The organism is Longispora sp. NPDC051575 (genome assembly GCF_040681875.1).
In the GTDB taxonomy this organism is placed as follows: domain Bacteria; phylum Actinomycetota; class Actinomycetes; order Mycobacteriales; family Micromonosporaceae; genus Longispora.
Genome location: NZ_JBFAZP010000001.1, coordinates 287,183 through 343,573 on the forward strand (window position 1 = coordinate 287,183; position 56,391 = coordinate 343,573).

The 56,391-nt window shown below is 73.8% G+C and carries 52 protein-coding genes (2 of these 52 only partly in view); 33 read left to right on the plus strand and 19 right to left on the minus strand.

Annotated elements, in window-relative coordinates:
• Positions 1–902: the 3' portion of a hypothetical protein gene (locus AB0M43_RS01210; RefSeq protein ID WP_363719977.1), read on the plus strand. 31 nt of this gene lie to the left of the window's left edge; 902 of the gene's 933 nt are visible here — the last part of the coding sequence; the start codon falls outside the window, past its left edge; it ends in the stop codon at positions 900–902.
• Between the two features lie 10 nt (positions 903–912).
• Here AB0M43_RS01210 and AB0M43_RS01215 read toward each other — a convergent pair whose 3' ends face one another.
• Both AB0M43_RS01215 and AB0M43_RS01220 read right to left on the minus strand, forming a co-directional pair.
• A complete protein-coding gene (locus AB0M43_RS01215; RefSeq protein WP_363719979.1) occupies positions 913–1,296 on the minus strand; it encodes a hypothetical protein in 384 nt (127 codons plus the stop codon).
• Positions 1,297–1,499: 203 nt separating this feature from the next.
• Positions 1,500–2,090 (minus strand): TetR/AcrR family transcriptional regulator, encoded by a 591-nt coding sequence (locus AB0M43_RS01220; protein ID WP_363719981.1) that lies wholly within the window; start codon positions 2,088–2,090, stop codon positions 1,500–1,502.
• 84 nt (positions 2,091–2,174) lie between these two features.
• Between AB0M43_RS01220 and AB0M43_RS01225 the strand changes: the two genes are divergently transcribed.
• Together AB0M43_RS01225 and AB0M43_RS01230 are read left to right on the plus strand one after the other, a co-directional pair.
• On the plus strand, positions 2,175–2,669 hold the full coding sequence (locus AB0M43_RS01225; protein WP_363719983.1) for an anthrone oxygenase family protein: 495 nt from the start codon (positions 2,175–2,177) through the stop codon (positions 2,667–2,669).
• Between the two features lie 148 nt (positions 2,670–2,817).
• Complete coding sequence (locus tag AB0M43_RS01230; protein WP_363720917.1) at positions 2,818–4,110, plus strand: dicarboxylate/amino acid:cation symporter; 1,293 nt, start codon at positions 2,818–2,820, stop codon at positions 4,108–4,110.
• Positions 4,111–4,161: 51 nt separating this feature from the next.
• On the opposite strand, the gene AB0M43_RS01235 is transcribed toward AB0M43_RS01230, so the two are convergent.
• Positions 4,162–5,796: an Hsp70 family protein gene (locus tag AB0M43_RS01235; RefSeq protein ID WP_363719985.1), complete on the minus strand. Its 1,635-nt coding sequence runs from the start codon at positions 5,794–5,796 to the stop codon at positions 4,162–4,164.
• 195 nt (positions 5,797–5,991) lie between these two features.
• Here AB0M43_RS01235 and AB0M43_RS01240 point away from each other — a divergent pair, with 195 nt between their 5' ends.
• Complete coding sequence (locus AB0M43_RS01240; protein WP_363719987.1) at positions 5,992–9,090, plus strand: discoidin domain-containing protein; 3,099 nt, start codon at positions 5,992–5,994, stop codon at positions 9,088–9,090.
• Positions 9,091–9,258: 168 nt separating this feature from the next.
• Here the strand turns inward: AB0M43_RS01240 and AB0M43_RS01245 are convergent, their stop codons facing one another.
• Positions 9,259–13,125 (minus strand): DUF3376 domain-containing protein, encoded by a 3,867-nt coding sequence (locus tag AB0M43_RS01245; protein ID WP_363719989.1) that lies wholly within the window; start codon positions 13,123–13,125, stop codon positions 9,259–9,261.
• A 78-nt stretch (positions 13,126–13,203) separates the two neighbouring features.
• Here AB0M43_RS01245 and AB0M43_RS01250 point away from each other — a divergent pair, with 78 nt between their 5' ends.
• Complete coding sequence (locus AB0M43_RS01250; RefSeq protein ID WP_363719991.1) at positions 13,204–13,707, plus strand: hypothetical protein; 504 nt, start codon at positions 13,204–13,206, stop codon at positions 13,705–13,707.
• Positions 13,704–14,360, plus strand: a complete 657-nt coding sequence (locus tag AB0M43_RS01255) for a hypothetical protein (RefSeq protein ID WP_363719993.1) — start codon at positions 13,704–13,706, stop codon at positions 14,358–14,360. The genes AB0M43_RS01250 and AB0M43_RS01255 overlap by 4 nt, the downstream gene beginning before the upstream one ends.
• Positions 14,361–14,384: 24 nt before the next feature.
• On the opposite strand, the gene AB0M43_RS01260 is transcribed toward AB0M43_RS01255, so the two are convergent.
• The gene (locus AB0M43_RS01260) at positions 14,385–14,888 is read right to left on the minus strand and encodes a hypothetical protein (protein ID WP_363719995.1); all 504 of its coding nucleotides are present in this window, start codon (positions 14,886–14,888) and stop codon (positions 14,385–14,387) included.
• Positions 14,889–15,049: 161 nt separating this feature from the next.
• Between AB0M43_RS01260 and AB0M43_RS01265 the strand changes: the two genes are divergently transcribed.
• A complete protein-coding gene (locus tag AB0M43_RS01265; RefSeq protein ID WP_363719996.1) occupies positions 15,050–16,276 on the plus strand; it encodes a serine hydrolase domain-containing protein in 1,227 nt (408 codons plus the stop codon).
• An 87-nt stretch (positions 16,277–16,363) separates the two neighbouring features.
• Here the strand turns inward: AB0M43_RS01265 and AB0M43_RS01270 are convergent, their stop codons facing one another.
• The 3 genes from AB0M43_RS01270 to AB0M43_RS01280 form a co-directional block, all read right to left on the minus strand.
• Positions 16,364–17,050 carry a Calx-beta domain-containing protein gene (locus AB0M43_RS01270; RefSeq protein WP_363719997.1) on the minus strand — a complete coding sequence of 229 codons (687 nt, stop codon included), beginning with the start codon at positions 17,048–17,050 and terminating at the stop codon, positions 16,364–16,366.
• A 129-nt stretch (positions 17,051–17,179) separates the two neighbouring features.
• Positions 17,180–18,496 carry a hypothetical protein gene (locus tag AB0M43_RS01275; RefSeq protein ID WP_363719998.1) on the minus strand — a complete coding sequence of 439 codons (1,317 nt, stop codon included), beginning with the start codon at positions 18,494–18,496 and terminating at the stop codon, positions 17,180–17,182.
• Positions 18,489–18,968 carry a sigma-70 family RNA polymerase sigma factor gene (locus AB0M43_RS01280; RefSeq protein ID WP_363719999.1) on the minus strand — a complete coding sequence of 160 codons (480 nt, stop codon included), beginning with the start codon at positions 18,966–18,968 and terminating at the stop codon, positions 18,489–18,491. The genes AB0M43_RS01275 and AB0M43_RS01280 overlap by 8 nt, the downstream gene beginning before the upstream one ends.
• Positions 18,969–19,283: 315 nt before the next feature.
• Between AB0M43_RS01280 and AB0M43_RS01285 the strand changes: the two genes are divergently transcribed.
• The 5 genes from AB0M43_RS01285 to AB0M43_RS01305 all read left to right on the plus strand — a co-directional run bounded on the left by AB0M43_RS01285 (position 19,284) and on the right by AB0M43_RS01305 (position 24,702).
• A complete protein-coding gene (locus AB0M43_RS01285; protein ID WP_363720000.1) occupies positions 19,284–19,736 on the plus strand; it encodes a hypothetical protein in 453 nt (150 codons plus the stop codon).
• On the plus strand, positions 19,733–22,783 hold the full coding sequence (locus AB0M43_RS01290) for a M48 family metalloprotease (protein WP_363720002.1): 3,051 nt from the start codon (positions 19,733–19,735) through the stop codon (positions 22,781–22,783). The genes AB0M43_RS01285 and AB0M43_RS01290 overlap by 4 nt, the downstream gene beginning before the upstream one ends.
• Positions 22,784–22,921: 138 nt before the next feature.
• Complete coding sequence (locus tag AB0M43_RS01295; RefSeq protein ID WP_363720003.1) at positions 22,922–23,155, plus strand: lipopolysaccharide assembly protein LapA domain-containing protein; 234 nt, start codon at positions 22,922–22,924, stop codon at positions 23,153–23,155.
• An 86-nt stretch (positions 23,156–23,241) separates the two neighbouring features.
• Positions 23,242–23,574, plus strand: a complete 333-nt coding sequence (locus tag AB0M43_RS01300; protein WP_363720919.1) for a PadR family transcriptional regulator — start codon at positions 23,242–23,244, stop codon at positions 23,572–23,574.
• A gap of 3 nt (positions 23,575–23,577) precedes the next feature.
• Complete coding sequence (locus tag AB0M43_RS01305; protein ID WP_363720004.1) at positions 23,578–24,702, plus strand: hypothetical protein; 1,125 nt, start codon at positions 23,578–23,580, stop codon at positions 24,700–24,702.
• Here the strand turns inward: AB0M43_RS01305 and AB0M43_RS01310 are convergent.
• Positions 24,659–25,405, minus strand: a complete 747-nt coding sequence (locus tag AB0M43_RS01310) for a hypothetical protein (protein ID WP_363720005.1) — start codon at positions 25,403–25,405, stop codon at positions 24,659–24,661. The two genes, AB0M43_RS01305 and AB0M43_RS01310, sit on opposite strands and share 44 nt — an antisense overlap.
• 2 nt (positions 25,406–25,407) lie before the next feature.
• Positions 25,408–27,150 (minus strand): polysaccharide deacetylase family protein, encoded by a 1,743-nt coding sequence (locus tag AB0M43_RS01315; RefSeq protein ID WP_363720006.1) that lies wholly within the window; start codon positions 27,148–27,150, stop codon positions 25,408–25,410.
• Positions 27,151–27,539: 389 nt separating this feature from the next.
• On the opposite strand from AB0M43_RS01315, the gene AB0M43_RS01320 reads away from it, so the two are divergent.
• The 7 genes from AB0M43_RS01320 to AB0M43_RS01350 all read left to right on the plus strand — a co-directional run bounded on the left by AB0M43_RS01320 (position 27,540) and on the right by AB0M43_RS01350 (position 34,405).
• Positions 27,540–27,707 carry an LPXTG cell wall anchor domain-containing protein gene (locus AB0M43_RS01320; RefSeq protein ID WP_363720007.1) on the plus strand — a complete coding sequence of 56 codons (168 nt, stop codon included), beginning with the start codon at positions 27,540–27,542 and terminating at the stop codon, positions 27,705–27,707.
• A 1-nt stretch (position 27,708) separates the two neighbouring features.
• Complete coding sequence (locus AB0M43_RS01325) at positions 27,709–28,956, plus strand: glycosyltransferase (protein ID WP_363720008.1); 1,248 nt, start codon at positions 27,709–27,711, stop codon at positions 28,954–28,956.
• Between the two features lie 28 nt (positions 28,957–28,984).
• Positions 28,985–30,178 (plus strand): UDP-N-acetylglucosamine 2-epimerase (non-hydrolyzing), encoded by a 1,194-nt coding sequence (gene wecB, locus AB0M43_RS01330; RefSeq protein WP_363720010.1) that lies wholly within the window; start codon positions 28,985–28,987, stop codon positions 30,176–30,178.
• A 198-nt stretch (positions 30,179–30,376) separates the two neighbouring features.
• On the plus strand, positions 30,377–30,937 hold the full coding sequence (locus AB0M43_RS01335) for a DoxX family protein (protein ID WP_363720012.1): 561 nt from the start codon (positions 30,377–30,379) through the stop codon (positions 30,935–30,937).
• A 29-nt stretch (positions 30,938–30,966) separates the two neighbouring features.
• The gene (locus AB0M43_RS01340) at positions 30,967–32,007 is read left to right on the plus strand and encodes a winged helix DNA-binding domain-containing protein (RefSeq protein ID WP_363720013.1); all 1,041 of its coding nucleotides are present in this window, start codon (positions 30,967–30,969) and stop codon (positions 32,005–32,007) included.
• A gap of 84 nt (positions 32,008–32,091) precedes the next feature.
• Positions 32,092–33,597 carry a carboxylesterase family protein gene (locus AB0M43_RS01345; RefSeq protein ID WP_363720015.1) on the plus strand — a complete coding sequence of 502 codons (1,506 nt, stop codon included), beginning with the start codon at positions 32,092–32,094 and terminating at the stop codon, positions 33,595–33,597.
• Positions 33,598–33,679: 82 nt separating this feature from the next.
• Positions 33,680–34,405, plus strand: a complete 726-nt coding sequence (locus AB0M43_RS01350) for a TIGR03089 family protein (RefSeq protein ID WP_363720017.1) — start codon at positions 33,680–33,682, stop codon at positions 34,403–34,405.
• A gap of 61 nt (positions 34,406–34,466) precedes the next feature.
• On the opposite strand, the gene AB0M43_RS01355 is transcribed toward AB0M43_RS01350, so the two are convergent.
• Both AB0M43_RS01355 and AB0M43_RS01360 read right to left on the minus strand, forming a co-directional pair.
• Positions 34,467–35,204, minus strand: a complete 738-nt coding sequence (locus AB0M43_RS01355) for a VOC family protein (RefSeq protein WP_363720019.1) — start codon at positions 35,202–35,204, stop codon at positions 34,467–34,469.
• A gap of 43 nt (positions 35,205–35,247) precedes the next feature.
• Entirely contained in the window at positions 35,248–36,228 is a 981-nt protein-coding gene (locus tag AB0M43_RS01360) for a DUF5937 family protein (RefSeq protein WP_363720021.1), read from the minus strand.
• 66 nt (positions 36,229–36,294) lie between these two features.
• On the opposite strand from AB0M43_RS01360, the gene AB0M43_RS01365 reads away from it, so the two are divergent.
• Positions 36,295–37,653 carry an MFS transporter gene (locus tag AB0M43_RS01365; protein ID WP_363720023.1) on the plus strand — a complete coding sequence of 453 codons (1,359 nt, stop codon included), beginning with the start codon at positions 36,295–36,297 and terminating at the stop codon, positions 37,651–37,653.
• A gap of 44 nt (positions 37,654–37,697) precedes the next feature.
• On the opposite strand, the gene AB0M43_RS01370 is transcribed toward AB0M43_RS01365, so the two are convergent.
• Positions 37,698–38,909: an erythromycin esterase family protein gene (locus AB0M43_RS01370; protein ID WP_363720920.1), complete on the minus strand. Its 1,212-nt coding sequence runs from the start codon at positions 38,907–38,909 to the stop codon at positions 37,698–37,700.
• Between the two features lie 184 nt (positions 38,910–39,093).
• On the opposite strand from AB0M43_RS01370, the gene AB0M43_RS01375 reads away from it, so the two are divergent.
• Positions 39,094–39,756, plus strand: coding sequence for a hypothetical protein (locus AB0M43_RS01375; RefSeq protein ID WP_363720025.1), 663 nt, complete (start codon positions 39,094–39,096; stop codon positions 39,754–39,756).
• Positions 39,753–40,328 (plus strand): hypothetical protein, encoded by a 576-nt coding sequence (locus AB0M43_RS01380; RefSeq protein ID WP_363720027.1) that lies wholly within the window; start codon positions 39,753–39,755, stop codon positions 40,326–40,328. The genes AB0M43_RS01375 and AB0M43_RS01380 overlap by 4 nt, the downstream gene beginning before the upstream one ends.
• Positions 40,329–40,369: 41 nt before the next feature.
• Here AB0M43_RS01380 and AB0M43_RS01385 read toward each other — a convergent pair whose 3' ends face one another.
• On the minus strand, positions 40,370–40,747 hold the full coding sequence (locus AB0M43_RS01385) for a helix-turn-helix domain-containing protein (protein WP_363720028.1): 378 nt from the start codon (positions 40,745–40,747) through the stop codon (positions 40,370–40,372).
• Between the two features lie 68 nt (positions 40,748–40,815).
• Between AB0M43_RS01385 and AB0M43_RS01390 the strand changes: the two genes are divergently transcribed.
• The gene (locus AB0M43_RS01390) at positions 40,816–41,472 is read left to right on the plus strand and encodes a nitroreductase family protein (protein WP_363720030.1); all 657 of its coding nucleotides are present in this window, start codon (positions 40,816–40,818) and stop codon (positions 41,470–41,472) included.
• Positions 41,473–41,547: 75 nt separating this feature from the next.
• On the opposite strand, the gene AB0M43_RS01395 is transcribed toward AB0M43_RS01390, so the two are convergent.
• Positions 41,548–41,970 (minus strand): hypothetical protein, encoded by a 423-nt coding sequence (locus AB0M43_RS01395; protein ID WP_363720032.1) that lies wholly within the window; start codon positions 41,968–41,970, stop codon positions 41,548–41,550.
• A 155-nt stretch (positions 41,971–42,125) separates the two neighbouring features.
• On the opposite strand from AB0M43_RS01395, the gene AB0M43_RS01400 reads away from it, so the two are divergent.
• The gene (locus AB0M43_RS01400; protein ID WP_363720033.1) at positions 42,126–44,906 is read left to right on the plus strand and encodes a BTAD domain-containing putative transcriptional regulator; all 2,781 of its coding nucleotides are present in this window, start codon (positions 42,126–42,128) and stop codon (positions 44,904–44,906) included.
• Between the two features lie 75 nt (positions 44,907–44,981).
• Here the strand turns inward: AB0M43_RS01400 and AB0M43_RS01405 are convergent, their stop codons facing one another.
• The gene (locus tag AB0M43_RS01405) at positions 44,982–45,761 is read right to left on the minus strand and encodes a class I SAM-dependent methyltransferase (RefSeq protein ID WP_363720035.1); all 780 of its coding nucleotides are present in this window, start codon (positions 45,759–45,761) and stop codon (positions 44,982–44,984) included.
• Between the two features lie 160 nt (positions 45,762–45,921).
• Between AB0M43_RS01405 and AB0M43_RS01410 the strand changes: the two genes are divergently transcribed.
• On the plus strand, positions 45,922–46,182 hold the full coding sequence (locus tag AB0M43_RS01410; RefSeq protein WP_363720036.1) for a hypothetical protein: 261 nt from the start codon (positions 45,922–45,924) through the stop codon (positions 46,180–46,182).
• A gap of 51 nt (positions 46,183–46,233) precedes the next feature.
• Here AB0M43_RS01410 and AB0M43_RS01415 read toward each other — a convergent pair whose 3' ends face one another.
• Positions 46,234–46,896, minus strand: a complete 663-nt coding sequence (locus AB0M43_RS01415) for a nucleotidyl transferase AbiEii/AbiGii toxin family protein (RefSeq protein WP_363720038.1) — start codon at positions 46,894–46,896, stop codon at positions 46,234–46,236.
• Positions 46,896–47,252, minus strand: a complete 357-nt coding sequence (locus tag AB0M43_RS01420) for a hypothetical protein (protein WP_363720040.1) — start codon at positions 47,250–47,252, stop codon at positions 46,896–46,898. Before AB0M43_RS01420 ends, AB0M43_RS01415 begins: the two co-directional genes overlap by 1 nt.
• A 124-nt stretch (positions 47,253–47,376) precedes the next feature.
• Here AB0M43_RS01420 and AB0M43_RS01425 point away from each other — a divergent pair, with 124 nt between their 5' ends.
• The 5 genes from AB0M43_RS01425 (at position 47,377) to AB0M43_RS01445 (ending at position 51,508) form a co-directional block, all read left to right on the plus strand.
• Entirely contained in the window at positions 47,377–47,955 is a 579-nt protein-coding gene (locus tag AB0M43_RS01425) for a hypothetical protein (RefSeq protein WP_363720041.1), read from the plus strand.
• 144 nt (positions 47,956–48,099) lie between these two features.
• A complete protein-coding gene (locus AB0M43_RS01430; protein WP_363720043.1) occupies positions 48,100–48,615 on the plus strand; it encodes a hypothetical protein in 516 nt (171 codons plus the stop codon).
• A gap of 57 nt (positions 48,616–48,672) precedes the next feature.
• Positions 48,673–49,518 (plus strand): DUF4097 family beta strand repeat-containing protein, encoded by an 846-nt coding sequence (locus tag AB0M43_RS01435; protein ID WP_363720045.1) that lies wholly within the window; start codon positions 48,673–48,675, stop codon positions 49,516–49,518.
• 257 nt (positions 49,519–49,775) lie between these two features.
• Entirely contained in the window at positions 49,776–50,729 is a 954-nt protein-coding gene (locus tag AB0M43_RS01440) for an ATP-binding cassette domain-containing protein (protein WP_363720047.1), read from the plus strand.
• The gene (locus AB0M43_RS01445; protein WP_363720049.1) at positions 50,726–51,508 is read left to right on the plus strand and encodes an ABC transporter permease; all 783 of its coding nucleotides are present in this window, start codon (positions 50,726–50,728) and stop codon (positions 51,506–51,508) included. Before AB0M43_RS01440 ends, AB0M43_RS01445 begins: the two co-directional genes overlap by 4 nt.
• Before the next feature lie 176 nt (positions 51,509–51,684).
• Here AB0M43_RS01445 and AB0M43_RS01450 read toward each other — a convergent pair whose 3' ends face one another.
• Entirely contained in the window at positions 51,685–52,167 is a 483-nt protein-coding gene (locus AB0M43_RS01450) for a helix-turn-helix domain-containing protein (protein WP_363720051.1), read from the minus strand.
• Between the two features lie 75 nt (positions 52,168–52,242).
• Here AB0M43_RS01450 and AB0M43_RS01455 point away from each other — a divergent pair, with 75 nt between their 5' ends.
• The 3 genes from AB0M43_RS01455 to AB0M43_RS01465 form a co-directional block, all read left to right on the plus strand.
• Positions 52,243–53,619, plus strand: a complete 1,377-nt coding sequence (locus AB0M43_RS01455) for an MFS transporter (protein WP_363720053.1) — start codon at positions 52,243–52,245, stop codon at positions 53,617–53,619.
• 385 nt (positions 53,620–54,004) lie between these two features.
• A complete protein-coding gene (locus AB0M43_RS01460; RefSeq protein ID WP_363720054.1) occupies positions 54,005–54,190 on the plus strand; it encodes a hypothetical protein in 186 nt (61 codons plus the stop codon).
• Between the two features lie 4 nt (positions 54,191–54,194).
• Positions 54,195–56,391: the 5' portion of an AAA family ATPase gene (locus AB0M43_RS01465; RefSeq protein ID WP_363720056.1), read on the plus strand. It continues 680 nt past the right edge of the window; only the first 2,197 of its 2,877 coding nucleotides appear in the window; the start codon lies at positions 54,195–54,197; its stop codon lies off the right edge, out of view.

Sequence of the window (56,391 nt, forward strand, 5' to 3'; positions counted from 1 at the left end):
GGATGCGGACCCGGACGCATGTCACGTTCGAAGCTGCTCTGCGGGCGGCGATCGAGGACAGTGGGCTGACCCTGCACGGGGTCCAGAACCGGCTCGCCCGGCGCGGGGTCCAGATCGCGATCGCCACGCTGAGCAGCTGGCAGACCGGCCACAACCGCCCGGAGCGGATCGAGTCGCTCCGGGCGGTCACGGCCCTGGAGGAACTGTTCGGCCACGCCCCCGGCACGTTGACGGCCCTGCTCGGTCCGCGCCGGTCCCGGGGGCGGCAGCCGTTCGGGACGGCGGGCAACGCCTCGTACGAGTCGATGCCGAACAGTTCGACGATCGCGAAGTTCGTCGGCGAGCTGTGGCCCCTGACGCCCAACGACATGGCGGGCGTGTACATGGAGGAGGAGGTCGTGCTCACGGCCGGCCGGACCCTGTTCGAGATCCACACCCGGGTGCTGTCGGAGGCGAAGGTGGACGGCGTCGACCGGTACTTCGAGCTGAGCTTCGCCGAGCCCGGCGCCGATCTGGACACGATGGGCGTGACCGCCCTGCAGCACTGCCGGGTCGGCCGGGTGCGGCGGAACCACGAGGAGCGGGTCGTCGGCACCGAACTGCTCCTCGACCGGGTGTACAACGCCGGCGAGACGTTCATGATCGAGTACACCTCGCGGTTCGACCAGCGGTGTGTCGACAACGAGTACTTCCGGGCCCTGTCCGGCTCGCTCCAGCTCTACGTGCTCCGGGTCCGGTTCGAGGCGACGGAACTGCCCGTGCGGTGCTACCGGTTCCAGGCGACGCACGCCGAGCACCCCCGTACCGAGGCGGAGATCCGGCCGTCGAACGAGCACGTCGCCCTCCTGCCGATGAAGAACCCCGCGCGCGGGATCGCCGGCATCCGGTGGGAGTGGGAATAGGCTCCCCGGCTCAGCCGCGCGGGGTCAGGCAGCGGGCTCCGGCGATCCCGTTGGCCAGTTCGGTGCCGGACCCCGCCAGCACGACCACGGCGTTGACGTCGCCGGTGTAGGCCACCTCGGCGGCCGCCTCGCAGAGCTGCTTCGCCGCCGCGTGGTCCTCCTCGGCGAGGGTCGTCGCGACCACCACCGTCGTGCACTGGCCCTCCACCTTCACCGCGCTCACCACGGATTTCCGCAGGTGCAGGTTCACCGTGTCGGCGATCCCACCGCAGGGCCGCGCCGCCGTGGGGGCCGCGCCGGACGCCGCACCCGACGGCCGGTCGTCCCGGGTCGGCCCCGCACAACCCGCCAGGGCGAGGAGCAGGGCGAGACCTGTCAACGGGTACCTCATCATCGTGTCTCCCCTGTCCGCGCGGCGCGCCGTGCGCGTTTTCAATAGAGTGAAGCTCTAGTCAATAGAGCACTACACCCGCGCCCGACTGTCAAGGGGCGACCCTCCACCGGGGACGCCCCGGACGGTGACCCGCGCGCCGTGCGGGCATTCCCGAGCCCGCAGCACACAGAGTTCCCCGGGTCCGGCATGAGCGGGCGGCGGGATCAGGGGACGAACACACCCGCGCGGGCGGCGGCGAGCGCGGCGGCGGCCGCCCGGTCGGCGGCGGCGGTGGTCAGCGGTTCGCCGGTGACGACGAGCCGGAGGTAGATCGGGGCGGCGAGGGCCCTGATCAGCTCGACCGGGTCCGTGTCGGCCGGCAGTTCGCCGCGCCGGACCGCGCGTTCGACGAGCGGGGCGGCCCGCAGGATCCGGTCGGCGAAGATCCGCCGGCGGGCCTCGGTGATCTCGGGCGCGTCGGAGAGCATGGTGGTCAGCACGATCCGGCCGATCCGGCCCGTCATCCGGGCGGTCAGGTTGCGGGCGAGTTCCCGCAGGTCGGTGTCTATCGCGCCGGTGTCGGGCAGGGGGATGTCCGCGGCGACCCGCTCGGTGAGCGCGTCCGCGATGAGCGTCTCGCGGTCGGCCCAGCGCCGGTAGACGGTGGTCTTGTGCACGCCCGCGCGGCGCGCGACATTGTCGACGGTCAGCGCCGCGTACCCCACCTCGGCCAGTTCGGTGAGGGTCGCGGCGAGCACCGCGGCCCGGACCTTCGGGCCGCGTCCGATCGGCGGCTGGGTGACCCCTGACTCCATGGCGACTCCAGTTGCGTTACGGCGGCGGCGTGTGTCAGCCTGACCCTATCGCAACTCCAGTTGCGATAATGGGGGGAGACACACATGCTGGTACCGACGGTCAGAGGGTTCGCCCTGCTGTCCACCGGCCTGCTCGCCGGCGCCTTCGGCTACGGGGCGGTGAACCTGGTCCACGGGTTCCGGACCGTGCCCCTCGACGTGCGGCTGACGTTCCACACGGCGCTCATGGCGGTGAACGGGCCGGTCGTCCAGACGGTCATGGCGCTGGCGATCCTCAGTTCCGGCGCGCTGGCCGTCCTGACCCGCGGCCTGCCGCGCCTGCTCGCCGCGTCCGCCGGCGCCCTGGCCGTGGCCTCCTTCCTGGTCACCCGGTTCGGCAACGTCCCGATCAACGCGCGGATCAAGGTCTGGGCGGTCGGCACCGTCCCGCCGGACCACGCCGAGATCCTGGCCCGGTGGGAGCTGTTCAACAACCTGCGGACCGGCGCGGCGTTCGTCGCGTTCTGCCTGATCGTCCTGGTGGCCGTCGCGGGCGACCGGCTCGCGGGGCCCCGCGCCGACGGGCCGTCCGGGGCCTAGCGATCCACTGGTGCCGCCGGGTCCACTGTGCCATCGCCGGCCGAGCACTGGATTCAAGGCCGTCGATCTGGTTAGCTCAGCCCCGCATGGACAAACGCTACGAACTCGCCATGCCAGGGAGAGTTAGGACACCGCGATGATCGCTGGTCTGAGGAAGTTCCCGTTCTCCGCGCAGATCCTGGTGGCGCTCGTCCTGGGCGTCGGCCTGGGCCTGCTGGCCAGGGAACAGGACCTGTCGTGGCTGGCCACCACGCTCGACCGGATCGGCACGATCTTCGTCCAGCTCCTGAAGCTGGCCGTCCCGCCCCTGGTGTTCACCGCCATCGTGGTGAGCCTGGTCAGCCTGCGCCAGGTCCGCAACGCCGCCCGGCTCGCCGGACGCACCCTGCTCTGGTTCGCGCTCACCTCCCTGATCGCGGTCACGGTCGGCATCGTCCTGGGCCTGCTCACCAACCCCGGGCGGGGCGTGCAGCTCGACGTGGCCGGGGCCAAGGCGCCCGCCAGGTCGGGTACCTGGCTGGACTTCCTGACCGGCATCATCCCGGTCAACATCACCGAGGCGTTCACCAAGCCGAACGTGCTGCAGATCGTGTTCCTGGCCGTGGTCGTCGGCGCCGCCGCCCTCGCGGTGGGCGACAAGGCCGAACCCTTCGTGAACCTCAACCGGGCCGTCCTCGAACTCACCCAGAAGGCGCTGTGGTGGGTGATCCGCCTCGCCCCGCTCGGCACCCTGGGCCTGATCGGACACGCGGTGGCCAGCTACGGCTGGGACCTGCTCCGACCGCTGGCCACCTTCACCGTCGACGTGTACGTCGGCTGCCTGATCGTCCTGCTCGTCGTGTACCCGCTGCTGCTGGTCACCGTCGCCCGGCTCAACCCGCTCCGGTTCTTCGCCGGCGCCTGGCCGGCCATCGAGCTGGCGTTCGTGTCGCGCTCCTCGGTCGGCACGATGCCGGTCACGCAGCGGGTGGTGGAGCGCCTCGGCGTACCCCGGGAGTACGCGTCCTTCGCGGTGCCCTTCGGGGCCACCACCAAGATGGACGGCTGCGCGGCGGTGTACCCGGCCCTGGCGGCGATCTTCGTGGCCCAGGTGTTCGGCGTCGAACTGTCCGTCACCGACTACCTGCTGATCGCCTTCGTGTCGGTGGTCGGGTCGGCGGCCACCGCCGGGCTGACCGGCGCGATCGTGATGCTCACCCTGACCCTGACCACCCTCGGGCTCCCCCTGGCCGGCGCCGGCCTGCTGTTGGCGATCGACCCGATCCTCGACATGATCCGGACGGCGACGAACGTGGCCGGCCAGGCGCTGGTGCCGACGATCGTGGCGGCCAGGGAGGGCACCCTGGACCGGGAGGCCTACGCCACCGCCGGCAGCGGCGGCCTGGAACCGGCCGAACCCGCCGAGCCCGCCGCCCCGGCCACGGCACCGGCGCCCGCCTGACCGCCTCCCCGGTCCCGCCCGGTAGCGCCCACCTCCCGGCTGTCGGCCGGCTCAGCGCGGCCGGCCGACGGCCGGTTCCCGGCGGCGCACGCCGAGGGTGGCCGCCGTCAGCAGGAACAGCACGGTCGTCACCCCCGCCAGGATCCAGGCCGGCGCCCCCACGAAGGACGGCGAGAGCTTGAGGGCGAGCGCCAGGTCCCAGATCTTCGTGAACCAGTACACCGTGAGCAGCAGGTGCACGGCCGGTACGCCGAACCTGGCCAGCAACGGCAGTCCCCGCCAGAACCAGGACAGGACGCCCCCGGCGCAGAACAACGCGGAGCCGACCGCGCAGCCGAGGAACAGCCACCGCTCGTGGGTCGCCGCGTTCGGCGTGACCAGCAGCGTGAGCATGCCGAGCGCCAGCATGACCGCGCCGAGGACCGGTCCCGTGAGCGGGTTCGCCGACGGTCGGGGCGGCGATGGCACGGGGCGCGAGACGGGTGGCGCGGTGCCGGGCGGGACGGGGGACGCGACGCCGCGCGCGGTGCCCGGGCCGGGCGCCCCGAGGCCCACGGCGGGTGACCGGCCGGGCGGCGGAGTAGTCGGCCGGGACGGCGCTGGCGCGGCGGACATCACGCCCGGTACGGCGCGCAGGGCCCCCTCCGCGACGACGGTCTCCGGTTGTTCCAGCAGCGTGGGCGCGATCCCGGTGGCCCGGTGCAGCAGGGTCGCCACCATCGGCACCCGGGTCGACCCGCCCACCAGGAACAGCCCGGCGATGTCCGCGGGCCCGGTCTGCGCCTCGCGCAGGGTCGCCAGGGTGACGTCGATGGTGCGCCGCAACGCGCCGCTCGCGGCCTGCTCGAACGCCTCCCGGGACACGTGCGCGTCCCGCTCCACGACCGGGACGAACACCGTGGCGTGCGACTGGCGGGACAGGGCCTCCTTGGCGGTACGGGCGTCGTCCCACAGCGCGCGGAAGTGCCGGCGGTCCGCCGCGTCGGCCGGGTGGCTCAGCCGCCGCCAGGCCTCCGGCGCGCCCGGTGCGACGGCCTGGGCGAGCTGCGCCACGACCAGCGCGTCCAGGTCCATGCCGCCGAAGTCGTCGATGCCCCGGTAGGCCAGCGCGTGGAAGCCCGTGTCCTCCCGGCGGACCACGCACACGTCGAACGTGCCGCCGCCCAGGTCGTAGACGACGACGCTGCGGCCGCCGAGCACCTCCTGGCCGAGGACGGAGGTGTAGTACGCGGCGGCGGCGACCGGTTCGGGGACCAGGGTGGGGCGGGGCAGTCCGGCGCGGGCGGCGGCCCTGGTCAGGACGTCGCGGCGGACCGGGCCCCAGGTGACCGGGCAGGTCATCACCAGCTCGGCCGGCGGTCCCCCGGCGGTGCGCGCGGCCTCGGTGGCGACCCGGGCGAGGGTACGGGCGGCGAGTTCCACCACCGGCCAGGAGTGTTCGCCGAGCAGGATCTCGACGTCGTCGATGCGCCGTTTCGGGTTCGGCTCGAAGCGGGCCGGGTCCAGGCGGGCGCTGTTCTGCGCGTCCCGGCCGGTCAGGACGATCCCGTCGGGTTGGGCGTAGACCGCCGAGGGCAGCAGCGGGGCGCCGTCGAACAGGAGCGGGCGCACCCGGCCGTCCGGGGTGGCGAGCATGGCGACGGTGTTGGAGGTGCCGTAGTCCACTGCCAGCCGGTATCCGCCCATAGCCGCGAATCCTAGCCCGGGGCGCGGTCCACTTTGGCGCCGCGTCCGGGGCGGCGGGCGGGCCCGACCAGTACCCATCTGTGCTTGAAGTTGCAAGATTTGGCGCCGCTTCGATCAACTCTTGACAATCCATGTCACTCGATGGCCTAATGCGGGGAACCACAGTGGTGCGAGCGACACGGATGGGAGTGCCGGATGTCCGGTTCACTGGTTGCCCGGGCGAGAGCCTCGGGAATTGTCCTCGCGGTCCTGGCGGGCGGTGCCGTGGCCGTGTCGGGCCCGCCGTCCGCGACGGCCGCGGTGCCCGCCGACCGGGCCTTCGCGGTCGCCGACGGGATCGTGTTCCCGGGCCCGGTGCCCGGCGCCGCGACCGGTTCCGTCTCCGGCACCTCGTTCACCCTGGGCAACGCCGCCCTGGCGACGACGTGGTCGGTGGGCACGTCCGTCTCGCTCACGAGCTTCACCAACAGCGCGGGCACGGCCACCCCGGTCACGGTCGCGGGCCTGTTCACCCTGACCCTGGCCGACGGCGGCACGATCACCACCGCCAACTCCACCCGCACGGCCGGCCCCACCCTGAGCACCGTCGCCGCCGACGCCTCCTCGGCCCGGCTGGCCGAGCGGTCGGCGGGCAGGGCCGTGACCACGACCTACCGGTACACCGCCGGGACGAGGACCCTGGAGGTCGACTGGACCGCCCTGCTCCGCGACGGCGCCAACACCCTCCAGCACAAGTTCGCGGTCCGGTCCGTGGCGGGCACCTTCGACATCACGTCGCTGCGGCTGATCGACCTGACCGCCGCCAACGCGCGCGTGCTCGGCCAGGACGACGGCAGCCCCGTCGTCCTCGGCGCGGCGGGTGCCGAGTCGGCGTTCCTCGGCGTCGAGAACCCCACGGCGAAGGCGACGGTCGCCGGGACGAGCGTGCGGATCGCCGTCACCCGCGCCGGGGACCTCACGCAGGGCACGACCTGGCGGTACAGCGCCGCGCTCGGGGTCGCGCCGGACGGGCAGCTGCGCCGGTCGTTCCAGTACTACGTCAACCGCGAGCGCGCCCACGCCCGGCGCACGTTCCTGCACTACCAGAGCTGGCTGGACCTCAAGCCGCCGGGCGAGAACGTCGACTCGACCGAGCTGACCACCGCGATCGACCTGTTCGGCACGGAACTCACGAACCGGGGCGCAAAGATCGACAGCTTCTGGGTCGACGACGGCTGGGACTACGTCCGCGCACCGCAGGTCGCCGACGAGTCGAACCTGAGGGTGTGGGACTTCGACCCGACCGAGTTCCCGAACGGGTTCGCCGCCCAGAAGGCCGCCGCCGCGCGCTACGGCAACGCGTCGATGTCGGTGTGGATGTCACCCTTCGGCGGCTACGGACAGAGTGCCTCGTCCCGCCTGGCGCTCAACGCCAGCAAGCCCGCCGGCGAGCGGCTGGAGACCGCCAACGGCGCCTTCCAGCTCGGCGGCACGAAGTACGGGGCCCGGTTCCGCGACGTCGCGTTCGACATGATGGACAACCAGGGGGTCCGCGGGTTCAAGTTCGACGGGATCGGCGGCGGGCTGTACCAGAGCGGCCCGAACGCGCAGTACCTCGCCGACTACGAGGCCCTGTTGACCCTGGTCGGGGACCTGCGCGCGCACCAGAAGGACATCTGGGTCAACGCGACCGTCGGCACCTGGGGCTCGCCCTACTGGCTGTGGTACGTCGACTCGATCTGGCGCGACGGCCACGACGCGAGCACCGCCGGCGCGGGCAGCACCTCACAGCGCTACGTCAACTACCGCGACTCGGAGACCTACAAGAACGAGGTGCTGCAGAACCCGCTGTTCCCGGTACCGAGCGTGATGAACCACGGCGTCATCTTCTCCGACAGCGGCACGTACTTCACCGCCGACTACGACCTCACCAAGCAGTCCACCCGGGACGAGGTCGGCCAGGACCTCAAGGCGTACTTCGCGCTCGGCCTCGGCCTCCAGGAGCTCTACGTCCGCAACACCCTGGTCCGGCCGAACGTGCCGGGGGCGAGCTGGTGGTGGGACACCCTCGCCGCGAACGCCAGGTGGGCCCGCGCCAACGAGGCCCTGCTCAGCGACGTGCACTGGCTCGGCGGGGACGCCGTACAGGGCCAGGTCTACGGCACCGCCGCGTGGACCTCGGCGGCCGGCGCGTCCAAGGGCACCATGATGCTGCGCAACCCCAGTGCCAGCCCGCAGACGTACACCGTGAACCCGAGGACGGTCTTCGAACTGCCGACCGGCGTGCACGGGACCTACAAGTTCACCGAACGCGACGGCACGCACCCCGGATTCGTGGCCGCGACCGCCACCCCGGTGACGGTCACCCTCGCCCCGTTCGAGGTCGCGGTGTTCCAGGCCGTGCCCACCGACGAGGCCCCGACCGGCGGCGACTCCCCCGTCCTCCCGCGGACCGGCTGGACGGCGACCACCGACAGCGCGGAGACCACCTCGGAGAACGGGGCGGCGGCCCGGGCGATCGACGGCAACCCCGCGACCATCTGGCACACGGCCTACGGCACCGGCGTCTCCCCGATGCCGCACCGGCTCGACCTCGACCTCGGCGCAGCCCACACCGTGGACAAGCTGACCTACCTGCCCCGGCAGGACGGCGGCACCAACGGCAACGTCGCCGGCTACGAGGTGTCGGTCAGCAACGACGGCACCACATGGGGTACCCCTGTCGCGACCGGCACGTTCGGCGCGGGCCCGGGCGTGAAGACGGTGACCTTCCCACCGGTCACCGCCCGGCACGTGCGGCTACGGGCCACGAGCGCGCAGAACGGGCTCGGCTACGCGGCGGCCGCCGAGGTCAACCTGTACGGCCGGCCGTACGCCTCCACCGCCCTGCTGAAGTCCGGCTGGACGGCCACCGCCGACAGCGCCGAGACCTCGGCGGAGAACGGCGCCGCGGCCCGCGCGGTCGACGGCAGCGCGTCCACGCTGTGGCACACCGCGTACAGCGGCGGGGTCGCGCCCATGCCGCACACCCTGGACATCAGGATGGAGGCCACCCACACCGTCGACCGCCTCGACTACCTGCCCCGGCAGGACGGCGGCACCAACGGGACGATCGCCAACTACCAGATATTCGTCTCCGCCGACGGGACCACCTGGGGCACCGCCATCGCCTCGGGGACCTTCGGGGCGGGCGCCGGTTCCAGGACGGTGACCTTCCCACCGGTCACCGCCCGGTACGTGCGGCTGAAGGCGACGAGCGCGCAGAACGGGCTCGGGTACGCCTCGGCGGCCGAGGTCACGCTGTACGGCATCTGAGAGCCCCGTGGGTCGGGCGGCGTCCGCGCCCGGCCCGCCGGGTCGGCCCGGTCGAGGCGGCCCGGTCGAGGCGGCCCGGTCGAGGCGGCCCGGTCGAGGCCGCCTGGTGGGCCGGGCGGTCCGGTCGGGGCGGTTCCCGACGGTGTCCGCGCCCGGCCCGCCGGGGACCTAGTCGGCCATCTCCCCGCGCTCCGCCAGGACCAGGGTGACCACCGCCATGGCCACCGACCACAGCACCAGGACGGCGGCGAGCGGCCCGTACCTGCCGAACCAGCCGACGGGCCAGTACCACGCGCAGAACCCGGCGGCCGCGCCCGCACCGACGATCGACACCACGGCCCACACCCGGTGCGACCAGCCCCACAGGACCAGGGCGGACAGCGCGGCGGCCAGCAGGACGCACCCCACCGCCCCCGGGGTCCTCGGGTCGTCGCCCAGCCACCCGGGCACGGGCTCGAACCACCCCCGGATCGCGGGGCTCAGCGTCGCGGCGAGCCCGAACCCGGTCAGCGCCCAGCCCACGAACCGCCAGGTCCAGCCCGATCCGCCGCCTCCGCCCACGATGTACGGGAGGCGGAACAGCGCGAACGCGGCCGCCAGCACGAGGACGGAGAACGCGGCCACCTCGGGGCCGGAGGAGCCGATCCCGAGGTGCCGCAACGGCGTGTCCACCCGGCTCATCCACACACCGCCGACCAGGAGTGCGGCGCCGAGGGTCCACCCGACGAGGAAGCACCACCGGGCGGTACCCCACCGGTCCTCGGCCGCCCCGCGCCAGTCGGGACCCCACCGCGCGGCGGTCTGTCGCACGCCGCGCCACACGTACCAGGCACGGATCTGGCCGGCGAGGGTCATCAGGCCCGCCGCGACGCAGGCCGCGACGGGCTGCCACCGTCGCGACGGATCCGGCGGCTGCGGGGTCGCGGCGACGACGGCCAGGACGAGGAGCACCGCCACGGCGGCGGCCCGCAACGGGTTCACCGCCAGGGGTACCAGGGTGAGCAACGGCCGGGTCGTCATCATCACGATCCGGATCAGCACCTGTTTCCAGGTCCACAGCGCGGGCCACAGCGCCCGGTACCCGAGGTGGACGGCGCGGGAGGCCAGCCCGAACCGGTAGGCCGGGCGGAGATCCTTGACGGTCTGCCCGCCCGCGAAGTAGCCGGCCGCCGCGTCGGCCACGGACCCCGCCGGTCCCCCGCCCGGCCGCGCCTCGGTGAGCAGCCGGTACTGCAGCCAGGCCGTGGCACCCCTTCGCAGGCAGGCCACGTGCGCCGGGGTGACGGCCCCGGCCGTGTCCGGCGTGGGTGGGAGCGGGCCGTCCGCGAGCAGGGCCGGCCACCGGTCGTCGATGCCGGGCACCGGGGTGACGACGTAGGCTTCCCAGACCTTCAGGAACCGGCACAGCCACTGCGCGTCGGGCATCGCGTCGTCGGGCCTGCCGTCGCCGACCAGCAGGTCTACCAGGGTCCCGGCCGCGTCGAGGCGGCCCCAGGCCCAGTCGTTGGTCCGCCAGTTCCGGGACAGGAAGCCGCCGAAGTGCGCCAGGTTGACGCCCGCGAGTTTGGACCGGGCGGTGAGCAGGGGCTCGTCCGGGTCGACCGGGCCCCGGCGCAGCAGCGCGCCCAGCCGGGTCCGCTGCTCCGCCGCCCGCAAGGTCGTGAACAGGGGCGCCAGCGGGCTGGGCTGGCTGCCGGTGAGGTAGTCGTAGCGGATGATCGAGGCGGTGCCCGGCGCGGCCCCGGCGGCGGCGAACACGGAGTGCACCCACCGGGTCGGAATCCGGTAGCCGTCCGACGTCCTGGTGCTCAGCGGCGGCCGGTGCAGCAGGTCGAAGACGGAGGACTCCCAGGGACGCGGGACGTCCCGCAGATCGAGGTGGTACCGCGCCCCGCGGATGGGTTCACCCCACCGCAGGATCTCCCGGCGCGCCGTGTCCAGGCAGTCCCAGAGGCCCGCGAGGAAGCTCGGATCCGTGGCGTCCGGGCGGGGTAGCGGGGCCGGGCCGCGCTGCGGGTAACACGTGGCGAGGTCTTCGTAGAAGACCCCGTCGTCGAGGCAGCCGCCGTCGGCCACGGTCAGGTGGGCCTTCATCGCCGGGGTCAGCGGGCGCAGGCCGTGCTGGAAGGCCAGGCCGCGCCGGACCGCCGCCTCCAGGTTCACCTGCCCGGCCGTCGTCGCGCCCTGGCCCTGGAACGCGCTCAGGAACTCGGCGTCGGCGAGGGACCGGACGAAGTCGGAGACCCGCAGGATCCGGTACAGCCGGTTCTTGATCACGTCGCGGGCCGGCCCGGAACCGTTGACCCGCAGGTAGCGGTTGCGCTCCTCCAGTTCCCGGACCCAGGCGATGAACAGCACGGCCGTGTCGTACACGCCCTGCACGTCCCCCGCCAGGTCCCCGGCGACGGTCCGGTACACCCTGCCGAGGTCGGTCATCAGCGCCAGGGCCCGGGTCTCGTCCAGCACCTGGTAGGGCCCGACCAGGCCGGGCTTCCCCAGCCCCGCCTCACCCGGCCGGGTCAGCAGCGCGGCGAGGCGGGGCGCGTCCGTGGTGGCCCGGCAGCGGGCGTACGCGTCGATGTCCAGGCCCTTGATGTCGGCGGGAGCTGCGGCCTTCAGGTCACCGTCGCCCCGGGAAGCCCCGGCTTTCCGGTCACCGTCCCCCCGGGGAGCCCCGGATCTCGGCTCGCCGTCGCCCCGGGGAGCCGTGGCCTGCGGCTCAGCACGGCCCTCGGCGGCCACCCTGGACTCCGCGCTAGCCAGGCCCCGCAACTGGAACGCGAGCGCGTCCTGCCGGCCGCGCGCCGCGTTCTCCTGTTCGTTGTGCTCGCGGACCAGGCGCAGCTCGTCGTGCGTGGTCTCCACGCTGACCTTCATGGCCAGTGCCCGCACGATCACCGACAGCCACCGGGGCGCGCTCCGCGACGACTTCGGGGACCGGACCTGGGGCGGGGTCGGATCGGGTTCCAGGTACAGCAGCCGGCGCTCCGTCGCGCCGACCGCCGGGGCCAGGTTGATGGAGCGCAGCGCCCGGTCGATGGGTACGTTGTCGAACACGCCGCCGTCGATCACGTGGAACGGCCGGGCGTCGGGGCCGCGCAGCGGGGTACCCCGGGGGCGCACCCCCGAGAAGACCCCCGTCATCGTGGGCACGCTGATCCCGTCGGTGCCGTCCCCGTCGACCGGCCCGCACTCGGCGACCGAGTGGACGGAGGCCGGCTCGAAGGCCCCCGGGAACGAGGAGGTGGCCCGCGCGGCGAGCGCCAACCGGTTCAACCGGAACGCCACCGCCGTGGGCGGATCCCCCGTGGCCGGCACGTCGGCGGCGCCCGGCAGGTCGGTGAAGCCGGAGGCCAGGGGCGCCGGGCGCCGGACGAAGCGGAACTGCCCCCGGCCCTGCTTCAGCGCGGCCTCCGTGACGCCGTCCCCACCGCCGAGCAGGGTCGCCGACAGGTCGACGCTCAGGTAGCTCGCCCGGTGCGCGAGGAGGACGTCGCCGTCCCGGGCGAGCGCGTACATCTCCTCGCGGACCCGCTCGTAGAAGTACTGGTCGCCCTGGAGCAGCGACGGCACCCGTCCGATGGGCAGGGTGGGCCGCATCAGGGACCACATGCCGGCCACGTCGCGCCACACGTCCTCGACGTGGTCCATCGTCCGGCCGACGCTCTGCGCGAGCCCGTACAGCAGCGAGTTCAGGCCGCCGGCGCTCGCCCCGGCCAGGATGTCGACCTCGACTCTGCGGTACCCCGCGAGGGCGAGGAGGTCGCCGTAGACCGCCGCGCGTTGCCGTTGCCCCTCCGGGCCGGGTGCGGGACCGGGCCAGGCGAGTGCGCCGTCGTGGTCCGTCCGGCGGAGCACGTCGATCTCCGCGACCGCGCCGCCGATCCACACCGCGAGGCTGATGCCGCCGCGCACGGCGAGGGCGATCCGCAGCGTACGGAGGGTGTGGTCCCGTTCCGGGGGCTCGTCGGCTCCGCCGCGCACTTCGTCAGCCCTGCCGCACACCGTGGCCTCCGGCCCGCCCGACACGCTCATCGCAATAGGAGACATTTTTATGTTTTCACATCATTAGCCAGTAATCATTGGTTTGCTGAAAGTGTCGGAAGGACTGTCATGGGCCACGTCGACTCCCGCACCCCGAGCCGGAAGGCCCGTGCCGTGCACGCGGCCTGGCGGGCGGCGGTCCTCGTCCGGGTGACCCGCCTGAGATCCATGCTCGAGGAGGCGCACGCGCCGGGACCCACGGGCAGGGCGGCGGAGTCCGCGCGATCCCGGGAGGCGTGGGCGGCGGGCGTCACGAACCACCTGGACGCCGCCCAGAACGCGGCGCGCACCTCCGAGGGCGGCCTGGGTCGGCTCGTGGTCTGGTGGACCGGCTCGGACGTCGAGGCGGCCTGGCTGAACCTGCACGCGGCGGAGGAACTCCTGCTCCGGAGCGGAAAGGGCGCCGACACCGACTGGCTCGCCCGGGTGTACCAGTACGCGCGCACGTTCCTCGGGGACAACGACCCGAATGTCCGCTACCTCAGCGGACAGTTGGCCCTCCCCGCCGGAACGGCGGACACAGGGGCGAAGACGGCCACCGTTCCGAAGCGCGGCCTCTGGCGGTGGCCGTGACCACCAGCCCGGGGACGCTCACGCCCGCTCTCCGCAGCCGGCTGGCGGACGTCATGCACGCGGCGCACACGGAGGCCGACGCCCGCCGCGCGGAGGTGCGCCAACTGCGCAACGTCCTGACCATCGCGTTGCTCGCCGCCACCCTGATGGTGGGAGCGCTCGTCCTGCTGGGAGCCCTGCGGCCGGCGTCCGTGCCGCTCTGCGCGGAGACCCTCGCGACGGCGGCGACGGCGGAGGTCCCGGCGACGCCGACGAGCCCCGCGATCGCGGCCGTGCCGGCGACACCGGCGGGAACCGTCTGCCCGGCCGGCGGGGCGAACCACCGGTACGACATCGTGCTGGTGTCGCTCTTCGGGCTGCTGGGCGCGACCATCGCCGTCGTCGCGAAGGTGTCGACCACCTCGGCGAAGGACCTGTCCTACTCGCCCACGGTCCCCCAGCTGGCCCTGAAGCTCCCCGCCGGGGTGCTCACCGCGATCGCCGCCACCGTCCTGGTCCGCAGTGGACTGTTCTCCGTGGTCAACCTGAAACCCAGCCAGGCCGCGATCCTGTTCACCGCGCTCCTCTTCGGGTACGCGCAGCAGGTGTTCACCCGGTTCGTCGACCAGAAGGCGAACACGGTCGTGGAGGCCGCCAAGCCCCCGACCGGCTGACCCGCCTCGCCGACCATGGGCCGGCTAGAGCCGGACGAGCCCGGCGGCCGCGAGCACGGCCAGCACCACCCCCAGCGCGACCCAGCCGCGCCGGGGCGACCCCGCGGCCCCGTCGAGGAGCCGCAGCACCCCGGCCAGCGCCGCGAATCCGACGGCCATCGCCAGGGCGAAGAACCACGTCGGGTGGAACCTGCCCGCCTCGGCCGGAAACCACATCACCACCAGCAGCGCCGCCAGCACGCCGAGCGGGATCGTGGCGGCCTGGTGCCGCACGCCCGACAACCCGGCGCACACCAGCCAGGCCACCGCCACGGCCGCCACGGAGACCAGGAGTCCGAAGCCGACCGACCACAGCCCGAAGCACACCATCCCGTCGGCGTCCGCGTCGGCGCACTCCCGGGCGGCGCCCCCGGCGGACCAGTCCATGACGGCCGACAGGAACCAGCCCAGCGCGCCGCCCACCCCCGCCCCCGCGAGGACGCGCGCCGTCTCCCCCAGCCAGGCCCAGCGACGGCGGTGCTCGGACATGCGTGCCCCCTCGTGTCAGCGGTCGCTCCAGCATCACCCGCCCCGTCCAGCGCCGCCTGAGCCCGGCTACTCAGATCCGCCGCCGGTCGTCCGGGCGGACCGGCCACCACCCGCCCGACGGGCCGGTACTGTGAAACAGGGCGAATTGGGTGGAGGCGGACATGCGGAGAGTCAGTACCCTCAGCGTGGTTCTCGCGGTCGTCGCTCTGGTGGGCGCGGCCTGCGGCGGGGACCCCGACAAACCCCCGGCCGCGGACCCGACGCCGCCCGGCTACGCCGCGACGCTGCGACCCGCCCTGCAGACCATTCTCGACGGGATGCGGGTGCCCGGCGCGGTCGTCATGGTCACCTCGAAGGACAAGGGCGACTGGACGGAGGCGTTCGGGACGCGCGCCCTCACCGGTGACCTGCGGGTGACCGCCCAGGACCACTTCCGGATCGGCTCGAACACCAAGACCTTGACGGGTACCGTGGTCCTGCAGCTCGCCCAGGAGGGAAAGCTGGCGCTGGCCGACCCGGTGTCGAAGTACCGGCCCGACGTGCCCAACGGCGACAACATCACCGTCACCCAGCTCCTCGACATGCGCAGCGGGCTCTACAACTACTCCGAGGACGAACAGTTCAACGTCCAGCTCGACACGAACCCGGGCCGGGTGTGGAAGCAGGACGAACTGCTCGCGATCGCGTTCGGCAAGCAGCCCTACTTCGCCCCCGGCACCGGGTTCCACTACTCGAACACCAACACGATCCTCCTCGGCCTGATCATCGAGAAGCTGACCGGCAGACCGCTGCGGGACGAGTTCCGGACCCGGATCTTCGAGCCCGTCGGCATGCCGGAGACCCGGATGCCCGTCATCGACGACGTCTCCATCCCGGCGCCGCACCCCCGGGGCTACCTGTTCGGCACCAACGTCAGCACCCTCACCGACGCCGCGCTGCCCGCCGCCGAGCAGGCCGCCGCGAAGGCCGGCACCCTGCTCCCGACCGACCACACCGCCGACAGTCCCTCGTGGACCTGGGCGGCCGGCGGGGCGATCTCCACCGCCGGCGACCTGACCCGGTACGTGCAGGCGCTGGTCGGCGGCGGTCTCCTCGACGCCGCGACCCAGAAGCTCCGGTTCGACAGCGTGCGACCGGCCGATCCGGCGAACCCGGGCGGCGCCGGCTACGGGCTCGGCATCGCGAAGTTCGACCCCCTGTACGGGCACGACGGGCAGCTGCCCGGGTTCAACTCGTTCATGGCCGGCGACCCGGACCGCGGCGTCACCGTCGTGGTGCTCACCTCGCTGACGGCCGGACCCGACGGGCGGCAGCCGGCCAACATCCTCGCGATGGCGATCATCCGGGCGTTGTACCCGGAACCCGCGCCGACCGGGTCGCCGTCCTGACCAACGCCCGGGGCGCGGCCGTCGCCTGCGGGGTGACCCGCCGAAGAGGGCCGGCGTCCGGGGCGCACCGGTCGGCCGGCCCCCGGGTCAGGACGTCGGGTGGAACTCGGACTCGTCGTAGCCCATGGACGTGCAGACCGCCGTCGACGTGCCGCCGCCGGTGACGACGGGGCCGTAGGCGCGGACGTACCCCCAGCCGCCCTCGCCGCAGGTCACGATGTGCTGCCAGGTCTGGCCGGCGGGCCGGTTCGTACACGTCATGTGGGTGGTGGCGAGGTTGGGCTTCGACAGGTCGCAGTCGGGCGGGACCGCGCCGTCGTTCCAGATCGTGCCGATGCCCGTGTCGGTGAACGTGCCGCCGACGCTGGAGCTGGTCAGCCGCACCCGGAGCGTCTCGTTGCCCTCGGCCACGCCGTCGTCGACGAGCGGGATCAGCAGGCCGGTCACGTACTGGCCGGCGGCGATCGTGACCGTGCCCGACGACACCGTGTAGTCCGCGCCGGCGGTGGCCGTGACCGCGTCGATCTGGTAGCCGAGGGTGATCGGGAAGCTCTTCGGCGGGTACGACCCGGTGATCTGGACGTACATCCGCGCCGCGTACGTGCCGCACGTGAACGGCGCGGTCCGCTCACACGTCTTGGTGTACTCGTAGGACGCTCCGTCCCACACGGTGAACACGGTGCCCGCAGGGCCGGCCGCGTCGGCGGCGGGCGTCATACCGAGGGTGACGAGGGCGACGGCGGCTGCCGTGAACAGTCTGGAGAGGACGCGCATGACTCACTCCCTGGATCCGGACGATGGTGCGCGGACGGACGCCGCGGGCCGGGCGCCCCGGGACGCGGCTGGCTCGAGGATCCCACCCGGGAGTCGTCGCGGAGCCTCAAGACATTGTCAAACTTCAATTCATTGGGGTACCGGGGACTTCGCGCGCCGGGTGCGGAGCCGCCACCACAGCCCCGCGCCCAGCACGAACGGCGAGGCGCAGAGCAGCGAGGTCACCAGCGCCCAGGTCGGCCACGGCCCCCGGTCCGGGTCGCCGCCGGGCCGGACGGCCAGGTCGGCGAGCAGCCCGGTGGCGAGCTGGACGTCGAGCACGGCCAGGTCGTCGCGCGGGCCGACCTCGAACCGGCTGACCACGTGGTAGGCACCGGTCGTGACGTCCACCTCGGAGATCAGGTTCGACGTCGTGCCGTCCACGTCGCCGCCGCTGACCAGCATCCGGGTCGGTGACCGCCACCCGAGGACCGGTTGGCCCGAGGCCCGGGGGAACAGGGACTCGGCGCGGACCGCCGCCGGGACCGCCGCCCCGGTACCCGTCGCGTCGGTGAACTGGTAGGCCCGCACGTCGCCGTCGATCGACACGCCGACCAGGAACCGGCCGTCCGGGGACCATGCCTCCGGGCCGGCCAGCTGGAACCACCGGGCGTCCCGGGGCGGGGCCAGGGTGCGTTCCACCGTGCCGTCCAGCCGGAGGATGCGGACCGGCTTCACCTCGTACTCGCCGGCCGTCTCCTGGATCGCCAGCCGGGTGCCGTCCGGGGAGAACGCGGCGGTCTCCACGTCGGTGGAGCTCAGCGCCGTACTGGTGCCGGTCGCCAGGTCGAGCAGGTACACCGGGCCGCTACCGCCCCGGAACGGGCCGTCGATGCCGTAGGCGACGTACCGGCCGTCCGGGGAGATGGAGAGCGGACGGACATAGGCCCGGGGCTGCGCCGGGACCCGCACGGTCCTCCCCGTGGTCAGGTCGAGGAGGATCAGCACCCCGCTCGCGCCGTCGCTGGCGAACATGATCCGCCGGCCGTCGGGGAACAGTCGCAGGTGGCTGCCGCCGTAGCTGGGGCCGGGCACCTCCAGCGCGCGGTAGGCGTCGCGGTCGGCGCCCGCGACGATCCGCTGGGGGAAGCCGAAGTCCTCGTGGCCGGTGCCGTTGTAGTAGACGGCGACCGCGCGGCCGAACGGGCCCGACATCGTGCCCTGGAGGTGGGAGAACGCGGGGAACCTGGCGGGCAGGCTCGGTCGTCCGCCCGCCGCCGGAGGCTGGCCGCCCGGGACGGGGACGAGCACGACGAGGGCCAGCACCAGGGCCACGGCCGCCGCGGCGAGCGTCGGGACCAGCCACGTCCGGCGGGCGGGCCGGGTCATGACCGCGGTGACGTCGGGTCGGGCGGGGGCGGACTCGGCGAACTCGCGCAGCGCCGCGGCGATCCGGGACTCAGACATCGAGCTGCTCCTTCAGTACGGCCAGGCCCCGGTGCAGCAGGGACTTCACGGTGCCCGGCCGGCAGCCCAGCGCGGCGGCGATCTCGGCCTCGGACAGGTCCAGGTAGTACCGCAGGAACACGGCCGCCCGGTGCCGGGGCCGCAGCCTGGCCAGGGCCGCCCGGACCGCCACCGCGTCCGCCCCGGCCGGGGTGACGACGCCCGGCTGTTCGGTGCGGTGGTGCCGGCGCTCGACGATCCGGCGCCGCACCCAGGAGGTGCACCGGTTCACGGTCGCGTGCCGCAGCCAGGCGACTGGGTCGGTGACCGAGTCGCGTCGGCGGTACAGGTCGACGAAGACGTCCTGGACCAGGTCCTCGGCGGCCGGCCACCCGCCGGTGGTCACGTAGGCCAGCCGGACCAGGGGCACGAAATGGTCGGCGTAGACGGCGCGGAACCCCACGTCGTCGGACACGCCGGGAGCCAGAGTCACGGTCACAGTGTGCAAGGCGCGCGAGGGGCCGGTTCGGTTGCGGTCCGGGGGCCGGAAACTTCGCGCGGTCCCGCACCCGAGGCTGTGTCATATATCCGCTTCTATCCTCTGGGGTCACCCGCAGTAGCGTTTACAGGAACCGGCTTCGCGGAAGGCCCCTCGACCTGCGGCCCGAGGGCGAGCCCCGTTCGTCACGGGCCTCGTCCACCGTCGGCCGCCCCGGATCCGCGCGAGTCCCCGACCGTCCCGACGAAAGTGGGGTGCCCACCCGTGACAGACAGCGGATCCGCAGCAGGCGACGCGCGGGAGACGAGCGTGACCATCACGTTGGCCGACCTGGCCCGCCAGGTGGTCGCCACCACCGACCCGGACCAGCTCGAACTGCTGGAGGCGGTCACCGCCCAGTGGAACGCGGGGGCGCCCCGGCCCCGGCGCTGGGGCTGGCTCGCGGGCACGGTCGACTCCGACATCGAACCGACGGTCACCGGCGGCATCATCTACCCCCTGCTGACCAGTACGTTCGCGCAGATCCTCGGCACGGCCGCGCTCGTCGCGTGGACCCGGCGGCGGTGGTGGCGCCGGCGGAAGGACGTCGCGATCCCCCAGGTACAGATCACCCTCGACGCCCATCAGCTGGAGATCTTCCGGGTCACCTGCGTGCTGCACGGCACCGCGCTCGGCCTGACCACCGCCCAGGCGACCGCCCTGGCCGACGCGGCGCACGGCGCGCTGCACCGGGCGATGCTCGCCCCCAGATCCGGGTCGTGACCGTCGCCGCCGCACCCGACGGGGGCAGGTACCCCGCCGTCGACTGGGACCGGGTCGCCGGCGTCGAGCGGCCCCGCCAACTGTGGTGGGTGTACGCGCTGGTGGCCGCCGCCCTGGTCGCGCTGGGAGGCGGGGCGGCCCAGGCCCTGTACTACGCCCACGACCTGGGCGGCATGACCGCCGCGCAGGACTGCCTGTCCGACCGGGGGCTCAGCCTGACGGCCACGGCGGCGGACCGGAACCTGGCGACGTCGCGGCAGATCGCGGAGTGCGCCGGGACCCTCAACTTCCGCCAGGGCGTCGCGATGATCGTCGGGTCGGTCGGCACGGTGGCCGTGGTGTGGCTGCTGATGGTCGGCGGCGGCCTGGTGACCCGCGCCCGGCTGCGGCGGGGCCGCACCCCGCTCGCGGCGACGGACGCGGCCCGCGCGGCGGCCGACCGGTTCGACCGGTGGTGCGACGTCTGGCGGCTGACCGGCCGCCGCAGGCCCAGGCTGCTGCTCACCGCGCCGGGGAGCCTGTCCGGGCAGGCCTTCGCCACCGGGCTGCCGTTCGCCCGGCCGTGGGTCGCGGTGCCCGCCAGCTACGCCTACGCCGAACCAGGACAGTTCGATCTCGTGGTACTGCACGAGCTGGCGCACGTCCGGGCGCGCGACCTGTTGTGGACCTCGGCGGTCTGGTGGTCCGGCTGGCTCGGGGTGCCGCTGCTGCTCGCCGTGCTCGGCCCGTTCCTGACCCGGCCGGACACGCTGCGCCTGCTGTTCGGCCGGTCCCTGGTCCTGGCCGCCGTCCTGTCCGTGGTGGTGCTGGTGCTGCGGGTGGCACTGCTGCGCCGCCGCGAACTCCTGGCGGACGCCTACGCCGTCCGGGTGCTGGGCGGCCGCTCCGAGCTGCGGGCGGCGTTCGGCCTCGACCCGGACGGGGTCCCCGCCCCCGTGCGCGGTTCCGGCGGGACCGGGTTCCTGGCGCGGGCCGGGGCCGTCGGGGTCCGGGCGCGGGGGCTCGCGGCCACCCACCCGCCGCCCGCCGTCCGGGCCGATCCGCCACCGGGCGCGGTGGAGGGCTCCGAGGGCGGCTTCGCGGTCGCGGCCCTCGCCGGGCTGGTGGCGATGTTCGCGTTCCAGCACACGATCGTCGTCCTCTCCGACGTGCTCAACCGGGTGCCGCACGACGCGCGCGTCCCCTCCGACGTCGGCCTCGGCCTGGCGGCGCTGCTGTGGGCGGGAGTGCTCGTCCCGGCGTGGGTCCGCCGGGCACGGGGCGGGTCGCGGAGCTGGTGGGGTCCCGTCCTCGGGTCCGTGGCGGGGGTCGCGGGCGGCTACGCGGCGCAGATCCCCGGCGGGGTGCCCGTCAGCGACAGCCAGTTCGGCGACGACCTGGCGTTCTCCTGCCTGGTCCTCGCGGCCGTCACCCTGGGCGTCACGGTCCTCGCGGTCTGCCTCGCGGTCGGCGTCTCCGCCGGTCGTCGGCGTGCGGCGACGGTGCTGGCCGTGGTGACGGCGGCGCTGGCCGGCACCGCGACGTGGAGCGTCACCTTCACCGTCCTGTCCATCCACATCGTGAACCGCAGCGCCGCCCAGGACCGGACGCTCGTCAGTTCGATGGGGGGCCACTACGGTGGGTGGCGGTACCTGGCCCCGGTCCTGGTGGTGTGTCTCGGACTCACCGCCCTGGCCGCACGCGCCCCGGGACGCCGGATCGAACCGCCGCTGGAACGCGGTCCGCTCCTGGCGCGGATCCGCGCGGACCGCCACCTGCGCCGGCTGGCACCGGTCGCGCTGCCCGCGATCGTCGTCGGCGGCCTGGGCGGCGGGGTGTCCTGGGTGCTCCGGTTCCGGCCGGAGGTGTCGGGCGACCTCGTCAACCTGCTCGTCCATCAACGGTGGTGGGCCTGCGCGCTGGCCGGCTGGGCGGTGACGGCCGTACTCCTGCTCACGCACGCCGACCGCGCGCCGACGATGGAGCCCGACCGGCGGCCGGCGGCCACGGGTGCCGGGTTCCCGGGGGCCCTCGCGGCGGGCTTCGGGACGGCGGCCCTGGCCGGGGTGGTGACGTTCCTCAGTGCCGCGACCAGCGGTTTCGGCTGGAACCTGTCAACGCTGTCCTACTCGGTGGAGATGCCGCTGTGGCTGCTGTTCGTGACGACGGTCGCCACCCTGCCGGCGGTGTTCCTGACCACGGGAGCGATCCGGCGGCGACGGGTCGCGCCGTGGCGGACCGCGACGGTGGCCCTCGGCACGACGGCGCTCGTGGGGACCCTGGTCGCCGCGCTGTTCTGGGGCGCCCTCGCGGCGGTCGCGATCGGACCCCACGACTGGTCGCTCAACGACGCCGTCGTCAACCGGCCGGTCGCGCCGACACGGCCACCCGCGGCGCTCCCCTCGCCCGTCGGACCGGGTCCGGCCCCGGGCGGCACCGCGGACCCCGGCCGGTCACTCGACGACCGGGCGGCGGTGGCCGTCGTCGCGGGGGTCACGCCGCTGCTCCCCGCCGGGTACCGGGAATCGGTGCCCGACGCCCACCCGGGACTGACGGAGACGGAGCCCGCCCGGTGCGGTGAGCTCTTCGCCGCCGACGCCGCCGCCGAGAACGCCCTGCCCCGGACGGGGCAAGCGGTCCGGCGGTACGACTTCACCCCCGAGCCCAACATCGCTATGAACGTCACGGTCCGGGTGATCTCGTTCCGCACGCCGCGCCCGGATCTCGGGACGATCCGCGGCGAGGTCGCCCGGTGCCCCAGCTTCGCCTGGCCCTACGACGGCGCCGACGACCGTCTGCTGCACGGCACGCTCGCCGACGGCGCGGACCTCGCCCTGCCCTACCCGTCGTACCGCTACCACCAGGTCGTCCAGGGCACGGCGGGCGGCCGGCTGACCCGGACGACGTCGACGGAGGCGCACGTCCTCGTCGGCCGCAACCAGATCGTCGTGGGCGTCACCTACACCTACACCGGCAGGCCCCCGTCCGCCGCCGTCCCCCGGTACGCCGGGCAGCTGCTCGCCACCGCCCCGGCCGCGCTCATCGAGAGGTTGCGCGCCCAGCGGTGACCAGCACCGGGTCCCGCCGATATTCGGTGATCGGCTCCCCCGTCGCGGCCGTTCGGCGAGACTGTTGTTCGACCGCGAACACGCCCGACCGGCACCGGCGGGCGGCGTCCGCGGCGGACCCGGGGAGGTGCGTGACCCATGAGCGGTGCGGTCGACGGCGAGCGGCGGGCCCCGGCCCTGTCGCCGAAGCTGGTCATCGGTCTGGTCATCGCCGTACTGGCGCTGGTGTTCGTCTTCCAGAACACCGCCAACGGCAAGGTCAGCTTCCTGGGCTGGGAGTTCAACGCGCCGGCCTGGCTGTGGATGCTGGTGCTGTTCGTGGCCGGGCTGGTCGTCGGCTCGATCTTCCCCTGGTTCCGCCGGAGGCGCTGACCGGGCGGCGTGGGCAGCCATCCCGTACCCATCGATAGTCTTCTTGACTTCATATACCGGGACTCGGTAGCTTCGGCGGCATGAGCATGCAGGAGCCCACCTTCTTCATCCTGACCGCCCTGGCGGGCCGACCACTCCACGGGTACGCCGTGTTGCAGGCCGTCGGCGAGCTCTCCAAAGGCCGGGTGAGCCTGCGGGCCGGCACGCTGTACGCGGTGCTGGACAGGCTGACCGAGGGCGGGCTGGTCGTGGTCGACTCCGAGGAGGCCGTCCAGGGTCGGCTGCGGCGCTACTACCGGCTCACCGACGCGGGGGCGGCCAGGCTGGGCGTGGAGGTGGCCAAGCTGCGGGCCAACGCCGCCGTGGCCGCCGCCCGCCTCCGCCACCACGGCCACGCCGACCCGTCCCCGGCGGTCTGAGCCGTGGACACCGCCGAGCCGGTCGACGCCAGTGAGCGGTTGCGCCGCCGGTACCGCCGCCTGCTGTGGGCCTATCCGAACTGGTACCGCCGGGAGCGGGGCCTGGAGATCCTCAGTACCCTCCTCGAAGGTTCCCGGCCCGGTCAGCGGCGACCGTCCTTCGCGGACGCCCTCGACATCGTCGGCCGGGGTCTGCGGTGCCGGTTCCGGCCGCCCACCGGCCTGCAGTACGTGTTCGTCACGGTGGTGGCCGTGCTGTTCCTCGGTTCGGCCGGCGCGGCGACCCTCGCGATGACCTACGCCGCCACCGCCTCGGTGCCCAGCGAACGGGAGGCCGTGGCCGCCGCGCGGCTCGCGACCGGACAGACGCCGCGCAACCCCGCCGGGCCGGTCGTCGCGTGCACCTACTTCTGCCCCGAGGACTGGCGGCCCGACGGCGACCAGGTCGTGACCTTCGACGACCCGTTCGAGGAGAACGGCGGCGTCGACCACGTGTCGGTCGTCTTCTGGACCCCCGCCCACCTGCTCCCGTCGACTGTGGACGACGCCCGGGAGCGGCTGGCCGCCGACGGCTGGCAGGTCGACGACCTCACCATCCAGGAGGACGGCACCCGGCACTTCGGCGCGGACAAGGACGGCCTGACGGTCCAGGTGGCCGCCTACCACGACTCCGGCGGCGGGCCGGCGCTGCACCTGCGGTTCGAGCGGCAGCTGTCCGACCTCACGGCCGTCGCCGTCGCCGGGTTCGTGGCGGGCACGGTGTTCGGCTGGACGCTGACGGTGTGGATCCTGCAGCGCTACCGCAGGCACCAGGGCGGGGTGAAGGCGGCGACGACGGTCTGCGCCGTGCCGATCCTCGTCGTCATGGGCTTCACGGACCTGCTGCAGCTCCAGTTCGCGGTGGGCGCCGGGCTCAGTGGAGGGTCGTGGGAGTCGGCCATGTTCATCACCGTGGTGCCGGCCATCATCCTGTCCGCGATCCAGGAGCTGGCCGTCGTCCGGGCGGTGGCGACGGTGATCCTCGCGTTGGCGGTCGTCGCCCTGGCGCTGGCCGCGGCACCGATCCGCGCGCACCGCCCGTTGCCTACCCCGGAGGGAGCTTCGAGACCCGGGCCTTCGTCAGGGTGATGAACCAGGGACCCTTCGTGAAGCCGGGTCCGGTCTCCTCCCCCACGTAGAGGTCGATGTGCCGCGAACCGCCCAGGCCCGGGGTGAACTCGTCCGTGATGGTCCACTCGGCCTGGCGGAGCCGCGCGCAGACCTTGTCGTCCACCGGGTCCCCGGACTCGTCCGACCCGCAGGCCGTGAGCACGAGGCGCACGCCCCTGGCCAGCACGTTCGGGTCGGCGGCGGCGGAGACGAACGGTACGAGGGTGCCGCCGTGGCTGTCGCGCGGGGCGGTGTCGAGCCAGTACCCGACGTCGTGGGACCAGTTCAGGTACTTGCCGGCGTGCTTGCCGCCCGTGATCCGGCCGGTGCCCTCGTCCTTCACGGCCTGGATGAAGTCCGACGGGTAGCTGCCGAGGTCGGTGTCGCCCCGGGAGCAGTCCAGGACCGGGCAGCCCTTGACGGTCTTCGCCGGTCCGGTGTGCATCGACTGGACGGCGGTGTAGTAGATCGTCGCGGTCCAGTCCCCCGCGAGGGGAACGGGTGCGGGGCCCGACGTGCGGGCCGCCCCGGGCGACGGCGAGGTGCCCGGGGTGGAGGGGTACGCCCCCGACGCCGGAGCGGACTCCGGCGTCGGGGAGGGGGCCGGGGCCGGCGCCGCCGTGCACGCGGTCAGGAGCACCGCGGGCACGCACAGCGCCGCCAGCCACCGGCTTCGTCGCACGATCAGGGCACCTGCACCGCTGCGGCGGAGACGAACGTGTACCCGCTGGCCTGGATACCCTCGACCGTCGTCTTCAGGTACGCCGTACCGAGGTACGGGTGGTAGAAGAAGCTGGCCATGCCGTCGCGGACCGCGAGGTTGCGCTGCGCGGTGGCGATGATGTCGGCGGGCAGCCGGGCCGGGTGGTTGTTGTACTGGTCCGGCTCGATGTTGCCCAGGTTCTCCGGGATGACCACGGAACCGTGCACGTCCCGCACCAGGTACGGGAAGAACTGGCCCACGGTCTTCGTGTAGTCCGGCGCCCCGCCGGACAGCTGCCCGGTGAAGTGCAGCGGACGGTCGTAGCGGACGCCGACCTTGTCCTTGGCCGCCTGGTAGTCGACCGCGCTGCCCGCGTAGTGCGGGAACTCGAAGATGGTCGGCTTCGGCAGCCCGGACGCGGCGAACTCGGCGAACGCGGAGGCGATCCGGCCGGCCGCGTAGTTGTAGGAGTCACCGGGGACCGGGCCGTCGTAGATCACCGAGTTGGTGACCGGGTCGACGTGCGCGCTGTAGAACTCGAAGTCGTTGGCGCTCTCCCCGTCGTAGGGGTTGACCACGTTGGAGAACTGGTGCGTGTAGCCGTGCATCAGCAGCGTGCCCCCCTTCGTCACCATGTACTTCAACGCGCTGATCACGAGGGGCGCGTTGCGCATCTTCAGCGTGGTCGGCACGCCGTTGTGCTGCGCGCCCAGCGGGTCGCGGTACTCAGGGTAGACGGCGACGGAGAACGGCACGTTCTTGGACTTCAGGTAGTCGGCGATCGCGCGCAGCTCGTCCGGGTCGGAGTCCGGCCCGACGTCCTCGATCCGGACCAGCGCCCGGTGCCGCTCGGCGGTCTGCGGCGCGATCGTGCCGTACAGCAGGTCGCTGTACGCGATGTAGCGGTCATCGTGCGTGACGTAGGAGAACGGGATCTCCCCGACGTAGGTCAGGTTGCGCGCCTTGACCGCCCACGGGAACGTGGTGCCGTCGGCCCGGACCGCCGTCGCCAGGCTGGTCGCCTTGGTCGGGTCGGAGATGGACACGTTCATGATCCCGCCGGCGTTCTGCGGGTCCCGGGTCAGCGCCCGGGTCTTGTACTGCACCTGGCTGACCGAGGCGAAGTCGAACCCGGACCACATGAACCCGTAGTCCGTGCCGAACGAGGCGCTGCGCGCGGTGAGCTGCCAGATGTTGTCATATGCCCACACAACCGGCTTCGTGTCGGCGAGCACGTCGTCGAGGAAGGCGACCGGCAGGGGCTCGTCATAGGTGGAGCCCGCGTAGAACACGGCCGTGAAGCCGGCCATCTCGCCCGCGACGTAGTCGCCGACCGGGTGCGCGGTCCAGGACCCGAAGTGCGAGAGCAGCTGCGCGTTCTGGGTGCCGTAGATCTCGCCGAGCCAGGCGTAGGGGCCGGTGGCGTCGTACAGGACGAGGGTGTTGGCGCCCGTCTTCACGCCGGCGGCCGTCTTGGCGTTGGCCGGCGCGAGCGTCTGGCCGGCCGACGTGCGCACCGGGGCCTTCTGCCGCTGGACCGTGGGCTTTACGATCCGCTGGGTCGGGCGGGCCTGCTGCGGACGGGGCGGGGCCGGCAGCGAGGACTTGTCGACCGTCTCGCTGCCCTGCTTGCCGTGGTCGTGGCCATGGCCGTGGCCGTGGCGGGTGTCGCGGGGCGCGGCGTCGGCCGGCGCGGAGAGCACGGGTACCAGCAAGGCCAGCATCGAGGCGGCCAAACCTGCCCTGAGGCGGGTTTTCATTCACATGCTCCGATCGTGGGGGTGGCGGCAGGGCGGTACTCGTCGCCGGCTGGGCGCGCGACTGCACAGCGGTGACAATAAGGCATGCCCGGGCTCAGCATCAGGGACCGTTTGGCTGGCGGATAGCCGACAGTTCCCGGTACGCAACCCCTTTTCAAATGGTGCGAACCAGGATGGGACGAGCCATCACCAACTCTCCGCTCATGTCCATATTGGGCCTCCCAGCAGGGAAAACTTGATTCGGTCCGGTGATGTCCGTCGTGAGAGTCGGATGTCTCACACTTGCGGAACGCGGGGGGCATAGTCATGGAACGATCTGCCTCCCGGTTACTTGCATCCCGAAGGAACAGTTCATGAGTCAGACCAAGGTCCCCGTTGTCCCGGTTGTCGTGATCGGTGGCGGCGCTGCCACCCTCCCCGTAACCGGTGTGAGTCTGGTCGGCGTCATCGCCGCCGGTGTGGCTCTGCTGGTGGGTGGTGTGCTGCTGATCCGCAGCGGCCGTCGCCGCACTGACGTCTGAGGTGACGCGTTCCGTCATCGGCCTGGTGCTCTTGCTCGCCTGGCCGGCGCACATTCTGCTGATGGCGTTCGCGTCGTGGGGCGGCACCCGTCCCGCCCGGCGCCGACGGGCCACCGCGCCCCGTCCGGCGCAGTACTGGATCATCGTTCCCTGTCTCAACGAGGAACGTGTGGTGGACCGCACGGTGTACGCGGCGGCGGAACTCTCGTCGCCGGGTACACCGGTGCGGGTCCTGGTCGTCGACGACGGTTCCGACGACGACACCGGCGTGGTGCTGTCGATGATCGTGGACCCGCGCATCCAGGTGTTCCGGCGGACCGCTCCGCTCGCCCGACAGGGCAAGGGGCAGGCCCTCAATGCCGCGTACCGGTATATCCGTCAGGTGACTGCGGAAAACGGTCTGCATCCGGAGGATGTCGTCATCGGCGTCATCGACGGCGACGGCCGGATGGAGCCGGGCGCGTTGGACACCGTGGCCGAGTACTTCCGCGATCCCCGGGTGGGTGCGGTGCAGTGCCGGGTGCGGATCCACAACCGCAAGCACACCCTGGCCGCGTTGCAGGACCTGGAGTTCGCCGCCATCGCCAACGCCGGGCAGACCCTCCGCGACCGCGTGAACGCCGTGGCGTTGGGCGGCAACGGCCAGTTCACCCGGCTGTCCGCGCTGGGCTCCCTGGGGGAGGACCCCTGGTCGGAGTGCCTGGTGGAGGACCTCGAACTCGGGCTGCGCCTGCACCTGCGCGGGGTGCGGATCCGCTACATCCCGCAGGTCGCCATCACCCAGCAGGGCCTGGTCGACGCGCGGCGGCTGTTGCGGCAGCGGACCCGCTGGGCGCAGGGGAACCTGCAGTGCCTGCGCTACGCGCCGAAGCTGGTCGCCTCCCGCCGGGTCGGCAACGCCGCCCTGCTGGACATGATGTACTACCTCCTCGCCCCGTGGCTGACGATCGTCGGCCTCGTCGCCGCCCCGGCCGGCCTGGCCCTCGCCTGGCGTGACCTGGACGCGGCCCTCGTCGGCGCCACCATCGGGACCCTGTTCGGGACGATGGCCGTCGCCGGCCTGTTCTGGGCGTTGGTGCACCGGGTCAGCCTCGGGGACGCGTCGCTGTGGCGATGCGTGACCGCCGGGGTGGCTTATCCTTTCTTCCTGCTCATCGGCCTACTGGCCACCCTGCGCGGCCTCGGCCGGCACCTGACCGGACGCGGCACCTGGGCCAAGACCGACCGCGTCATCGAAGAACCCGCATGACCACAGCAACCATCGTCGAGGAGACCCCATGACCGAGGTTCACCTCGTCGTCGGCACCCGCCCGGAAGCCATCAAGATCGCGCCGCTGGTGCTCGCAGCCCGCGCGGCCGGCCGGATCACCCCCGTCATCGTGGCCACCGGCCAGCACCCGACCATGGTCGCCGAGGCCCTGGCGGCGTTCGGGCTGGAGGTGGATGTCGCCCTGACCCTGGACCGGCGGACCGGGACGCAGCCGGAGCTGGTCACGCAGATCCTGACCGGTCTCGACGCACATCTCGCCGCGACGAACCCCGCCGCCGTGGTCGTGCACGGCGACACGACGAGCACCCTCGCCGGGGCACTGGCCGCCTTCTGGCGCCGGATCCCTGTCGTGCACCTGGAAGCGGGCCTGCGGTCCGGGGACCTGGCGTCGCCGTTCCCGGAGGAGGCCAACCGCCGGCTCGTCGGGCAGATCAGCCAGCTCAACCTGGCCCCGACCACCCGGGCGGAGGAGAACCTGCGCCGCGAAGGCGTTCCCGGCGAGGTCGTGCTGACCGGCAACACCGTCGTGGACGCGGCCCTCGCCGTCGCCGCCCGCAACCACCCCGTCACCGACCCCCGCCTCGAGGACATCCTCGCCGGCGGGCACCGCGTCGTCCTCGTCACCGCGCACCGCCGCGAATCCTGGGGCGAACCGCTCGACCACATCCTGGGCGCCGTGGCGACCCTGCACGACCGCTATCCCGACCTGCGGATCGTGCTCCCGAGCCACCCGAACCCGGACGTGCGCGCCCAGGTCGACAACGGGCTCGCCCACCTGCCCCGGGTCACCATCACCGACCCGCTGCCCTACCAGGACCTCACCCGGCTCCTCGCCGCCAGCCACCTCGTCCTGTCCGACTCCGGCGGCATCCAGGAGGAGGCACCCACCTTCGGGGTACCCGTCCTGGTGCTGCGCGAGGTCACCGAACGCGTCGAGGCCATCGAAGCCGGCTGCGCCCAACTCGTCGGCACCGACCCGGCGGTGATCCTCGCCGCCGCCGACCTGCTCCTCACCGACCCGGAACAGCACCGGCGGATGAGCACCGTCGTGAACCCGTTCGGGGACGGGACCGCCGGGGCGCAGGCCGAGGAGGCAATCGTGCGGATGCTGTGGGAGCAGCGGGCCACCTCGGCCGCCCAGGCACTGCCGGCGCTGGCCAGCCTGCAGCCGAGCGCGCGGCTGACCGAAGCCCTGCGCTGACGGGGCCGGCGGGCGAAGGTCGCCCGATGCGGGTCGTCCCAGTCCGCCGCCCCTTTTCCGGTTCCTGTTTCCGCAGGTGGAGCGCGTCTCGCGTGTCCCACGCTGTCCCACGGACGGCGCGCTCCCCGGCACACCGGTGGTCAGATCACTTCCGACGACAGCCCCACCGGGGCCGCTGGAAGCGAAGGAACGACCGCCATGGACACCCAGATCAGCGCGAACCCGATCGGCGTCGACGGAACCGGACGCCGGACCGGTAGGAAGCTCAACGGCTCACTATGGGTACTGCAGGTGCTGGGCGGCTTCTTCTTCGCCGGCAGCGGCTTCGGCAAGGTACTGCTCTACGACGACGCCCTGTACGCGGCGGCGCCCCGGGCCGTGGCCTGGTACGCGGCGGTCCCCCAGTCGCTGATCGTCCTCATCGGGATCGTCGAGGTGCTCGGCGGCCTCGGCCTGATCCTGCCCGCGCTGACCCGGGTCGCGCCGACCCTGACGCCGCTCGCGGGCGCCGGCCTGGCCCTGACGATGGTCCTCGCGGCGGGCTTCCACGTCCTGCGCGGCGAGTACGAGCTGGTCCCGGCCAACGTCGTGCTGGGCGGCGTGGCGGCGTTCGTCGCGTTCGGACGGTGGACCCCGCGGCCCGTCCGGTCGGGCCCCCTCACCACCGGCCGGGTACTCGGATCGGTCGCGGTCGTCGCCGCGCTGGCCCTGCTGGTGTTCGGCCCGACGTGGTACACGATGACCCACACCCAGTTCTGAGCCGCTGCCCGGTGGCTAGGGTGGTTCCCGTGCAGCTCACCGACGAGGCGGTCCGGGCCGTCCGGCTCCGCGCCCAGCTCCTGGCCGCCCCCGTGGCCACGGTCGCCGCCGTCGTGGCCCGGGTCCCCGTCCAGGCCCAGGCCACGCCCGCCGCCCGGTTGGCGGTGCGGGTCCGCAGCGCCGGCCTGACCAGGGCCGAGGTGGACGCGGCCCGCGCCGACGGTTCCGTGGTCCGCACCTGGGCGATGCGGGGCACCCTGCACCTGCTGGCCGCCGCCGACGTGCGGTGGACCGTGGGGCTGCTCGGGCCGCGGTTCGCCCGGGCCGGCCGGGGGCGGCGGTACCAGCTCGGGCTCGACGACGAGGTGTCCGAACGGGGCCTGGCGGCACTGGCGACGGTCCTCGCCGACGGTCCGCTCAGCCGGGACGCGATCGTCGAACGGCTCGCGAGGCACGGGTTCCCCCTGGACGGACGGTCCCAGGCCCCGGCGCACCTGCTCGCGTTCGCCGCACACCGGGGGCTGGTCTGCTGCGGGCCCGAGGAGACCTACACGCTGCTCGACGACTGGGTACCGCCCTCGCCCGTACCTGACGACCCGCTCGCCGAGCTGGCCCGCCGGTATCTCGCCGGGCACGGGGTCGCCGGCCCCGAGGACCTCGCCGCCTGGTCGGGGCTGCCGGTGGGCACGGCGCGGCGGGCCTTCGACGCGATCCGGGCCGAGCTGCGGCCCGCCGGGTCCGGGTTCGCGCTCGCCGGCACGGACCTCGGCCCCGACCGGGAGGGGCCGGCCCGGCTGCTGGGCGCGTTCGACGCGTACCTGTTGGGGTACCGGGCCCGCGACGTCGACCCGGCGCACGCCCAGCGGATCAACACCGGGGGCGGCATGATCGCGCCGACCGTCCTGGTCGCCGGGTCGGCCGTCGGCACGTGGCGGCTCGAACGCGGCACCGCGACCGTGGAGCCGTTCGGCGCGCTGTCGGCGGGGGCGGTCGCGGGGCTGGAGGCCGAGGCCGCCGACCTGGGCAGGTTTCTGGGCGAACCCGTCCGCCTCGCCGTCGCCCGTGGGTAAATGGCTGGCGTGCGGCGTGACGCGGCGGGATGATCCGGGCTGGTTCCGTGTCGGGTTCGACCCACCCTGTGAGGGAGTAGCCACGTGCCCCATGTCGAGGTCCGTCCGGTGTCCGGAGCACTGCGCGGCGTCTGGGAGTCGGACGTGGCCGTGTTCCGTGGCATCCCGTTCGCCGAGCCGCCCGTCGGCGCGCGCCGGTTCGCCGCGCCCGAGCCGGTGCGCGCCCGGGACGGGGTGCGCGACGCCCTGTCGTTCGGCCCGCCGCCCCCACAGGCCGGCGTGTTCGGGATGGACACCCTGGCGCGGGACGCGGGCGGGGACTGGCTGACCGTCAACGTGTTCTCCCCCGCCCCGGATCCGGGCGCGGGGCTCCCGGTCATGGTGTGGATCCAGGGCGGCGCCTACACGATCGGCATGTCCGGCCTCCCCGAATGGGACGGCACCCGGCTCGCCCGGGACGGCGTCGTGGTGGTGACGTTCAACTACCGGGTCGGCATCGAGGGGTTCGCGCGGATCGAGGGGGCTCCCGCCAACCGGGGCCTGCTCGACCAGGTAGCCGCCCTGGAATGGGTCCGCGACAACATCCGCGCCTTCGGTGGCGACCCCGACCGGGTGACCGTCTTCGGCCAGTCGGCCGGGGGCGGATCGGTCGCCGCGCTGCTGGCGATGCCGCGCGCGGCCGGGCTGTTCCGCCGCGCCATCGCGCAGAGCGTGCAGGGCACGTACTTCACGGCGGAACTCGCCGCCGAGATCGCCACCGCCTTCGCCGCCGAACTGGGGCTCCGGCCCACCGTGGCCGACCTGTCCACCGTGGCCCCGGCCCTGCTGCCCGCCGCCGGGGACGCGGTCACCGCCAGGATCGGGCAGTGGGCGCACCGCTGGGGACTGGCCGCGCACCGGACGATCCCGTTCTCCCCCGTCCTCGACGAGGACACCCTCCCCGTCACCCCGTGGCAGGCCCTGGCCGACGGCGCCGGCCACGGCGTCGAGCTGCTCGTGGGCCACACGCGCGACGAGCAGCGGCTGCTCACCGCCCTCGACGGCCTGCTCGGACAGGTGACCCCGGAGCTGGCGGCGGCCGCGCTCGACAACCTCAGCCCCGGCCCGGACGGCGCCCGCCGGTACCGCGAGGCCTTCCCCTCGGCGGGACCGGCGGAGCTGTACGAACTGGTCAACTCCGACCGGCTGTTCCGCATGCCGTCCCTGCACCTCGCCCGGGCGCAGACCACCGGCGGCGGGCGTGCCTTCCTCTATGAGCTGACCTGGTCCGCCCCGGGGATGGGTGGTGTCCTCGGCGCCTGCCACGGCCTCGACGTACCCCTCGTCTTCGGCAATCTCGACAGCGGGCAGCCCGCGATGCTGATCGGCGAGGGGCCCTCCCCCGAGGCGGAGGCGCTGTCCGGCCAGATGCGCGCCGCGTGGATCGCGTTCGCCACGCACGGTGACCCCGGCTGGCCGGCCTACGACGACGGGCGGCGGCTGACGCGGGTCTTCGACGCGGGGCAGGCCGTCACCGCCTATCCGGAGGAGGCCTCCCGGCTGATCTGGCGGGACCACATCTTCCCGGCGTTGCCGCTGACCGGTTCGTAGCGCCGGTGCCGGTCGGGAGCGGCCGGTGCCGGGGCTCCTAGACTGGGCTGCGGAGACCGACCGTCGAACCCGGGAGCAGCCGTTGTCCACCGTCCTGCTGGCACTCGTCGGCGACGCCGTCCGCGTCGATCGGCCCCTGCTGACCTACCGCGACGACGCCACCGGCGAGCACGTCGAGCTGAGCGCCGCGGACCTCGGCGGCTGGGTCGCCCGGACCGCGAGCCTGCTGCGCGACGGGTGCGGGCTGCGGTCCGGCGACCGGGTCGCGGTCCTGTCCCCGCCGCACTGGCAGACCGCCGCCGTGCTGCTGGGCGCCTGGTCGCTCGGGCTGTCCGTGTCGTTCCGGCCGTGGGCGACGGCGGGGCTGTCCGGCGCCCAGGACTCCGACGCGCCGTTCGACGCGGTGTTCGTCACGCGCGGCCGGCTCGGCAGCTGGTTGGAGACCGTGCCGGCGGCCAACCACAAGTTCGTCCTGAACCTCGCGCCCGGGGACGCCGAACGGCCGCCCGCCGAGGGTTTCTACCTCGACTTCCTCGACGAGGTCGGCCGCTTCCCGGATGTCACGCCGGCCTACGCGGAGGTCCGGGCCGACGACGCGGCGAGCCCGGACGGCACCACCTACGAGGAGTGGGCCCGGGCGGCCCGGGGCGTCGCCGAGCACCTGGGCGTCCGGCCCGGCGACCGGCTGCTGGTCGACGTGACCGCGTCCGAGGAGCCGCTGCTGTGGCTGCTCGCGCCGCTGTCGGTGGGCGCGTCGATCCTGCTGCACGCCCATCTCGACGAGGCCACGCTGGCCGGCCTGCGCTGACGGGGCCGGGCCGCCCGCCGAGCGGGCGTGCGTCCTCCCGCCCCGTCGCGGCGGGCCCGGGTCAGCCCGGGGCGAGCAGGCAGAACTCGTTGCCCTCCGGGTCGGCGAGGACCGTCCACGAGATGTCGCTGTCGCCCAGATCGACGGCCGTGGCGCCGAGCGCCCGCAGCCTGGCCGCCTCGGCCCGCGCGTCGTCCCCCGGGTAGGGGCGGACGTCGAGGTGGACGCGGTTCCACACCGTCTTCGCGTCGGGTACGCGGACGAACTCCAGGTACGGGCCGACGCCCGCGGCGGAGCGCAGTACCGCGCGGTCGTCGGTCACCTCGGACACGGTCCAGTCCGTGGCCCGGCCCCAGAACCGGGCCATGGCCCGCGGATCCACGCAGTCGACCACGACGGCGGCGATGGGTCCGGTGTCCCGGTAGACCTCCCGGGGCTCCAGCACCCGGAACTCGTTGCCCTCCGGGTCGGCCATCGCCGTCCACGGCCCGTCGGCCCGGCCCGCGTCGGCGGGGGTCGCCCCGAGGCCGGTCAGGCGCGCGACCAGCTCCGCCCGGTGGGCGTCCGAGGTGGTGGCGAGGTCGACGCGCAGGCGGTTCCGCACGGTCTTCGGCTCCGGGGAGGCGATGAGGTCGATGCAGACGGCGGCCGGGTCGGGGTAGACGAAGCCCTCGGGTTCGAGGTTGGTCACGCCGGGTCCCTCGCTGGAGATCCCCCAGCCGAGCGCCGCCGCCCAGAAGCCGCCCAGCGCCTGGTCGTCGCGGGCCTTCATGTTGATCTGCACCAGCCGTGTCGCCATACCGGCGATCCTAGATGATCATCCGGGCGGGGCCCCGGTGACCTCACGCGGGCCAGGGTGCGCCGCCGGCCAGGGCGTCGCCCAGCGGGGTGCGGCGGTAGAGCACGGAGCGGCCGGACCGGGCCCGGTCGAGCAGCCCGGCGCGGAGCAGGACGGTGAGGTGGTCGCCGACCGCGCCGGGGGCCATGGCGAGGGAGCGGGCGAGCTGGGTACCGCTGGCCGGCTCGTCGAGCGCCAGCAGCAGCCGGGCCCGGGACCGGCCGAGGAGCTGGCCGAGCGGTTCGGCGTCGGGCGCGGCGGTCGGCTGCCACAGGGCCCCGACGCCGCGGGCCGGGTAGGTCAGGGTCTTGGGCCACGGCGGTTCGGTGTGCGCGGCGACCCGCGGCCAGACGAAGACCGACGGCACGAGCAGCAGGCCGTCGCCGCCGAGCGGAACCCGGGTGTCCTCGCGGATGTCGAGCATCTCGATGCCGTCGGCGCGCCAGCGGACCCGGGGGTGCAGGCCTTCGAGCGCCGCCGCCCAGCCGGTGCGGCCGAGGAGCCCGGAGCGGTGCAGCACGTCGCGTTCCAGGATCGCCCGGAGCTGGGGCCAGTCGGCGGCGAGCAGGCCGTGCCAGGCGGCGTCCAGGGCGTCGGCGAGCCGGTCGACGACGTCGGGGCGGGTCAGGACGTCGAGGCCCGAGGGGCGGCGGCGGAGGCACTCGTCGATCTCGGCGCGCGCCGTGGCGGGGTCGGTGGCGCGGACGGTCGCGAGGTCGGCCTCCCACGTCTGGGCGAGGCCCTGCGGGGGCGGGACGATGAAGCCGGCGCCGTGGCCGGGGGTGTGCAGAGCGAGAACGGCATCGAGGGGTACCTCGCGGCGGAGTCGCCCGAACACCGGGGTGAGCCGGGCCGACCAGGACGGCGGCAGCCGGTGCCCGTGCCGGCCGGCGAGCACCTTGATCAGCCCGTTGAGCTCCCAGAGCGGGGAGATGCCGAACCGGCTGCGGACCAGGTCCCCGACGGTCGCCTCGAAGCGCAGCATCCACCGAGGTTACGCCACCGGACGTAAGATTGGCCCGCGCGGGACGGCTCCGGCCAGGATCCTGGCATGACGGAACGCGCCACCTTCGGCCAGGTACTCGCCGAGCCCACCTTCAGGATCATCTTCGGGACCCGCACGCTCGCCATCGCCGCCAACACCGTGCGGATGGTCGCCCTGTCCGTGCTGGTCTACGGGCTGACCGGCTCGCCGCTGCTCGGCGCGGTGACCTTCGGGATCGGCTTCCTGCCCCAACTCCTCGGCGGGGTACTCCTCGGCGCGTTCGCCGACCGGCTCCGGCCGCGCCGGCTCATCACGGCCGGCTACCTGCTGGAGGCCGCCAGCGCGGTGCTCCTCGGGCTCGGCGGCCTGCCGGTGTGGGCGATGCTGGTCGTCGTCGCGCTGGTGGCGTGCCTGAGCCCGGTGTTCGGCGGGGCGTCGGCCAAGCTGGTCGCGGTCTCGCTGACCGGGGACGCGTACGTGCTCGGCCGGTCGTTGATGGGCATGGCCTCCTCGGGCGCGCAACTGCTGGGGCTCGCGGGGGCCGGGGCCGCTGTCGCGTTCCTCGGGGCGCGGGAGGCGTTGCTGGTCAGCGCCGGGTGCATGCTGGTCGCGGCGGTGGTCGTCCGCTGGCGACTGACCGACTTCGCGACCGCTGAGCCCACCGTTGAGCCCATCGCGGAGCCCTGCACGCGACAGGACCGGGACCTCGACGGGGCGTCCGGCGCGGAGGTGGACGCGGTGCCCGGCGGGACACCGGGTGGGCGGGCCGGGGCCGGCGGCGGGCGGCGGCGTTCGGCGGTCGCGGAGAGCCTGGCCGGCAGCCGGGACCTGCTCACCGACCGGCGGATCCGGGGCCTGTTCCTGGCGCAGTGGCTCCCGCCCGGCCTCGTGGTCGGCGGCGAGAGCCTGCTGGTGCCGTACTCGGACGGGCGGGGGTTCCCGGCGGGCTCGGCGGGGCTGCTGCTGGCGTGCCTGCCGGTCGGGATGCTCGTCGGGGACGTGGTGGTCGCGCGGTGCGTGCGGCCGGCCCGGCGGGAGCGGCTGTACGGGCCGCTGGTCGCGCTCCTCGGCGTACCCCTCATGGGCCTCGTCCTTGATCTGCCCCTGGTGGCGACCGGGGTGCTGTTGGCGCTGAGCGGGGCGGGGTTCGCGTTCGGGCTGACGTTGCAGCGGCAGTTCCTCGAGGCCGTGCCGGAGCCGATGCGGGGCCAGGCCTTCGCGTTGCTGAGCACGGGGCTGATGACCGTCCAGGGCGTGGGTCCCGTGCTGGTCGGCGGGCTCGCGGAGGTGGGCGGGATCGGGGTGGCGATCGGCGCGGCCGGCGTGGCCACCGCCGTCTGCGCGGTGGTCCTGCACCGGACGGTGCGCGACGTGCCGGCCGCACCCCGCCCGGGCCGCGTGCCCGAGCCGGCCGGGCGGAGCTGAGCCCGGGACGGCGGAGGTGGGCCCGGCGGCGTCGGGGCCACGGTTCAGGCCGCGGCGGGCTCGCGCTCCGGGGACAGGGCGTGCAGCGGGTGCAGCGCGGTGGTGTGGTGGAACCAGCAGAACGCGTCGTACCGGGCACCCAGCACGGTCTCCTCGTAGCCGTCCGGCTCGTGGAGCACGCCCATCGCGCGGTGGTCGACCGGTTCGGTGAGCCAGCGGGGCTGGTCGACGCGCGGGAACACGAAGAGCGCGCGTTCGTGCCCACTGCCCCGCAGCAGCGCCTCGACGGACCCGGCCCGGGCGGGCGGGACGGCCGACACCCGGGGCGGCTCCCCCCAGTCGGCCGCCGCGACCACGGTGCCCTGGTAGCCGCCGAAGCCGACGAGTACGACGGAGTCGGCGCCGTGCCGCTGCCGGGCGAGCTGGCCGGGGCTGACCGGGCCGGCCGTGGCCCGGGCGTCGCCGACGTGTGCGTTGTGCGCCCAGACCACGGCCTTGGCGCCCCGGCCGTAGTGCTCCAGGAGCCGGTCGAGGGTGTCGGCCAGGTGGGTGGCGCGCAGGGTCCGCGAGGGGACGTCGCCGGCCACCATCGACCGGTAGTACCCCTCGGCGCCCGGGACGACGTCCCTGGACTGCCAGGCGGCGAACTCCTCCCCCACCCGCTCGACCGCGTGCCGCCGCAGGTAGGTCAGCAGCCCGACCACGCCCGGCTCCAGCCCCGCCCGCACGAACCGGGCCGCCGTGTTCCGGGCGGGCGGTTCGAGGCCCCGGTAGGCGCGCACAGCCGCCGGGATCGCCGCCGGGTCGTGTCCGCGCAGGTAGTCGACGATCGCCCGGGTGGACTCCCACAGGCTGTACACGTCCAGGCCGTGGAAGCCGACCCGCCGGTCGTGGCCCGCGTTCCACCGCCGCAGCCAGTCGCAGAAGCCGAGGACCTCCTCGTTCGCCCACATCCAGGTCGGCCACCGCTCGACGGATCGGAGCGCGGCCGCCGGCGCCGGCGGTTCGGCCCCGGTCGGCCGGACCGCGCGGTCGACCCGCGCGCAGTCGGCCCAGTCCCCCTCGACCGCGACGAACGAGAACCCGTGCTCGGCCACCAGCCTGCGGGTGATCTCGACCCGCCAGTGCTGGAAGTCGTGGGTACCGTGGTCGGCCGCGCCCAGCATCACCACGGACGCGTCCCCGATCCGCAACATCAACGGGTCCAGCGCCCCGGCGTTCGCCAACAGATGGGCATGGGCGCCGAAGTCAGACATCCGCGTGGTCATCGCCACCTCCGAGTCCTGCCCCCGCCTACCCAGGTGCCCCGTCCCGGAAACAGCCCCGGGTGCACCCCCGCTGGAAAGGGACGCCGGCGGACACGGGACCCGAGGCCGCGCCGTTCGAGGGCGGCACCCTTCAGGGATCGCGTGGTGGCGCCCGTGTGCCATGCTGATCGCCGTGCACCCCCATCGATGGCTCGCGGACCTGTCGACCCAGCAGGAGGTGGTCGTGGAGGCCGCCGCACGCTTCCGGCGCGCCACGGCCGACACGCGCCACCCGAGGGTGGGCCACGCCGAGCGGCACCTGAACGCCGCCCAACTCGTCCTCGTCCGCGTCGCGGGAGAGCCGTCCTACCTGGGCTACGTGCCGTTGTTCGCCTGCTGGAACGCGCTCATCGCCCTCCTGGTGGGGCTCGCGGGGGCGGCGCTGGGCGCGGCGCCGGGCTGGACGCTGGCCGCAGCGGTCGCGGCGGTGGTCGTCAGCTACAAGCCGTACCAGTGGTTGGCCTACCTGTGGGTCGTGCTCCTGAGCATGTTCCGGATCGCGCGGGCTACCCGGGACCGCCCACCCGTGGAGCTGCCCCCGGAGCCGGACGGCCCCCGCGCGGTCGCGGAGCAGACGGTCGAGCTCCTGCTCGGCGCGCGGTCCACGCTCGCGCGGCTCGGCATCGAGACGCTGGACCGGCACCGGCTGCGGGCAGTGGCCCGCAGGCCTGCGGTGTTCCACTGGCTGTGGACCCGGGACAGGACCCTGGAGGCGCTGAGCCTGGCGGACCGCCACCTGTGCCAGGCCGCCGACGCGATCACGGTCTGGCTGACCCCCGACGAGGAGGACGAGTGAGCACGCCGCTGAGCCGGAAGGAGGTGCGGGCGAGGCTGGTCGCGTGCTCGGTGCGGATCCGGCGGGCCACCGCGCGGGCGCAGATCCGGGACTGGGAGGACGGTGGGGCCGACCACGTCCTGATCGCCCGACTGGACCTGATCGCCGACGAACTGTCGGGCGCGGCGCGGGTGTACGGCCCGGTGGCGTCCACCAGGAGGGCCAAGGTGTCGAGAAGCGTGACCATCGGCGCGTGGGCGGCGGCGGGCGCGGCCGTGCTGTGGGTGGCGGGGCCGCCCGGCGATCCGGTGACCCTGGCCCTGTTCGTCGCGGGCACCGGAGCTTTCGGCCTGCTGTTCAACTACGCACTGTGGGCGGTCCGGGGCCTGGGAACCGTGCGCGCGCTGGCCGAGGAGTCCGTACCCATGACCGAGGACGTTCTCGCCGACCTGCGCACGGAGCTGGACGACCTGGAGGAGCGGCTCCCGGCCGACCGCGCCGACCTCGTCCTGAGGGCCCTGGAGGGGGCCGAGCTGTGGCGCGGCGCCGCGTTGGAGCACCTCCGGTTCGGGATGCCTCCGGGCCAGGTCTGACACGGTTCCGCAACGGCCACCCGGGGTGCGGCCGGAACAACTCAGCAGTGGGCGCGGCGACGGGCCCTTTCGATCTCGTTGATGTGGGCCTCGGTCCATTCCCGGAGCGCGGCGATCGGGCCGGCCAGGCTGCGGCCGAGGTCGGTCAGCTCGTAGTCGACCCGGGGCGGGACGGTCGGGTGCACGGTGCGGGTGAGGAATCCGTCCGCCTCGAGTTGGCGCAGGGTCTGGGTCAGCATCTTCTGCGAGACGCCCTCGATCCGTCGCCCCAGGTCGGTGTAGCGCATCGTGCCGTCGGCCAGGGCGTCGACGATCAGGATCGTCCACTTGCCCGCGATGTGGTTGAGGACCTGGCGGGTGGGGCACTCGGCGGAGTAGACGTCGGCGGGTAGGCCGGAGGATTCCACGAGGTTGCGCACCCGAAGGAGAGTAACGCACTCGTAAGTGCTCTCTTCCCAAAAGAGAGTGGCTCTCCGAGAGTGAGTGCATGACGAACCGCACGCTCTCTGTCGCCGACGCCATCCGCACCCGCCGCTCCGTCCGGCACTACCGACCCGACCCGGTCCCCGCGGCCGACCTCGACACTCTGCTGGACCTGGCGATCGAGGCTCCGACCAGCTGGAACCTGCAGGACCGCTCGATCGTCGTCGTGTCCGGCGAGGAGGGCCGCGCCGGACTGACCCTGGCCACGGGCGGGCAGCCCCAGCCGCAGGAGGCCCCGGTCGTGCTGGTGTTCGTGGCCGAACCGTGGGCCTGGCGGGAGGACCGCGCCGACGTCTACGCCCGGGCACGGCACAACGGGGCCTGGTCCGAGGAGTTCATCGCCCTGTTCGCCGCCGCCTCGGCGGAGTTCCAGGCCGGGCTCCGGGACCGCGGGCTCCTCCGCGAGTACGCGGTCAAGGACGCCATGATCGCCGCCAGCTTCGTGATGCTCGCGGCCACCGAACTGGGGCTGGCCACGTCTCCGATGAACGGCTGGGACGAGGCCCTGGTGAAGAAGGCGGTCGGCATCGACGACCGTGACGACCTGGCCGTCGCCCTCCTGTTGTCGGTGGGCTATCCGGCGGAACGGCCCCGCCACCCCGGGCGTCGGGCCCGGGACCGCAACGTCCACCGGGAGCGGTTCGGGGCGCGGCCCGCCTGAGCCGGGGCCGGCCCGGGTCCGCGGGGTGGGGCCCGGAATCCGGCGCCCCACCCCGCGTCAGTCAGTCACCGGCAGTCAGCAGCACCGGGTCGCCGGGCCGAGCCCGTTGTACACCGTCGAGCCGTTGAGGCTGATCTGCACCCGGGTCCGGAACTCCAGGGACGACGACCGGCCGGCGATGCTGACGCCGTTGCGGGTGTAGTGCCCCCGCGCGCAGCCGGCGTTCGCCCAGGAGTTGTAGGAGACGATCGCGCCGTTCTGCCAGATCTCGACCCTGCTCTTCGACGTGCAGCTGCCCGACCACGACGGGGCCGCGTTGATGTAGTAGTCCGGGTACATGGTCACGCCGTTGTCCGAGCCGCACACGCCGATGTGCCAGCCGTTCTGGGTGATGTCGTTGCAGCCGCCGCCGCTCGCCTGGGCCGGGCTGGCGACCAGCGCCGAGGCGAGGGCCGCGAGCATCACCATCGTGCCGACGATCGATCTACGGTGTGTCATGGGGACTCCAATGTGAGAGGGCTTGCGTTCAGTCCTGGGGCCGGGCGGCCGAACTGGCGGCCGACCGGCTGCGGGTGGAATGATCCGTGGCCGGTGCACAGCGGAACTACAATTCGGCGCGCGATCAGACGGCTACACGGAGTGGATGGCGCGGGATGGCCGGGCAGGGCTGGGAGTTCCAGGTACTAGGGCCGCTGCGCGTGGCCCGTGACGGTGTCGAGCTGTACCTCCAGTCCGCGTTCAAGACCAGGCTGGTGTTGGCGGTGCTGCTGTCACGGCCGGACCAGCCGGTGTCGGCGGACACGCTGAGCGCGGCGCTGTGGGGTGACGAACCGCCGCCGTCGGCGCGCCGCAACGTGCAGCAGTACGTCCACCAGGTGCGGCGTCTCGTGGGCGCGGAGCTGCTGGGGCACCGCCAGGGCGTCTACACCCTGGCGGCGAGGGAGCACCTGGACTCGACCCGGTTCGAGGCCCTCGCCGACGCGGGGGCGAGGGCCGTCGGGGCGGGCGACGCCCGGTCCGGATGTCGGAGTCTGCGCGCCGCGCTGGACTGCTGGCACGGCACCGCGTTCGACGGGTTCGCCGACCACCCGTCGATCCGCGACGCCGCGGCCTATCTGGACCGGCGCAGGCTGGCGGTCGCCCTGCTGTGGGCCGAGACGGAACTGGACCTGGGCGGCGCGACCGAGATCCTCCCGCGACTGGGTGACCTGGTGCGGCTGCACCCCTTCGCCGAGGACCTGGTCGCCGTCACCATGCTCGCCCTGTACCGGAGCGGCCGGCAGGCCGAGGCCCTGAGCCTGTACGCGGCGACCCGCACCCGGCTCGCCGACGAACTGGGGATCGACCCGTGCGAGGAGCTGCGCCGCCGGCACGCGGACATTCTCCGCGACGATCCGGAGCTTCGGCCGCGCGCTCTCCCCGGGGCGCGCAGGTTCCTGCCGAGGGACATCCCCCACTTTCTCGGCCGGGGCGCGGAGCTCGACCGGCTGGACGACTACTCCCGGCAGCGCCCGGACGGGGGCACCGTGCTCCTGAGCTCGATCGGCGGCATGGCGGGGGTCGGCAAGACCGCGTTGGCCGTGCACTGGGCCCGGCTGGCCGCCGACCGGTACCCGGACGGTCAGCTCTACCTCAACCTGCGCGGCTACGACGGGCGCCGACCGCTGCCCGTCATCGACGCGTTGGCCCAGCTGCTGCGGATGGTCGGGGTGGCCGACGACGCGATCCCGTCCGACGTGGACGCGGCCAGCGCCCTGTTCCGGTCCCGCGTCGTCGACCAGCGGATGATCGTCGTGCTGGACAACGCGGGCATGGTCGAGCAGGTGCGGCCACTGCTGCCCAGCGGCCGGGACAACTTCGTCGTCGTGACCAGCCGGGACCGGCTGACCGGCCTCGTCGCGCTCGACGGTGCCCGCCGCGTCGACCTGGCGCCCCTGTCGCCCGGGGAGTCGGTGGAGCTGATGCGGCAGGTCATCGGCGCGCGCCGGGTGGACCGGGACCCGGCGGCGGCGACCGCCCTCTGTACCGCGCTGGGCTGTCTGCCGTTGGCGATCCGGATCGCCGCCGCGACACTCCAGGACCGGCCCGGGCAGACCCTCGACGACTACCTGCGCGAACTCCGCGCCGCCGGCCTGTCGAGCCTGGACATCGCCGACGACGGGCTGGCGTCCGTGCGCGCGGTCTTCGCCCACTCGCTGCGCGCGTTGCCGCCGACCGCGCGGCGGCTCTTCGGCCTGCTGGGCGCGAATCCGGCCCCGGATCTCGGCGCCGACGTCGCGGCGGCCCTGGCCGGCCGGCCTGTCGCGGACGTCGCGACGCCGTTGGCGCAGCTGTGCGACGCCAGCCTGCTCACGGAGCAGGACGGCCGCTACCACATGCACGACCTGGTGCGGATGTACGCGGTCGAGGTGGCGACCCGGTCACCGGAGACGCCGGACGCCCTGGCCCGGCTCCTGGACTGGTACCTGCGGGCCTGCGCCGACGCCGACCGGGTCCTCGGCAGCACCCTCGACCGTCGGCTGGAGCCCAGTGGGCTGACCTTCGCCGACGAGTGGGCGGCGGTGTCCTGGTTCGACACCGAGGGCACGGCCCTGGTGTCCCTGGTCGCCGCGGTCGAACAGTCCCATCCGGAGCTGTGCTGGAACATGACCGAGTCCCTGCAGGCGTGGATGGAACGGCGGCGGTCCCCGGCGGAGCGCCTCGTGGTCCTGCGGCACGGCGAGCGCGCCGCCCGGGCGTTCGGCGAACCGGCCGCCGTCGTGGCCGCCCGCAACACCCTCGTCCCGGCGCTGTACTACCTCAAGCGCTACGACGAGGCGCTCGACGTCATCGCCGACGTCGTGACCCTGCGTCGCGAGCTGCCCGACGAGCGGGCCCTGGCGGCCTCGCTGTCGCACCACGCGATCCTGCTCGCCCAGCAGGGCCACGACCAGGAGGCCCTGGCGGCGTACCAGGAATCCCTCCGGCTGCTGGAGAAGTTCCCGGACACCCTGGCCAAGCGGGGCACGATCTGGAACAACCTGGGCTGGGCCCACTATCTCGCCCAGCGCTACGACGAGGCGATCGAGCACTACCAGCGGGCCGCCGACATCGCCCGCTCGACGGAGAACCAGCGGGACATCGCCTTCGCGGAGGGGAACCTGGGCACGGTCTACACCGTTCTCGCCGACCACGAACGCCAGTTGCGGCACTGGCACAACTCGCTGGTCGCCGCCGAGGGCACGGGCGACATCCGGATGACGAGCAACGCCCACCAGAACGTCGGCACCGCCCACCGGTCGCTCGGCGACACCGACAGTGCCCGCACGCACCTGGAGAGCGCGCTGCGGCTCTGGCGCGACCTGCCCGACCCGGAGGAGATCGCCGTCATCGAGGGCCTGCTCGCCGACCTGGAGGACCACTGCCAGCGCCTCGGAACCAACGACAGTCCATAGCTTCAGACGGGTACCAGGTTGCGCGGGACCGTCCAGGCCCGTCCGCCGGATCCGGAGGTCCCTCCCCCCTGCCGGTCAGCGGCGGGCCAGCCACAGGGTCGTGGTGAGCCGGTGGTCCAGCACCCCGCCGTGCCCGTCGATCACCTCGGCCAGCGCCGCGTGCAGCCGGTCGCGGCGCTCGGGCGCGAGCAGCCGGTGGTTGGAGAACGTCGACAGCAGCCGCAGGTACCGCTCCGTCGGGAACGGCACCAGCCTCTCCACCTGCTGCCGGTCCAGGTCGGCGAACGCGGACAGCTCCCCCGGCGCGAACGGCGTGTAGTGCTCCGGGAAGCCCTCCCGGTGGGCGATCTCCGGGGTCAGGCGCAGGTAGACGGCGTTGATGGCCTCGGACAGCTCCGGGTCGGCGAACCCGTAGTGGTGTCCGAAGACGGCCAGCGTGCCGCCCGGGGCGAGCGCCGCGTGGGCCAGCCCGGCGCGGCGGGCCGGGTCGAGCCAGTGCCAGGCCTGCGCGCTGGCGAGCAGGTCCACGGGCGCCGGCGGCGTGTAGTCCTCGAAGCCGCTGACCACGACGGACACGAGTTCGTCGTCGGCGTACCTCCCGGTCAGCACGGCGGCCATCTCCGGGTCCGGCTCCACGCAGGTGACCGGCACGTCCAGGGTCCGCAGCAGCGCGGTGGCCTTGCCGGTCCCGGCGCCGGACTCCAGCACCCCGGCCGGCGCGCGGCCCAGGTAGTCGAGGATCCGGGTGAGGATCTCCGGCGGGTAGGCCGGCCGCACGTCGTCGTAGGTGCCGGCGACCTCGCCGAACACGGTCCGCTGCTCCCGGGCGGGTGGGCGCGGTTCGTCGGTCGTCATGGGCTCTCCTCCTGCGGGCATCCGGTCAGCCTAGATCCGCGACTGCCGCGCTGTCCGACCCGTGGCCCGGTTCTGGCAGGTCCGACCGGCGCCACCTGCCCTATCATTGTCCAGAGTGGACGCTCATCCGCCGCGTCCTCCTCCCGGAAAGGAACCGGCCATGATTCGTCGCGTTCTGCTCGCCGCCGCGCTCGCCGGCGGGGCGGCCGTCGGGGTGTCCGCCCCGGCGCAGGCCGTCCCGCAGTGCCCGGCCGGCTACCAGTGCAGCCACAGCTGGTACACCGACTCCTCCCAGACCTACCGCAACGGCTACCGCTACGTCGACTGTCGCGGGAACATGACCCAGGGCGGCAGCCTCACCGGGTACTACGTCTTCCGCAAGATGGCCTGCGACACCGCCCCGTCACTCGACGGGCGCTGATCCGGACGGATCCCCGAAAGATCTTCCACCTCAGAGGGGTACGGCCGGGGACTACGAGCGGGGCCAGTCCGCCAACCGGTCGCGCAGTTCGGCGACGGCCGGCGGGTCCAGGCCGAGTTCTTCGGTGAACACCTCGTCCTCCAGGGCGTCGAGGCGGTCGCCGACATCGGCGAAGTCCTCGGCGCCGAGGCCCGGGTCGAGCGCCCGGGCCAGGGCGATGAGCTGGGCCACGGTGTACCGGTCGCGGGCGTCGGCGACGTCGGCGAAGTCCCGGGACTCGTACCGGCCGGCGAGCGCGCAGACCTTCGAGCCGATGACGTCCTCCAGGGCGAGGACCGGCCCGACGTCCATCATCACCGTGGCGTGCAGGCGGCTGATGTGCGCGATCTGGAGCTGCGTGGCCCGGCCGTCGGCGTGGTCGGCGATCACCCAGTCGGCGAGCTCCAGGTCGAAGCCCTCGAACATGTCGGACAGGTCCGTGCGGCGCTCGACCCGCCGGGCGGTGAGGCCGGCGGCGCACATCGCGTCCTCGACGGCCGCGACCGCCTCGGCGACGGCGCCCTCCCGGTCCACCATCAGGTCCACGTCGTAGGTCCGGCGGTCGATGATGCCGTGGATCATGAGGGCGTTGCCGCCGCCGAGGGCGAAGCCGAGCGGGCCGATCGCGCGGAGGGCCAACGTCGCGACCCGCCGCTGGAACTCGTCGATCGGCATCAGGCGGCGCGGGCGACCGGCGGGCGCAGTTCGGGGTGGGCGTGCTCCCACGCGGCGCGGACGCCCTTCGGCAGCAGCAGCCGGGGCCACAGTTCCAGCAGGGTGTCGCGGTGCAGGAAGGTGTGCAGGTCCTCGTACTGGGCGGCCTCGCGCAGCACGTTCTGGTACAGCGAACGGCGCCGGTGGTCGCTGGCCAGGTCGAACCGGCGGTTGGGCTGCCAGGAGATGTTCAGCGGCAGTTCCACGACCCCGGAGGTGGGGCCGCGCAGGGCCGCGAGGTCGGGGGCGACCAGGGCGCTGCGACCGGGGCGGGCCTCGAAGGCCCGACGCCGGCGAGGTGCCTGGGTCTCGTCCATGCGCTCAGGGTACCGCCGCCGGGTCCGACAGCACACCCTGGGAGATGTTCCATACCCGATTGTCCTGTTATGGGGCCCGGGACGCCGGGGGTGGGGGTGGACAGGGCCGACTAGCATGCCGGTCGTGTCCACCTTCGACCCGTTCGGGACGCCCGAGGACGACCCCGGCGTGTCCGCGACGCCGGAGGACGACCTCGAGGTGCCCGCGCCGGAGATCTGGCCGGAGGACCGGTGCTGGTTCTGCGCCGGTCCGGCGTCCGCCGCCGCCGTGTACAGGGCCGGCGTGCACCGGAACGCGACCATGACCTTCCCCGCCCTCGGCCTGGTCGTCCGCGAGTCGTGGGAGCGGCGCGACGTCGAGGTGCCGCGCTGCGGGCGGTGCCGCCTCGGCCACTACCTGGAGGCCCTGCTGGCAGTGGTGGGCTTCCCCGCCCTGGCCTGGGGCGTGGCCCTGCTCCTCGACACCGCGCTCGGCAACTTCGACGGCCTCCCGCTGGTGCCGTCGACCGTGCCGCGGATCGGGGTGTGGTTCCTGCCGTTCCTCGGGTGGTTGGCGCTCCGGCGCGCGTGGTTCGGGCTGGGCAGGTGGTTCCCGCACAACCGCCGCCACGTCCGCCGCCATCCGGCGCTCCGGTACCTGCTGGAGACCGGCTGGAAGTACGGGCGCGCGCCGATGACCCAGTGGGACCGACGCTGGTCCTGACCGACCGACACCGGCTCCGGCCGCTCCGCAGAGTACCCAGAAAATAGCTTGAAAGCCCTTGATTCGGGTACGAAATTCCGGCGGTGGTGCCATGGTGAGCCAATGTGGCTTGTCATGGCGCCATCGCGGTGCCATGATGGCACCATGAACCTCACGTCGTATGTCGACAACGTCTGCCGGGACCTCGCCGACGCGGCCGACCTCGGTGGCCCCGAGGCCCGGGCCCTCGCGGAACGGCTGTCGGCCCCCCTGGAGTCGGCGTTCCGGCTCGCGCTCCTGGACGCGCTCTCGGCCGCCGCCGACGAGATCACCCGCGACCTGGCGCCCGGCTCCGTCGAGCTGCGGCTTCGCGGCCGGGAGCCGAGCTTCGTGGTGACGCCACCGCCGGCCGAGCCCCCGGCCGAGGAGGCCCGCCCCGCGCCGCAGGCCCCGCCCGCGGCGGCCGACCCGGACGAGGGCGCCACCTCCCGGATCAACTTCCGCCTGTCCGACCAGCTCAAGACGCGGATCGAGGAGGCGGCGGGCCGCGACGGCCTGTCGGTCAACGCGTGGCTGGTCCGCACCTCGTCCGCGGCCGCGTCCGGCTCGGCCTGGCAGGCCCCCGCCGACGACCAGCGCGCCGCGCGGGGCGCCGACCGCTACACCGGTTGGGTCCGCTAGCACAGCCCGCCCTCCCGCCAGCCCCGAACGCCCGACTCCCCGTCAGGAGATAGCACCATGCCCACTTTCGACACCCCGGAACCGTTCCCGGTCACGATCGAACTCGCGGTCGCCGACGTCCGGATCACCGCGACCGACCGCGCGGACACCACCGTGCGGGTCCGCCCGAGCAACGCGGACAAGGAGGCGGACGTGCGGGCCGCCGAGCAGACCCGGGTCGAGTACGCCGACGGCCGGCTCCTCGTGAAGGGTCCCCGACAGCGCTTCAACGTGTTCAACAAGGTCGGGTCCGTCGACGTGGAGATCGCGCTCCCGGAGGGCTCCGACCTGCACGCCGACGCCACCCTGGGCGCGTTCCGCACCACGGGCAGGCTCGGCGAGTGCCGGATCAGGACCACGGCCGGCGACCTGAACGTCGACGACACGGGACCCGCCGACCTGAGTACCGGGGCCGGCGCGGTCGCCGCCGGACGGATCGCCGGGAACGCCGACGTCAGCACCGGTACCGGCCGGGTGCGCCTGCGGCAGGTCGACGGCACCGCCCTCGTGAAGAACTCCAACGGCGACACCTGGATCGGCGCCGTCGGCGGCGGCCTGCGGGTCAAGGCGGCCAACGGGGACATCACCGTCGACCAGGCCCGCGACGATGTCACCGCGACCACGGCCAACGGCGTGATCCGGATCGGCGAGACCGTGCGCGGCACCGTGTCGCTGAAGACCGCCTTCGGCGAGGTGGAGGTCGGCATCCGGCCCGGTACCGCCGCGCTGCTGGACGTGCACACCCAGTTCGGCAACGTCCGCAACCGGCTGGCGCCCGTCGAGGCCCCCGAGCCCGCGCAGGGCGACACCGTGGAGATCCGGGCCCGCACGTCCTACGGGGACATCATCATCCGGCACAGCTGAGACGGGCCGGCCCGGCGCGCCCCACCACGACCCACCGGCCCCGCGCGCCCCGCCCGAAGACCGACCGGCCCCGCGTGCCCCGCCCGAAGACCTACCGGCCCGGCACGACGCGGCCACCGAACCCGGCACCTCCCCACCCGGACCGTCCACCGACGCCCGGTCGACCCCGCACGCCCCGATCCGGCCCGCAGCCACACCGCGCCGCGCCGGCGACCCCGCACGCCCACATCCGGCCCCCACGAAGGGAACGAGGGACCATGACCGGCACCGCCCCACCCGCGATCATCACCCAGGGCCTCCGCAAGTCCTACGGAGACCACGTCGTCCTCGACGGCATCGACCTCGCCGTCACCCAGGGCACGATCTTCGCCCTGCTCGGCCCCAACGGCGCCGGCAAGACCACCACCGTGCAGATCCTGTCCACGCTGATCGGCGCCGACGGGGGCGAGGTCCGGGTCGCCGGGCACGACGTCGCCCGCGAACCGGACGCCGTGCGGGCCGCGATCGGCGTCACCGGCCAGTTCTCCGCCGTGGACGGCCTGCTCACCGGGCGGGAGAACCTGCTCCTCATGGCGGACCTGCACCACCTGCCCCGCCAGGAGGGCCGGCGCCGGGTCCAGGCGCTGCTGGAGAAGTTCGACCTGGTCGAGGCGGCCGGCAAGTCCGCCGTCACCTACTCCGGCGGGATGCGCCGCCGGCTGGACCTGGCCATGGGCCTGGTCGGGGACCCGCGGATCGTGTTCCTCGACGAACCGACCACGGGGCTCGACCCGCGCAGCCGGCGCGCGATGTGGCAGACGATCCGCGACCTGGTCGCCGACGGGGTGACGATCTTCCTCACCACCCAGTACCTGGAGGAGGCCGACCACCTCGCCGACCGGATCGCGGTCCTCGACCACGGCAGGCTGGTCGCCCAGGGCACCGCCGCCGAGCTCAAGCGCCTGATCCCCGGCGGGCACATCAGCCTCCGGTTCGCCGACGCCACCGCGCTCGGAACGGCCGCCCGCCTCCTCGACGGTGCGACCCGCGACGACGAGGAGCTCGCGCTGCACGTACCCACCGACGGCAGTGTCCTGCTGCTGCGCGGGCTCCTCGACCGGCTCGACAGCGCGGCGGTCACCGTCGAGGCGCTGTCGGTGCACACCCCCGACCTCGACGACGTGTTCCTCGCCCTCACCGGTAACCCCAAGGCAACGGAGGTAGCCCGATGAGCACCCTGACCTACGCCGTGCGCGACTCGGGCACCATGTTGCGCCGCAGCCTGCGCCGGATGCGCCGGTACCCGTCACTGACCCTGATGCTCGCCGGCATGCCCGTCGTGTTCCTGCTGCTGTTCGTCTACGTGTTCGGCGGCACGCTCGGCGCCGGCCTGGGCGGCGGCCGGTCCGACTACCTGAACTACGTCGTCCCCGGCGTGCTGCTGATGACGGTGACCAGCGCGGCCCAGGGCACCGCGATCTCCGTCGCCACCGACATGACCGAGGGCATCATCGCCCGGTTCCGGACCATGGCGATCGCCCGCTCCTCCGTGCTGACCGGGCACGTCCTCGGCAGCATGATCCAGACCATGATCAGCCTCGCCATCGTCACCGGCGTCGCGCTCCTGATCGGCTTCCGGCCGCCGGCGGGCCCGCTGGCCTGGGTCGGGGCGGTCGGGGTGCTGGCGATGCTCACCTTCGCCCTGACCTGGCTGTCGGTCGCGATGGGCCTGGTCAGCAAGAGTGTCGAGACGGCCAGCAACCTGCCCATGCCGTTGGTGCTGCTGCCGTTCTTCGGCAGCGGGTTCGTGCCGACCGACTCGATGCCGGCCGGGCTGCGGCAGTTCGCCGAGTACCAGCCCTTCACCCCGGTCATCGAGACCCTGCGCGGGCTGCTGCTCGGCGGGCCGGTCGGGAACAACGCGCTGATCTCGGCGGCCTGGTGCGCGGGGATCGCGTTGGTCGGGTACCTGTGGGCGAAGAAGTTGTACAACCGCGATCCGTCGCGGTAGCCGGAGGCCGGCCGTCGCGGACCCCGGCGGGGGCCTCCCGGCGGACGGCGTTCACCGGCCCGACCGGCGGCGCCTACGGGTGCCGCCGGGCCCACCGCGACCGGGAGCCGGCGGGGCCGGTGCCGCGTCGAACCAGGGCGGACCCCACCCGGGGTCCGCCCATCGGCGTCCGAATCCTAGGCCGGGGTCGGCCCCGAGATCCCCCAGCCGGGCGAGTTCACGTGCAGCGTCGACTCGCCCGGCCGGACCTCCTCCCCGCACGCGCGGCACGTCGTGACCGGGTCGAGCGGGTGCCCGCAGGCGTGCTCGACAGTCACCGGCGGGGTGTCCGCCAGCCACCTGTCGCCCCAGGACAGCAGCGCGAGCATCACGGGCCGCAGTTCGGCGCCGGCCTCGGTGAGCAGGTACTCGTGGCGTTCGGGCCGCTCGGAGTACTGGCGGCGTTCCAGGACGCCCGCCTCGACCAGGCCGCGCAGCCGGGCGGCCATCCGGTCCCGTGGGGCGCCGGTGTTGCGGACGATGTCGACGAACCGGTGGTTGCCGTAGGTGATCTCGCGGACCGCCAGCAGGGCCCACTTCTCGCCGAGGAGGTGCAGGGCGGCGGCGACGGAGCACGGCCGGCCGGGCAGGGCGGTCCAGTCCACGTGGGGCGACGTCATACCACTAGGTTGCCATATCAAACCGACCCCGCTACCGTCGCACCCATGTCAGTTGGAGAATCAAACCGTCTCGCCGTGTCGGCTCCCCCGCGCACCGGTCGCGTCTTCGCGGTCGTCGCGCTGGCCGTCGGCATGGCCAACCTGGACCTGTTCGTGGTCAACGTCGCCCTCCCGGAGATCGGCCGCGACCTCGACGGCGCCCCGCTGTCGGCGCTGTCCTGGATCCTCAACGGCTACGCCATCGTGTTCGCGGCCCTGCTGGTGCCGTTCGGCCGGATCGCCGACCGGATCGGCCACCGGACCGGGTTCCTGCTCGGCCTGGGCACCTTCACCCTCGCCTCGGCCCTGTGCGCGGTGTGCCCGTCGGTAGGCTGGCTGATCGCCGCCCGGGTGCTCCAGGCCGCCGGCGCCGCCTTGTGCGTACCGACGTCGCTGGCCCTGCTGCTGACCGCCGCGCCGCCCGAGCGACGGGCGCCGCTGGTCCGCTCCTGGGTCGCGGTGGGCGGCGTGGCCGCCGCGCTCGGCCCGGTGCTGGGCGGCCTGCTCACCCAGGTCGACTGGCGCTGGGTCTTCCTGATCAACGTGCCGATCGGCGTCGCGGGCCTGGTGCTCGGCCCCCGGGTGCTGCCGGCCAACGACGCGCGGGCGGACAGGCCGTGGCCGGACATGGTCGGCAGCGGATTCATGGTCCTCGCCGTCGGGGCCCTGGCGTTGGCCCTGGTCAAGGCCGACGACTGGGGCTGGGGATCCGTCCGGTTCGGCGGCACCGTCGCGGTCGCGGTCCTCGCCGCCGCGCTGTTCGTGTGGAGTTCCCGGGCGCATCCCGCGCCGGTGCTGGACGTGACGCTGCTGCGGGTCCGCGGCTTCGGGGTAGCGACCGTCGCGGCCACCGTGTTCACCGTCGCGTTCGCCATGATGCTGCTGTCCGTCGTGCTGTGGTGCCAGCAGGTGCTCGGCTACTCGGCGGTGCAGACCGGGCTGGCGGTCGCGCCCGGGCCGCTGATGGTGCCGCTGCTGTCCCTGACGGTCGCCCGGCTGGCGCGCAGGATGGGCGGCGCCAACCGGGTCGCGGCCCTCGGCACCGCGCTGTTCGCCGCCGGGATCGGCTGGTGGGCGGCGACCGTGGACCCGGCCGTGCCCGCCAGCTACCCCGGCCAGATCCTGCCCGGGATGGTGCTGACCGGGATCGGCGTCGGGCTCACCCTGCCCGCGTTGATCGGCTCGGCGGCGGCTGCCCTGCCCGCCAGCCAGTTCGCCACCGGCTCGGCCGTGATCCAGATGGGTCGCCAGGTCGGCTCGGTGCTCGGCATCTCGCTGCTGGTCACCGTCCTGGCCGGCCGCGACGGCCAGGACCCGGTGCAGGTGTTCCGCGCGGGCTGGCTGGTGGTGCTGGGGGTCTGCGCGGTGGCGCTGGTGGCCGCCGCCTGGCCGGCGCGGCGAACGGCCGCCTGACCAGGTCGCCGCTGGCGACCGCGACCTGGTCGGGTCGCCAGCGGCGAGGTCACCCGCCCCCTGGTGCGACGTGACGTGCGGCCGGGCCGTGACCGGGTCGAAGGTGATCGGGTAGGCGCGGCAGGGGGCGTTCGCCGTGACAGGTGCGGCGGTGCCGGTGGCGTCTCCGGCGGCCCGGGAGGGTACCCGAGACCACTGTGAGTCCACTCAGAACCGACTCAGAGGTGCTGCTCCGGGCCGATACCGGAGTGCCGGGCCAGCTGTCCGGTATCGGATTCTCGGCCGGTTTGCCGGCGCCGTTCGGCCCGATACGCTCGTCACCCACGGGTACCGGACACAGTGGAGGTTGTGCGTGACGGCTGAGGACAGATCAGGGCAATTTGGCGTGCTGGAACACCACCCGGCCGGCCAGATCGTGCTCACGGACCCGGTCGGTCCCGGCGTCCGCTCCCGGCTCCTGACCGGCGCGGGCCTCGGCACGATCCGGGGCCTAGGGGACGGGGGCCCGCCCGGGACGCTGTCCATGTGCCCCGGCTGCGCCGACTCCGAGGACGACGACTGGGACTGGTGACCACGTGCCGCAACCGTTCACCCGGCTGATCGGCCGCCAGCGGGAGTTGGCCCTCCTGACGGACCCGATCGCCGGCCTCCGGCAGGGCGGCCGGGCCGTCTTCCTCGTCGCCGAGGCGGGTCTGGGCAAGTCCCGGCTGGGCAGGGAGACCGCCGCCGCGGCCGCCCGCTCCGGCGTGCCGGTCCTCCGCGGCAGGGCCGACGCGGCCGGTACGGCGATGCCGTTCCGGCCGCTCACCGAGGCGATCAGCTCCCTGCTGCGCGACAGCGGACCGCCGGACGCCCCAGAACTCCTGCTCTACCGGCCGGCTCTGGCGCGCCTGATCCCCCAGTGGCGGCAGGACGACAGGGCCGCCCCGGACCTGACCCTGATCGAGGTGGCCGAGGCCCTGCTCCGCCTCCTGCGGCACGTCGGGGGGCCCACCGGCTGCGTGCTGCTGCTCGACGACCTGCACGACGCCGACACCGAGACCCTGACCGTCCTCGGGTATCTGCTGGACAACCTCGCGGACCTGCCGGTGCTCCTGGTCGCCTCCTCGCGCCCGGAACCCTGCCCCGCGATGGACCTGGCGCACTCGGCGGCCCGGCGCCGGGTCGCCGAGCTCGTCGAGCTGGGTCCGTTGGGGTCCGACGACGTCGCCCTGCTGGCCGCGGCCGTCCTCGGCGTCGAGGTCGGCGGCGTGCCCGGGGCGGTTCTCGACCGCATGGACTCGGCCGCGGGCGGCAACCCGTTCTTCGTGGAGGAGCTGGTCACCGCCATGACCGACTCCGGGGTGCTGCGGCACGGCCCCGGAGGTTGGCACCTGACGGGCGTCGACCCGCCGGTGCCGGCCACGATCGTGCACGGCGTCCGGGAACGGGTGCGCCGCCTCGGTGACTCCGCCGAGGACCTGCTCCGGATCGCCGCGACCCTGGGGCCCCGGTTCACGCTGACGGTCGTGCGGAGCGCCACGGGGCTCGACGAGGCGACGGTGCTGCGGATCGCCCGGGCCGCCGTCGCCGCACGGCTCCTCGAACCCGACGAGACCGGATCCGACTGGTACGCCTTCCGGCACGCCCTGACCGCCGAGGCGCTCCTGGGTGACCTGCTGCCCCCCGAACGGGCCGCGCTCGCCCGGCGGGCCGCCGACGCGGTCGAACACGTGCACCCGGCACCCGCGGACGCGTGGCTCACGCTCGCGGCGGACCTGCGGTGCGCGGCCGGCCAGGACGCCCTCGCCGCCGACCTGCTCGCCGAGGCCGGACGACGCGCGCTGGCGGCGGGCTTCTACACGTCGGCCGTGGCCCCCTTGGAACGGTCCCACCAGCTGCGCCCCGTGACCGGCCTCCAGGAGCCACTGGTCCGCGCCCACCTGGCGGGCGGGCACATCGACCGCGCGTTGGGGTTCGTCGGGGAACTGCCCGTGCCGTACCGGGGGTCGGCCGAGGAGCGGACCCGTGCCGAACTGCACGCGGACATCGCCTTCGCCGCCGTGATGGCCGAGCGGATCCCCGAGGCCACCGAACAGCTGGCCGTGGCGCGGGACCTGCTCCGGGACGATCCGGCACCCGGGCCGGGCGCCCTGCTCGACGTGGTCGACGCCCGCCTGATCTTCCTGGGCTCGGGGCCGCTGGAGGACCGGATCGCCGTCGCGGGGCGGCTGGCCCGGCAGGCCGCCGACACCGCCGAGCGCAGGGACCTGCCGGACGCGGCCTGCCGGGCCTGGCAGTTCCTGGCGGTCCTGGCCCGCGAGAACGACTACGCGGAGGCCGACCGCTGCCTGGAACGGATGCTGGCCGTCGCCGAGGAGCACGACCTGCCCGGCTGGCGGCTGGACGCGCTGCTCAGGCTCGGGGTGACCCACTTCCTGCGCACCGGCGAGGTCGACCGGCTCCGGCAGGCGCAACTGACGGCCGACCGGGCGGGCGCCATCGCCCGGAGTACGTTCGCCGACCTGGCGTTCGCCATCATGCACGTCCTGCGCGGCGACTACGGCACGGCCGCCGAGGTGGTCGAGCGCGCCGACCGGGTCACGGCGCGGATGCGGCACCCGGCCGCGCGCCAGGACCTGATGGTCGCGCAGGCGGCGCTGGCCGGCCACCGGGGCCTGCGGGCGGACCTGGAGCGGTGCGCCCCGGAGGACGGGCCGGACGTGCGGGTCACCGGGCTCGGGTACGCGGTGTGCGCGCTCCTGGAGGAGGACCACGACCGGGCGGCCGCCG

Coding starts and splice junctions, on each gene's coding strand:
- AB0M43_RS01260 (WP_363719995.1), bottom strand. CDS start 14,888: ATGTCCGAGCACCGCCGTCGCTGGGCCTGGCTGGGGGAGACGGCGCGC.
- AB0M43_RS01420 (WP_363720040.1), bottom strand. CDS start 47,252: ATGGACGAGACCCAGGCACCTCGCCGGCGTCGGGCCTTCGAGGCCCGC.
- AB0M43_RS01320 (WP_363720007.1), top strand. CDS start 27,540: ATGAGTCAGACCAAGGTCCCCGTTGTCCCGGTTGTCGTGATCGGTGGC.
- AB0M43_RS01275 (WP_363719998.1), bottom strand. CDS start 18,496: ATGTCTGAGTCCCGGATCGCCGCGGCGCTGCGCGAGTTCGCCGAGTCC.
- AB0M43_RS01360 (WP_363720021.1), bottom strand. CDS start 36,228: ATGCTGCGCTTCGAGGCGACCGTCGGGGACCTGGTCCGCAGCCGGTTC.
- AB0M43_RS01435 (WP_363720045.1), top strand. CDS start 48,673: ATGCCCACTTTCGACACCCCGGAACCGTTCCCGGTCACGATCGAACTC.
- AB0M43_RS01410 (WP_363720036.1), top strand. CDS start 45,922: ATGATTCGTCGCGTTCTGCTCGCCGCCGCGCTCGCCGGCGGGGCGGCC.
- AB0M43_RS01270 (WP_363719997.1), bottom strand. CDS start 17,050: ATGCGCGTCCTCTCCAGACTGTTCACGGCAGCCGCCGTCGCCCTCGTC.
- AB0M43_RS01250 (WP_363719991.1), top strand. CDS start 13,204: ATGGGCCACGTCGACTCCCGCACCCCGAGCCGGAAGGCCCGTGCCGTG.
- AB0M43_RS01295 (WP_363720003.1), top strand. CDS start 22,922: ATGAGCGGTGCGGTCGACGGCGAGCGGCGGGCCCCGGCCCTGTCGCCG.
- AB0M43_RS01405 (WP_363720035.1), bottom strand. CDS start 45,761: ATGACGACCGACGAACCGCGCCCACCCGCCCGGGAGCAGCGGACCGTG.
- AB0M43_RS01300 (WP_363720919.1), top strand. CDS start 23,242: ATGCAGGAGCCCACCTTCTTCATCCTGACCGCCCTGGCGGGCCGACCA.
- AB0M43_RS01215 (WP_363719979.1), bottom strand. CDS start 1,296: ATGATGAGGTACCCGTTGACAGGTCTCGCCCTGCTCCTCGCCCTGGCG.
- AB0M43_RS01235 (WP_363719985.1), bottom strand. CDS start 5,796: ATGGGCGGATACCGGCTGGCAGTGGACTACGGCACCTCCAACACCGTC.
- AB0M43_RS01450 (WP_363720051.1), bottom strand. CDS start 52,167: ATGACGTCGCCCCACGTGGACTGGACCGCCCTGCCCGGCCGGCCGTGC.
- AB0M43_RS01315 (WP_363720006.1), bottom strand. CDS start 27,150: ATGCTGGCCTTGCTGGTACCCGTGCTCTCCGCGCCGGCCGACGCCGCG.
- wecB (WP_363720010.1), top strand. CDS start 28,985: ATGACCGAGGTTCACCTCGTCGTCGGCACCCGCCCGGAAGCCATCAAG.
- AB0M43_RS01225 (WP_363719983.1), top strand. CDS start 2,175: ATGCTGGTACCGACGGTCAGAGGGTTCGCCCTGCTGTCCACCGGCCTG.
- AB0M43_RS01355 (WP_363720019.1), bottom strand. CDS start 35,204: ATGGCGACACGGCTGGTGCAGATCAACATGAAGGCCCGCGACGACCAG.
- AB0M43_RS01390 (WP_363720030.1), top strand. CDS start 40,816: ATGACGAACCGCACGCTCTCTGTCGCCGACGCCATCCGCACCCGCCGC.
- AB0M43_RS01395 (WP_363720032.1), bottom strand. CDS start 41,970: ATGACACACCGTAGATCGATCGTCGGCACGATGGTGATGCTCGCGGCC.
- AB0M43_RS01370 (WP_363720920.1), bottom strand. CDS start 38,909: ATGTCTGACTTCGGCGCCCATGCCCATCTGTTGGCGAACGCCGGGGCG.
- AB0M43_RS01430 (WP_363720043.1), top strand. CDS start 48,100: ATGAACCTCACGTCGTATGTCGACAACGTCTGCCGGGACCTCGCCGAC.
- AB0M43_RS01415 (WP_363720038.1), bottom strand. CDS start 46,896: ATGCCGATCGACGAGTTCCAGCGGCGGGTCGCGACGTTGGCCCTCCGC.
- AB0M43_RS01265 (WP_363719996.1), top strand. CDS start 15,050: ATGCGGAGAGTCAGTACCCTCAGCGTGGTTCTCGCGGTCGTCGCTCTG.
- AB0M43_RS01240 (WP_363719987.1), top strand. CDS start 5,992: ATGTCCGGTTCACTGGTTGCCCGGGCGAGAGCCTCGGGAATTGTCCTC.
- AB0M43_RS01440 (WP_363720047.1), top strand. CDS start 49,776: ATGACCGGCACCGCCCCACCCGCGATCATCACCCAGGGCCTCCGCAAG.
- AB0M43_RS01335 (WP_363720012.1), top strand. CDS start 30,377: ATGGACACCCAGATCAGCGCGAACCCGATCGGCGTCGACGGAACCGGA.
- AB0M43_RS01400 (WP_363720033.1), top strand. CDS start 42,126: ATGGCCGGGCAGGGCTGGGAGTTCCAGGTACTAGGGCCGCTGCGCGTG.
- AB0M43_RS01245 (WP_363719989.1), bottom strand. CDS start 13,125: ATGAGCGTGTCGGGCGGGCCGGAGGCCACGGTGTGCGGCAGGGCTGAC.
- AB0M43_RS01445 (WP_363720049.1), top strand. CDS start 50,726: ATGAGCACCCTGACCTACGCCGTGCGCGACTCGGGCACCATGTTGCGC.
- AB0M43_RS01365 (WP_363720023.1), top strand. CDS start 36,295: ATGACGGAACGCGCCACCTTCGGCCAGGTACTCGCCGAGCCCACCTTC.
- AB0M43_RS01220 (WP_363719981.1), bottom strand. CDS start 2,090: ATGGAGTCAGGGGTCACCCAGCCGCCGATCGGACGCGGCCCGAAGGTC.